The sequence below is a fragment of the Ideonella sp. genome (assembly GCF_041287625.1).
Lineage (GTDB): Bacteria > Pseudomonadota > Gammaproteobacteria > Burkholderiales > Burkholderiaceae_C > Ideonella.
In genome coordinates this window covers 54,066-111,736 of the sequence record NZ_JBGGNH010000035.1, presented here as the reverse complement: position 1 = coordinate 111,736, position 57,671 = coordinate 54,066, and the positions used below count along the sequence as shown (strand labels likewise).

The window sequence follows — 57,671 nt, the reverse complement described above, 5'->3', positions numbered from 1 at the left end:
GGCGCACGTTGTAGGTCGACAGGATGTCTTCCAGGCTTTGCGCCTTGGCGCCGTCGCCGGCATTGACGCAGACGATGGCATGCAGGTCGAGGTCGGTCTCGCCGTCCCACGAGAGCTTGGCGGTGAAGGCTTCGCCCTTGCTGAGGTTGAGCTGCAGCTTGGGCGCCTGTTCGCCAGGTTTGGCCAGGTTCAGAACGAGTTTGGACATGAAGCGGGTTCCTTGCGGAAGGGAGCGAAAGAGAAAAGGAAGTTCAGCTTGGCTCAGCGCTGGGCGGGCAGGTCGGGGCGGATGACCGCGCCGAGTTGCGCCATGTCCTGGCGCGCCTGCGCGAAGATCTGGCGGGCCTGCTCGAAACTCTGCATGTTCTTGGCGCGCGCCTGTTCGACGATGCCGACCAGCTGGCGCGTGTCGGCCACGATGGCTTGCAGCTGGCGTGCCTGCGCCAGGCGGTTGTCGCCCGGCGCGGTGGCGGCCTTGCCGACGACTTCGGTCATCAGCTTGGAGCGCACCGCCAGCAGGTTGGCATCCAGCGCGGCGCCTTGCTCGGCCAGGCGTTGCACGCCCTGCGTGACCAGCGCGCCGTGGATGGTCAGCAGCGTCATCTTGATGCTGGCAAAACGCGAGGACGCGGTGGTCGTCGTTTCCTGCAGCGTGGAGATGCCGGCGTTCTGCAGCTGGCGGATCACCATCTGGTCCGACGGCAGGCGCGACAGCGTGCTTTCGATCGCCAGCGAGCGGCTTTCCAGTGCCTGCAGCTTGTCCTGCAACGTGGCGATGGTGCCGCTGTCGGCGCCATTGCTGATGGCTTCGCCCAGCTCGGCTCGGGCCTTGTTGACAAAGCCCATCAGGAAAGCCGCCACCTGGGCGAACTCGACGAAGCGCTCGCGGTAGGCGTTTTTCAGCTGTTCGAGGTTGCGCACCTCGCCGTCCAGCCGCTGCTGCTCCTGCTGCAGCTCCACTTCCATGGTCTTGATCAGGTCCGAGAGCTTCTTGCTCTTGCCCGACGCGGCCAGGCGCACCTCTTCGTAAGCCCGGCTCATGGCCTTGCTCAAGGTCTTCTTGTTGAACATGCCCATGAAGCGCTCCATGGCGCTGGGCTGGGCGTTCAGGATCTTGTCGGCCAGCACGTCCAGCTTCTCGCTTTCGACGGCTTCGCTGAGGCCTGCCACCAGCTTGAAGATGCGCGGCTGCTCGGCCTTCTCGATGCGGTCCAGGAACTGGCCCAGCGTGCGGTGCAGCGACTGCTCGGCCTCGCCGCCCAGCTTGGCGATGTCCAGCATCGGCGTTTGGGCCAGGCTGACGCTGGCGATCTGCGCGCCAATGGTGTTGCGCTGCTCGTCGCTCAGGGCAACGGGGAAGTCGGCCGGAATGCCGACCAGCGCAAGGTTGCTGCTGCCGGGCAGCGGCGAAAGCGGTGACAACGAGGTGGTCGCCAGCGTGGTGGGCAGCGAACTCGGGATGTTGCTCAAGGCGTTTCTTCCCTGGGGAATGACAGGGCGTCTAGCCTATCCCAACACCGGGCCCCGCGGCCACCCCTTGAGACAAAACGCAATGCAGCGCCGCCAGTTGCGGTTCTGGCGGGCTGAATTGCATTCCCACTTGGTCAGGCTTCGACGACGGGGATCTTGCCGATCTTGGCTTGCCAGGTCTTCGGGCCTTCGATGTGGGCGCTGGTGCCGCTCGAATCAACGGCCACCGTCACCGGCATGTCCACCACGTCGAACTCGTAGATGGCTTCCATGCCCAGGTCGGCAAAACCGACGACCTTGGCGGCCTTGATGGCCTTGGAGACCAGGTAGGCGCTGCCGCCCACGGCCATCAGGTAGGCGCTCTTGTGCTTCTTGATGGATTCGATGGCGACCGGGCCGCGCTCGGACTTGCCGATCATCGAGATCAACCCGGTCTGGGCCAGCATCATCTCGGTGAACGAGTCCATGCGGGTCGCGGTGGTCGGGCCGGCCGGGCCGACCACTTCGTCGCGTACCGGGTCCACCGGGCCGACGTAGTAGATGACGCGGTTGGCGAAGTCCACCGGCAGCGGCTCGCCCTTGGCCAGCATGTCCTTGATGCGTTTGTGCGCGGCGTCGCGGCCGGTCAGCATCTTGCCGTTGAGCAGCAGCGTCTGGCCGATCTTCCAGCTGGCAACTTCGGCCTGCGTCAGCGTGTTCAGGTCCACACGCTTGCTCTTGTTGTAGTCGGGTGCCCAGGTCACGTCGGGCCACAGGTCCAGGCTGGGCGGGTCCAGGTGCACGGCGCCGGAGCCGTCGAGCACGAAGTGCGCGTGGCGGGTCGCGGCGCAGTTCGGGATCATCGCGATCGGCTTGCTGGCAGCGTGCGTCGGGAAGGTCTTGATCTTCACGTCCAGCACCGTGGTCAGGCCGCCCAGGCCTTGCGCGCCAATGCCCAGTGCATTGACCTTCTCGTACAGCTCGATGCGCAGCTCTTCGAGCTTGTTCTGCGGGCCGCGGTCCAGCAGTTCGTACATGTCGATGTCTTCCATCAACACTTCCTTGGCAAGCATCACTGCCTTCTCGGCCGTGCCACCCACGCCGATGCCCAGCATGCCCGGCGGGCACCAGCCGGCGCCCATGGTCGGGACGGTCTTCAGCACCCAGTCGACGATGCTGTCGCCGGGGTTGAGCATGTACATCTTGGACTTGTTCTCGCTGCCGCCGCCCTTGGCCGCGACGATCACGTCGACCTTGTCGCCAGGCACCAGCTCCATGTGGACCACGGCAGGCGTGTTGTCCTTGGTGTTCTTGCGCTCGAAGATCGGGTCGGCCAGCACCGAGGCGCGCAGCACGTTGTCCGGATTCAGGTAACCCTGGCGCACGCCTGCGTTCACCGCATCGGTGACTGAGCCCTTGCCAAAGCCTTCCCACTTCACTTCCATGCCAATCTTCAGGAACACGTTGACGATGCCGGTGTCCTGGCAGATCGGGCGCTTGCCCTCGGCGCACATGCGCGAGTTGGTCAGGATCTGGGCGATCGCGTCCTTGGCTGCGGCGCTTTCCTCGCGCTCATAGGCGCGGGCCAGGTGGGCGATGTAGTCGGCGGGGTGGTAGTAGCTGATGTACTGCAGCGCGCTGGCGACGGACTCGATCAGATCGGCCTGGCGGATGGTGGTCATGCTTGGCTTTCCATGCTTGCTTTGTGCGGGCGGAGGTCTGCCAGTGACGGGCAGAATGCATCCGGGATTTTACTGAAGGGAGCCCATCGATGACCCCGGCACTGCGTCGTTTCTTCGCCCACGAATCCGCGGGTGGCATTGTGTTGGCGGTCGCCGCGGCGTTGGCCTTGGTCGTCAGCAACTCGCCGCTGGGCGCCAGTTACGCCGCTTTCCTGAAACTGCAGGGCGCTGTCAGCATTGCAGACGGCTGGCTCGTGCTGGCCAAGCCGCTGGTGGTCTGGGTCAACGACCTGTGGATGGCGGTGTTCTTCTTCGTGGTCGGGCTGGAGATCAAGCGCGAGTTCGTCGAAGGAGAACTGGCCTCGCGCAGCCAGGCCATCCTGCCGGCGGCCGCGGCGCTGGGCGGCATGGCGGTGCCGGCGCTGATCTACGCGGCCATCAACCATGCCGACCCGGTCGCGCTGCGCGGCTGGGCCATTCCCTCTGCGACCGACATCGCCTTTGCCATCGGCATCGTCACGCTGCTGGGTTCGCGCGTGCCGGCTTCGCTGAAGGTGTTCCTGACGGCGGTGGCCATCATCGACGACCTGGGCGCCATCGGCGTGATCGCCGTGTTCTACACCAGCCAGCTGTCGCTGGGCATGCTGCTGGGCGCCGGCGCCTGCCTGGCCGGGCTGTGGGGGCTGAACCGGGCCAAGGTGACGAATGTGGGCGTCTATGTCGTGCTGGGCCTGGTGCTGTGGGTCTTCGTGCTGAAGTCCGGTGTGCATGCCACGCTGGCCGGCGTGGCCACCGCGCTGGCAGTCCCCATGCGCCGGCCCGACGGCGGCTCGCCGCTGGAAGACGCCGAACATGCGCTGCACCCCTGGGTGGCCTTCCTGGTGCTGCCGGTGTTTGCCTTCACGAATGCCGGCGTCAGCTTGCTGGACGCTTCGGCCTCGGTGCTGCTGGCGCCTGTGACGCTGGGCATTGCTGCCGGACTGGTGCTGGGCAAGGCGGTCGGCGTGTTTGGCTCCGTCTGGCTGCTGGTGCGCGCTGGCTGGGCCGTGCTGCCGGCAGGTGCCGCCTGGCGCCAGGTGCTGGGCGTGTCGCTGCTGTGCGGCATCGGTTTCACGATGAGCCTGTTCATTGGCGGGCTGGCCTTCGAGGGCAACCCGCTGCTCGAGACCGAGCTGAAGCTGGGCGTGCTGGGCGGCTCCATCATTGCCGCCGCCCTCGGGGCTTGGGTCCTGACCCGAAAGACCTGAGCTGCCCTGTGGCTCAGTGCGGGTCCGGGTTCTTGCTGCCGTAGAGGATGCGGTCGGAGGCCGCAATCGCCATCGCAGACAGCAGGAAGGCCAGGTGGATCGCGGTTTGCGCAATCAGCGTCTTCTCGCTGTAGTTGTCGGCGCTGATGAAGGTCTTCAGCAGGTGGATGGACGAGATGCCGATGATCGCGGTGCCCAGCTTGACCTTCAGTACAGAAGCATTGACATGGCTCAACCATTCGGGCTGGTCTGGATGGCCTTCGAGGTTCATGCGTGAGACAAAGGTCTCGTAGCCGCCGACGATGACCATGATCAGCAGGTTCGAAATCATCACCACGTCGATCAAGCCCAGCACCACCAGCATGATGATGGTCTCGTTCAACGCGTTGGGCGGCGTGTCGGCATGGGCATAGCCCACGCTCTTGATCAGGATCTCCAGCGCATGCTGGTCGCCCAGCGCCGCCTGGATCAGGTGCACCAGTTCGACCCAGAAATGAAAGACGTACACGCCCTGCGCCAGGATCAAGCCAAGGTACAAGGGCAGTTGCAGCCAGCGGCTGGCGAAGATCACCGTGGGCAGCATGCCCAGGCGCTGCTGGGGCGGGCGGGGCGAAGGCTTGGGAGTTGGCGTCATGAGGTGTGGATGGCGTCAGGTGTGCTGGGCCAGCCCGGAGGGCTGCCGATGCCGGGAATTCTAGGGGTCGCCCAGGAAAGCCCAGGGCGGCTTTGCGGGGCCCGTGCTGGCAGCTGGCGGCCCCCTGCAGTAAGGCCTTCGTCAGACGGACGGAACACAGTGCGGGCCAAACGGGCAATGCCCATCGGCAGGCAGGCCCGTGCAGGCAATCAAGACCGAGGAGACAGACGACATGAGTGAAGACCTCAAGATTTACACGCCGCCCGCCGAGCTGGTGGCCCAGGCCCATGTGTCCGGCATGGCAGCCTACGACGCCTTGTGCGCCGAAGCCGAAGCCGACCACGAAGCCTTCTGGGCCCGCCAGGCGCGCGAACTGCTCAGCTGGAAGAAGCCCTTCACCAAGGTGCTGAACGACGCCGACGCGCCGTTCTTCAAATGGTTCGAGGACGGGCTGCTGAATGCCTCGTACAACTGCCTGGACCGCAACATCGAGCGTGGCCTGGGCGAAAAGACGGCGCTGATCTTCGAGGCCGACGACGGCACGGTCACCCGCACCAGCTACGCCCAACTGCTGGCCAAGACCTGCCAGATGGCCAATGCGCTGAAGGCCATCGGCATCGGCAAGGGGGACAGGGTCATCATCTACATCTCGATGTCGGTTGACGGCGTGGCCGCGATGCAGGCCTGTGCCAGGATCGGCGCGACCCACTCGGTGGTGTTTGGCGGCTTCTCGGCCCACTCCTTGCGCGACCGCATCGAAGACACCGGCGCCAAGGCCGTCATCACTGCCGACTGCCAGGTGCGCGGCGGCAAGCAGCTGCCGCTGAAAGCCATCGTCGACGAGGCGCTGACGCTGGGCGGCTGCGAATCGGTGGGCAAGGTGCTGGTGGTCAACCGCGCCAATGCGCAGGTCAGCATGACGGAGGGCCGCGACCTGTGGCTGGCCGAGCTGATGATGGACCAGCCCGAGACCTGCGAGCCGGAATGGGTAGAAGCAGAACACCCGCTGTTCCTGCTCTACACCTCCGGCTCCACCGGCAAGCCCAAGGGCGTGCAGCACAGCACAGGCGGCTATCTGCTGCACGCGGCGCTCACCACCAAGTGGACCTTCGACCTGAAGGCCGACGACATCTTCTGGTGCACCGCCGACATCGGCTGGGTCACCGGCCACACCTACATCACCTACGGCCCGCTGGCGCTGGGCGGCACCGAGATCGTCTTCGAAGGCGTGCCCACCTACCCGGACGCCGGCCGCTTCTGGAAGATGATCCAGGACCACAAGGTCACCATCTTCTACACCGCGCCCACGGCCATCCGCTCGCTGATCAAGGCGGCCGAGGCCAAGGACGAGGTGCACCCGAAGAGCTACGACCTGAGCAGCCTGCGCATCCTCGGCTCGGTCGGCGAGCCCATCAACCCTGCCGCCTGGGAGTGGTACCACCTGCATGTGGGCGGTGGCCGTTGCCCCATCGTCGACACTTTCTGGCAGACCGAAACCGGCGGCCACATGATCACGCCGCTGCCAGGTGCCACGCCGATGGTGCCGGGCTCGTGCACGCTGCCGTTCCCCGGCATTGCCGCGGCCATCGTCGACGAAACCGGCAAGGACGTGCCCAACGGGCAGGGCGGCATCCTGGTCGTCAAGAAGCCTTGGCCTAGCATGATCCGCACCATCTGGGGCGACCCGGAGCGCTACAAGAAGAGCTACTACCCGGCCGATTTCCAGGGCAAGTACTACCTGGCGGGCGACGGCGCGATCCGCGACGCCAAGACTGGCTACTTCACCATCACCGGCCGCATCGACGACGTGCTGAACGTCTCCGGCCACCGCATGGGCACGATGGAGATCGAGTCGGCCCTGGTCAGCTGCACCGAGCTGGTGGCCGAGGCGGCCGTGGTGGGCCGGCCGGACGACACGACTGGCGAAGCCATCTGCGCCTTCGTGGTGCTCAAGCGCCCACGCCCGACCGGCGAAGAAGCCAAGGCAATTGCCAAGCTGCTGCGCGACCACGTGGGCAAGGAAATCGGCCCCATCGCCAAGCCCAAGGACATCCGCTTCGGCGACAACCTGCCCAAGACCCGCTCGGGCAAGATCATGCGGCGCCTGCTGCGGCAGGTTGCCAAGGGCGAGGCCATCACGCAGGACACCAGCACCCTTGAGAACCCGGCGATCCTGGATCAGCTGTCCCAGGTCAACTGACGCGCATTGACCGCGGATGAAAAAGGGCGGCGCATGGCTGCCCTTTTTTGCTTTTTCCGGGGCCTGCGTTACGTCTTGAAATCCCCCACGGCTGGAACTTACCCGCGCCGTCTGCACCTCACTCGTTTGAGAAAGCAGGAGCGTTCACGATGCGAAAGTCTCAGCGGATGAGGAAGTCCTTGCGAACGGCGGCGACCGTGGCCGGTCTCAGCATGGCGGCGCTGGGTGTGGCCCGCGCCCAGTCGCTGAGCCCGCTGGCGCGGTCACCGAACTCGGTTCGGTCTGAAATCGACGCCCGCTGGCGCGAGAGCCTGGATGCATTTGCCGCGGCGGACCGCACTGCGGCGCCGCAGCCTGGCGGTGTGCTGTTCGTCGGCAGCTCGTCCATCCGCCTGTGGGGCAATCTCGAAACCCAGTTCGACCAGCAGCCCAGCGTCATCAAGCGCGGTTTCGGCGGTTCGCGCCTGTCGGACGTGGCCCGTTACCTGGACCGGTTGGTGCTGCCCTACCAGCCGCGGCTGGTGGTGGTCTATGCCGGGGACAACGACTTGGCCGAAGGTGCCACGCCGCAGCAGGTGCTGCAGAGTTTCCAGACGCTGGTCGAAGGCGTGAAGGCCGCGCTGCCTGACACCCGCATCGCCTACCTGTCGATCAAGCCCAGCCCCTTGCGCGCCTCGCTGATGCCGGCGATCCACGACACCAATGCGCTGATCTCGGCCTACGCCGGCAAGACCCCCAACCTGGACTTCATCGACATCTATTCGAAGATGCTGGACAGCAGCGGCCAGCCGCGGCCTGAGCTGTTCCTGGAAGACCGGCTGCACATGAACGAGCAGGGTTATGCGCTGTGGCGCAAGGAGATCGCGTCGCACCTGCTGCCGGGCAACAAGCCGCAGCCGATGCAGACGGCGGCTGCCAACTGAAGGCGTTTCACGCCGCTGGGGCGTGGCCTGGCCCGCGGCGTGAGATGCGGCGCGCCGCAAGCTTCTTGCGCGCCTCGGCCGCCTGGGCGTCGATGCGCAGACTGCCCCAGGCCACCGCATACAGGACACCCAGCGTGGCGGCCAGGATCACGACGTCGATCCACACCGGCCGTTCCGGGGTGGACGAGCCGAAGATCGTCAGCGCCACCAGGGCCAGCAGCAAGTGGGTGCAGAAAACCGGCAGCGAGGCCTTGCCCAGGGTTTCCAGCGCCGCCACACGTGGCAGCCGGGTCTTCAACCAGGGCCCGAAGTGCATCACCAGCACCAGCAGCGCGCAGTAGTTGATCAAGCGCATGGGGCCCAGCTGCCACTTGTCGAACAGCAGGTTGAGCGCGTTCGGCTCCGCAAACGGGACTTGGCCGACGGCGTGGCGCCAGACCAGCATCACCGCCGCGATGGCGAGCGCTGCGTTGACCATCCAGCGCGGAAAGTCCCAGCCGGCCGTCGGCCCGTCTTCGGCGCCGCTGGCCCCCATCCACAAGCCCAGCACCCACAGGAACTGCCAGGCGAACAGCTTGAACGAGCCCAGCTCGGCAAACGGGATCCAGGCCCAGCGGCTGGCGCTAGCCATGCGGTCGTAGAGCAGGTGGAAGAGGTCGAACTGCGCCGCCAGCCACAGCAGAAGGCTCATGCCCATCACGCCGCCCCAGCCGCGGTGCAGGCCGTGCAGCAACACCAGCGGGCTGACCAGCATCAGCAGGATGTACATCGGCAGGATGTCCAGCAGCGGCGGGTTGTAGATCAGCAGCATGCCGCTGACAAAGGCCTGCACCGGGTGCGCCAGGTAGAAGGACAGCAGGTTGGTCACGGCCTCCTGCCGCGCCATCAGGCCGACCATCGCGATCAGCGTGAACAGGAACAGCAGCAGGCCGGCCTGGCAGAGGTAGATCTTCAGCGCGCGGCGCAGGAAGGCGCCGGGGATGCTGGCATCGCCTTTTTGACGTGCCCGGCGCGTGTAAACCATGCCGGCCATGTAGCCGGACAGCATCACGAAACCTTCGGCCGCCGAGACAAAACCAAACGGCTGGCCGGTCGGGTCCGAGAAGCGCGTGGGCAGGTGCGTCAGCGTCATCAACACCAGCATCAGTCCACGCAAGGCGTCAATCTCCCAGCGGCGTGTCATGGAGCACCCGCTGCAAGAGCTTGAACAGCGGCAACACGGACCTGGCGCATCGGCAACGGGCTCCTGAGGTGACAGCAGGCGAAACGCGAAAGGCGACGCCAATGCCGCCACAGGGGCACGCGGCGTGCCGCCTGGCGCCGCCTCTTCAGAACCGCGTCAGTACCCGGTATTTCAAAGTCACCGAGCCTTCGGCCGGCACCTTGATGCGCCATTGCGCGGTGCCGGCCGCCACCTTCTCGTGCGGCTGCGAGCTCTCCAGCATCTTCCAGTCGCCAGGCACCGGCTCGCGCACCGTGACGGTTACCGGCTCGGGCTTGGCGTTTTTCAGCACGATCTCGTAGGCGCTCTCGGCCACGTAGCTGGCCTGGTTGCCGGGCTCGCGGCGCTTGAAGTCGGTCTGCTTCTTGTCGGCCGTCACGTCGAAGGCTTCGCCCAGGTGCAGGCGCAGCGTCTCGTTTTTCGGCGTGTGGTCGATCCGGTCCTCGCCGACGAACTGCGCGCGGCCGGCGCTGTCACGCTTGTAGACGCGCACCACGCCCTTGGGCAGCGGCTGGCCGAGGTGGTTGGCCTCGCGGTTGGCAAAGGCCACGAAGACCTGGGCCTTGAGCTTGCGGCCCAGTTCACCCACGCTGTCGTGGTAGTAGTAGTCATTGCCGCTGAACAGCAGTTCCTTGGTCGCCGGCACGCCGCTGGCGTTCATCAAGGCGACCTGCTTGGTCTGGTTCTCGGCCAGCGTGGTGGCGCGGCCCAGCGTGTAGAGGTGGTACTCGAACAACGCTTCCTGGGCCACCGCCGGCGCGGCGGGGGCGGCCATGGCCATCACCCTGCCGTCAGCCTTGGCGCGTGCCATGTGCATTTCCTCGCGCACCCGGTTCACATCCCCGGCCACCAGTTGCACACTCGCATTCGGGTAAGCGGTGCCACTCTGGTTGGTCAGCGTGATCCAGCCGTTCAGGTCCAGCGAGTTGTCGTCTGCGCTCAGCTCGGCCACGTAGTCGGCGCGCCAGGACAGGCCGCCGGTCAGGTAGGACAACTCTGTCGATTGCGGGCCCGCGAGCTGGTTGTCCAACTCGGTGACCAGCGTGGGCCGGTCGCGCAGCGTGGCCGGCACGCCGTCGAACACCAGCCTGCCCGGCATGCCGGTCTCGATGCGGTCGCCGATCTTCAGCACCACGCCCTGGTTGGCGCTCAGCACCTCGGCGGTCTCCACGGTTTCGGCGCCGGTCTGCGGATGGGTCTTGATGACCCGCACCGTCTTGCCAACCGACTTCTCCAGCAGCTTGGCCGGCGTCAGCAGGTCGAAGTCGAAGTTCTGTTCCAGCACGCTCAGGGCGCCGGGTTGCGACAGGCTGCGCAACTGCGCCGTCTCGGGCCGCATGCGGGCGCTGACATCGCGCAGCGCCAGCCGGTTCACGCCGCGGGGCAGCGAGAACTGCCGGGTGTCCTTCACCAACGCCAGGTCGTCGTTGTAGATGGTCAGCGCAATCGCCTGCTGGTCGGCCAGCGTGCTGCGTTGTTCGGCGCCGTCGAGGGTGAGGGCGGGTGCAGGGGCTTGTGCCTGCGCAGCGAAGGCGATGGCGCTGATGGTGGCAATCGCGGCGCTGGCGAGTTGGTTGAGCCGGGTCATGGTGTCCTCCTGAGGTCTTGACACCAGCTTCTACGGCGCAGCCTCAGGAATGGGGTGAACCCGTCTTCAAAAAAGATGGGGCCAGCAAAAAGGCCGCAAGTGCGGCCTTTTGGGTGAGCGCGCGGCAACTGCCGCGGTGTCACTTCTGCGTGAGCACCCAGGTTGCGAGCTGCTTGGCCTCGTCCGGCGTGACGGCATTGGCCGGCATCGGCACAGGCCCCCACACGCCGGAGCCACCCTTCTGGATTTTCTCGGCCAGCTTGGCCACGGCGTCCTTCTGTCCGGCGTACTTGGCGGCCACGTCCTTGTAGGCGGGCCCAACGATCTTCTTGTCGATCGCATGGCAGGCCATGCAGTTCTTCTTGGTGGCCAACTCGGCTTGTGCAAAGGCAGGCGAGGCGGCCACCAGGGCCAGCAAGGTGATCAGCGCTTTCATTGGCATCTTTCCGTGAGTGAGGAAATGAGGGCTGGGTGAATTACATTCGTGACCAGAACATTGTAGGGACGGCTGCGACGCAGGGTTTGCGTTCGAGCGGCGCGGCAACCGGGAAATCGCACATGGCGTTCATCTTCATCGGGGTGGTGCTGCTGGCACTTTGGTTGCTGGACTGGGGCTTCGTGGGTCACCTGGACTGGTGGTGGATCGCCTTGCCTTTTGTGCTGGCGCTGCTCTGGTGGTGGTATGCCGACGCCAGCGGCCTGACGCGCAAGCGCGAAATGGAAAAGGATGAAGAGCGCAAGGCCGAGCGCCGCCGCCGCAACATTGCCAACATGGGCCTGGATCACTTGCGCGGCGGCAACCGCAAGCGCTGAAGGCCTATTCGAACCGGTCCAGCACCGCACCGGCACTGGCACTCGACGCATTGAAGGCGAACTTGGCCAGCACGCCGCGGGTGTAGCGCGGCTTGGGCTTGACCCACGCGGCCTTGCGGCGGGCGATCTCGTCGTCGGCCACATTGAGCTGCAGCTTCAACTGGTGCGCGTCGATGGTGATCGAGTCGCCTTCCTGCACCAGCGCGATGGTGCCGCCTTCGTAGGCCTCGGGCGCCACGTGGCCGACCACCATGCCCCAGGTGCCGCCGGAGAAGCGGCCGTCGGTGATCAGGCCGACGCTTTCGCCCAGGCCCTGGCCGATCAGCGCGCCGGTGGGCGCCAGCATCTCCGGCATGCCCGGGCCGCCCTTGGGGCCGAGGTAGCGCAGCACCATCACGTCGCCGGCCTGGATCTGCTTGGCCATGATGGCGGCCAGGGCGGATTGTTCGTCGTCGAAGACCCGCGCCGGGCCGGTGATGACCGGATTCTTCAGCCCGGTGATCTTGGCCACGCAGCCTTCCGGGCTCAGGTTGCCCTTCAGGATCGCCAGGTGGCCTTCTTCGTACATCGGGTTGGCGACGGGGCGGATCACCTGCTGGTCGGCACGCGGCTGGTCCGGCAGGTCGACCAGGTTCTCGGCCACGGTCTTGCCGGTGATGGTCATGCAGTCGCCATGCAGCAGGCCGGCGGCCAGCAGCGTCTTCATGACCTGCGGAATGCCGCCGGCGCGGTGCAGGTCAATCGCCAGGAACTGGCCGCTGGGCTTCAGGTCGCACAGCACCGGCACCTTGCGGCGCATGCGCTCGAAATCGTCGATGGTCCACTCGACTTCGGCCGCGTGGGCGATGGCCAGGAAGTGCAGCACCGCATTCGTCGAGCCGCCGGTGGCCATGATGACGGCGACGGCGTTTTCGATGGACTTGCGCGTGACGATGTCCCGCGGCTTCAGGTCTTTCTTCACCGCTTCGACCAGCACCGCGGCGCAGCGCTTCACGCTGGCGGTGATCTCGTCTTCCACATTGGCCATGGTCGACGAATACGGCAGGCTCATGCCCAGCGCTTCGAAGGACGAGCTCATGGTGTTGGCGGTGTACATGCCGCCGCAGGAGCCGGTGCCGGGAATCGCGCGGCGCTCGATCTCGCAGAAGTCCTCTTCGCTCATGTTGCCGGCGGAGAACTGCCCCACCGCTTCGAAGACCGAGACGATGTTCAGGTCCTGGCCCTTGTAGCGGCCCGGCAGGATGGTGCCGCCGTAGACGTAGATGGCCGGCACGTTGGCGCGCAGCATGCCCATCATGCCGCCCGGCATGTTCTTGTCGCAGCCGCCGATGACGATCACGCCGTCCATCCATTGGCCACCCACGCAGGTCTCCACGCAGTCGGCAATCACCTCGCGCGACACCAGGCTGTATTTCATGCCTTCGGTGCCCATGGCCATGCCGTCGGAGATGGTTGGCGTGCCGAAGATCTGCGGGTTGGCGCCGGCTTCCTTGAGGCCCTGCACCGCTGCGTCCGCCAGCTTCTGCAGGCCTGAATTGCAAGGCGTGATGGTCGAGTGCCCGTTGGCCACGCCGATCATCGGCTTGCCGAAGTCGGTCTCCTGGTAGCCCATGCCGTAATACATGGAGCGGTTGGGCGCCCGCGCGACGCCCTCGGTGATGTGCTTGGAGCGGCGGTTCAGGTCGGAAGCCATGGCATTTGCTCAGGATCCAAAACTTCAGTGTAGCCCTGGCACGGCAGTGCGTTGGCGCACCGCCTTATGATCCCGCCCCATGCCTTTGATGCACCCTCAGTTCAACCCCATCGCGCTGGACCTCACGCGATTCGGCGTGCCCGTCCAGATCCACTGGTACGGCATCACCTATCTGGTCGCCTTCGCCCTGTTCCTGTTCCTGGGCGCACGGCGTGTGAAAAAACCCTGGTTCGCCAACGCCGGATGGACCCGGCGCGACGTCGAAGACCTGCTGTTCTTCGGCGTGGTCGGCGTGGTGCTGGGCGGCCGCATTGGCTACACGCTGTTCTACAAGCCGCTGTACTACCTGCAGCACCCGCTGGAGGTGTTTGCAGTCTGGAAGGGCGGCATGTCCTTCCACGGCGGGCTGCTGGGCGTGATCGCCGCGATGTTCGTGTTCGCGCTGCTGCGCCGGCGATCTTTCTGGGACGTGACCGACCTGATCGCGCCCTGCGTGCCGACCGGGCTGGCCAGCGGCCGCGTCGGCAACTTCATCAACGGCGAGCTGTGGGGCCGCGAGGCCGATCCCACGCTGCCCTGGGCAATGATCTTCCCGCAGTCCGGCAGCCTCACGCCGCGGCATCCGTCACAGGTCTACCAGTTCCTGCTGGAAGGCATGCTGCTGTTTGGTCTGCTGTGGTGGTTCGGCAGCAAGCCGCGCCGCCGCGCCGAGGTGTCTGCCGCCTTCCTGGTCGGCTACGGCCTGTTCCGCTTCATTGCCGAGTACTTCCGCGAGCCGGACAGCTTCCTTGGCCTGCTGGCGCTGAACATGAGCATGGGCCAATGGCTGTGCCTGCCGATGATCCTCGGCGGCGCGCTGCTGTTTGCCTGGAGCCGCAAGCAGCCGCTGCCGGCGGCGGCGCTCGCCTGATGCGCTGGCCGGCTGCACTGGCACTGGCCACGCTGCTGGCCACGCAGGGCGCGTGCGCCGAAGGCCTGCGCGACCCGCAGCTTCAGGCCCTTGCCGATGCCCACAAGCTGGTCGAACTGGAGCAGGCCGCCACTGCGCGGCTGGCGGCGCGCCCGGATGACGGTCCGGCCTGGCTGGCCTACCTGGAGAGCGTGCTCGGCCGCAATGTGCCCGACGCCGCTGCCCGCCGCGACGCGGCACTGGCGAAGTTCGAAGCCTGCGTGCAGAAGACGCCGCAGGTCGCCGCCTGCCATTACGGCGTTGGCGCGGTCACGGCCATCAACATCCTGGCCCAGGGCATCATGAAAGCGGCATTCGGCGTCGGCAAGGTGCGCGACGAATTCGCCCGCGCGCTGGAGCTGGACCCGGCCTTCGCACCGGCCCGCGCCGGGCTGGTGCAGTACTACCTGATGGTGCCCGGCTTTGTCGGCGGCAGCGTCTCCAAGGCCAGCGAGATCGCACAGGCCGAGAGCGCCCGGGCAGCCGAATACGGCAAGCTGCTGACCGCCATGGTGCAGCTGTACCGGACAAAGCTGGCCGATGCCGAGCGCCTGCTCGCCGCGGTGCAGCCGGGCAATGACCTGGAGCTGGCGGTCGAGCTGCGCGGCCAGTGGAACGCGCTGGGGCAGGCCTGGCTGCAGGACAAGCAGGCAGCCAAGGCGCGTGAGCTGTTCGAGCGCATGGTGCACGAGCGGCCCGAGCAACCTGGCCCGCACTACAGCCTGGCGCGCGCGCTGTCCGAACTGCAGCAGTGGGATGCGGCGCTGGCAGAACTGAAGCTTGCCGAGTCACTGCCTGGCCATGAGAATTTCCCGATTGACTACCGCATGGGCATGGCACTGCAGGGCAAGGGCGACACCGCGCAGGCCAAGGCCGCGTACAAGCGCTACCTGGGCTCGGTGAATCCGAACCCGCAGAACGTCGAAGACATCAAGAAGCGGCTGGCCGAACTCGGCTGAGTTGCGCGAACGAAAGAGCGAGAGAACCTGCATGCGCCAGATCTTCCTGGATACCGAAACCACTGGCCTGTCGCCCGAGACCGGCGACCGCATCGTCGAAGTCGGCTGCGTCGAAATGGTCGGCCGCCGCCTCACCGGCGAACACCGCCACTTCTACCTGAACCCCGAGCGCAAGGGCAGCGAAGACGCGATCCGCATCCACGGCCTGACCGACGAATTCCTGGCCGACAAGCCGGTCTTCGCCGCCGTGGCCGACGAGCTGATGGACTTCGTCGCTGGCGCTGAAATCATCATCCACAACGCCGGCTTCGACGTCGGCTTCCTGGACGAGGAACTGCGCCGCATGGGTCGCCCGCGCTTTGCCGACCACGTGGGCCGCATCACCGATTCGCTGTTCATGGCGCGCGAGATGTTCCCCGGCAAGAGCAACTCGCTGGACGCCCTTTGCAAGCGGCTGGAGGTCGACAACTCCAACCGCACGCTGCACGGCGCGCTGCTGGACGCCGGCCTGCTGGCCGAGGTCTACATCCGCCTGACCCGTGGCCAGAACACGCTGATGATCGACTCCGCCGACAGCGGCAGCGGCCCCGGCCTCGCCGTGGCCCAGATCGACCTGTCCAGCTTCATGCTGCCGGTGCTGGACGCCGACGAGGCCGAGCTGCTGCTGCACGAGACAGTGCTGAAGGAACTCGACAAGTCCGCCGGGGGGCTTGCGATCTGGCGAAAAGCCATGGCATAATGCAAGGCTTCCCGGGAACGAAAGATCCTTTCAAGAAATCAAGCATATCGCTGCTGATTTTGACCAAGGCACCCGCAGTTTTCGGGCGGTTAGCTCAGCGGTAGAGCACTGCCTTCACACGGCAGGGGTCGCAGGTTCGAACCCTGCACCGCCCACCAGATCAGGCTCCAATTGGGGCCGTCTGAGACCAAAAGCCCTAGAGACTCAAAGCTCTGGGGCTTTTTTCTTGTCCATTTGGGACCGCTTGAATGGCCCTCATGCTCGGGGCAACATTGAGCGGAGCCGGGGGGCCGGGGATCACCCAGAAAACTTGTACCCAACCAGGTGCTGCCGCTTGCCGCCAAGGCGCAAGCGGGCTGCGCGGTGTCGAAGCTGCTGAAGGCTGACATCACCTTGAGTGCCACGCACAAGGCCTGAGCAGGGAGCCGCCTTTTCCATGCGGCGCCGGCCTGCTGCGCCTCGGGCGCGCGGCGCTCAGGCGGGCAGTTCGAACTCGATGCCGATCTGAGAGCCGTAGATCGGGTAGCGGATCTTGCAGCGGAAGCCGCGCAGCCGCGCCGTGTCGACGCCGGCCACAGCGCACACGTGGCGAAGCAACTCGCCGTAGCGTGGGTATTCGGGCAGGCGGAAGGCGTCCGGGCCCGAGCCGAGGGACTGCACGGTCTCGACCATGTCCAGCCGATCGTTGCGCCGTGCTGCGTCGTTGGGATGGGCGGCCCCTCGCACGACGGTGTCGAAGATGTGAACCTCGGCCCGCGAATCGGGCCAGACCTCGTCGTGCAGCCAGACGTCCACGATGAAGTACTCGCATGGCGGCTCCGCGTGCCCGCCGATGCCCGCGGTGGACGAATCGCTGCTTCTTCGCCGACGATTGAAGTTGGACAGCAATTGGCCGCAGACGTAGTCGACGCCGGGTGCGTTGTCGCTTCGGCCCAGCGGCAGGCCGGAAATTGTCGTTTCGACGAACACGCTGCTGTGCTGGACGGTTTCGACGAGATCGGGCGTCACGGTCGAGAACCCGGCCAGCAACATGTCGCTGGCTTTCGCAATGGGCCGACCTTCGAGCGAAGTCACGGTGTGATGCGCGCCGGGGGGCACGAACCACGATCCGACGTTGCGCAGCAGCCCCGAAGGGCGCGTGCGGCGGCAGCCCAGCAGCGCATCGATGCCCACGGAACTGAAGTTTTCGGCGCCGGGTGTCGGGAAGATGATCCCCGCGCTCAGCACCACGTCCGCCTGCACGCCGCGCAGCGCGCTCATGGCCTTGAAGGCAGCGGCCTTGTGGCGGGCTTCGAACGCGCCGCGCGACTCCACGACCCAGTCGCTCAATACCGCGTCGAAGGCAGCGCGGTCGCCGAAGTCCGCGTCGATGAAGTGCCCCAGCTCGTCCACCGCGGCTGCCACCTTGGTGGTGCAGTCGCGGTCGACATCGGCAGCGGAGGCGCCCCGCAGCATCTGGCGCAGCGCCTCCTGGCCGGGGACCGAGTTCAGCGTCGTCAGCGGGTCGCCGCCGCGCACCGACGCCAGCAGCCGGCTGACCACCGGCTGGCTCAGCTGCAGCACCTCGCGGATCGAGCGCTGGTCGCGCACACCGCGCCGCCCCAGCTCCGAGACGAGTGTCGAGAGGGCATCTTGCAGCTTGCGGCCCAGCAGTTCGGCGCGCTGGCGCAGTGCGGTGTCGCGGCTTTCGGAAATCATGAGCATGTCGACCATGCCCAAGCATAGCAGCCACGCGTCAAGGATATTCTCAGAATGTTCCAGGAAAATCCTTGCAAACGATCGGCACCCGTCCTATCCTGACCTGACACGCGGTTGACATGCGGCAGCCCCCTTCCGGGCGGCGCCGATGCAGCGCCGCGCCCGCCGTTGTTTCCGAGGAGAGAGTCCGATGTCACGTTTTTCCCTGCACGTCCTTGCCAGGCGCCTGATCGTGCTTTCCGCGCTGGTGAGCCCCCTGGGCTCGTTTGCATGGGCCGGCACCAAGGATGTCGAGCCCAACAACAGCTGCGCCGCGCCGCAGAACCTGGGCCAGACCAGCAAGGTGAAGCTGTCCGGCACCATCGATGCGTTGGACGTCGACTTCTACACGCTGACCGCCAAGCCTGGCCAATTGCTCCAGGTCGACATGCGGGGCGCGCCATCGGGCGCCGGCACGCTGGGCAACATGCTGATGGGCCTGCTGGATGCCGACTGCAATGTCGTGCAGTACAGCGACAACTCCGAGAACGGCCTGGAGGCACGGCTGGTTTTCATGGCACCTGCCGACGGTGTGGTCCGCATCGCCGCCGCTGGCGATCCGGACTTCGGCTTCACCGGCGCCAACACCTCGACCGGCACGTACAAGCTGACCATCAGCCCGCCCACGGTGCCGGTGATCGCCTTCACCGGCAACCTGACGGACGCGGTGAGCGGCCTGCCGCTGACCAAGGCCGACTTCGCGGTCGTGAACCTGATGTCCTGCCCTTCGGCGGACTACCAGATCTGCACCACCTACAGCGCCCAGGGCATCCCCGACGCGAATGGCCATTACGCGATCGCCCAGGCATTGCCGCCTGGCGTGTACCAGATCCGCGTGATTGCCAACAACCACGCCAGCAAGAACCTGGCGCCGGTGACCGTCACCGGCTTCGAGGGCAAGTCGACCAAGAACTACGCGCTGGCGCCGCTGCCCGTCGTGGTGTCGGACATGACGCCGTGCGAGACCATGGCGGCTGGCGGAAGCTGCAAGTACTCGTATGTGTTGACGAACACCAAGAGCAGCACGCTGAAGACCTCCGTCTGGGCGCAGACCGAGCAAGGCCCCAACGGCTCGCCGATGTTCCGCACCAACTACACGATGGGCAAGTCGACCAGCGCGCCGATGGCGATCAAGCTGGCGCCGGGTGAATCCAAGAAGGTGACGCAGTCGATGTCCTTGAGCGACATGCTGTCGGGCAGCACCGGCGCCTTGTACGTCTACGCCTCCACCGCCGGCGACCAGACCAACACCATTGGCTACGGCTACGGCTTCAACTACACCGTGACGGTGGCCAACAAGACCGTGGCGACCGTGCGTTCGGCCCAGGCCAGGCAGCGCATGATGGCCCGGCAATTGCACGCCGCGGCGCGCAGCGGGGCCGCTGCGTCCGCAGGGACCGACGTCATCAGCGGCGTGGCGCTGGATCCGGTGACGAACCAACCGATCACGGACGGCAGCGTCGCGGTGCAGCTCCAGGGCTGCCAGGACGCGAGTCTTGACCTCTGCATGGGCACCAAAGCGCTGTTCACCGTGGACGCCAACGGCCAGTACTCGTACAACGCGCGGCGTCTTGCACCGGGGCATTACCAGCTCTGGGCCTTCCGCCAGGACGGCACGACCTACGGCCTGAACTACTCGCAGGCTTTCGACTACGCTGGCGGCGCCGCCACCGTCAACATCATGGCCGCGAAGGCGCCGGTCAAGTACGGCCCGGTCACGGCCTGTGCGGGTGCGGACGCGCTGCCGGTTGGCACGCCTTGCCTGGCCACCTACGACCTGACCAATGTCACCTCGGCACCGCTGACGGTGGACCTGTGGGCCGTGGCCTCGACTTGCGAGACCGGATCGGCCCAGGGCTGCAGCCAGTTCAGCGTGGGCGTGGACGGCAGCAGCGCGCTGAGCAGCGTCACGATCGCCCCCGGCGCCACGCTGACCGTCTCGCACAGCATCCCGCTGGGGCAGCAACTGCCATCGGGCACCTATGCCAACACGGAGTTCTTTGCCAGCGTGCCTGGCAAGCAGGCCATGACCCTGGGCTCGGCTCCGGGCTTCTACGTCAACATCGTGCCGTAAGCACATTCGCGCCGATGGGCGCACACCGCTGGGGCCCGCGAGGGTGGTGAGGTTGCCGCGAGGCAACCCGCCACTGGCGCGGGCCTCTTGCGTTTGCGAGGGCACTCGCGTCTCGCCCATCCAGGGTGAGCGGCCCAAGGGTGGTATGCCTTTATACGGGGCCAGGCATATGAGTTTTCACATTGGGGATTCGGTGGATCCGGCCGCAGTTGGAAGTCCCGAGAATGCCTGGCAAAGCAATCGCATCGATTACAAGATGCAAGCACTGAAACTGCGGAAAGCGGTTCGGTGTGGTTTTCGGAGACAACAAGATGAATCGACGCCAATCCGTGAAGGCGCTTGCAGCGCTGTCCTTGATGAATGTGTGGGGAGCGTCGCGAGCCGCTGGCGACAAGGGGCTGGTTGGCATCTCGATGCCAACGATGGGATCCCAGCGCTGGGTCTATGACGGCCTGGGCATGATGCGCGCGCTCAACCAGCTCGACTACACGGCAGACCTGCAATACGCGAACGACAGTTCCAAGATACAGATCGACCACCTCCAGGCCATGTTGGGCAAAGGTGCGCGGATGCTGGTGATCGGCGCAGTGGACGGCGGCGCGCTGACAGGCGTGCTGGCCGAGGCTGGCAAGCGAGGCGTGAAAGTCCTCGCCTACGACCGGCTCATCCGCAACTCGGCCAACGTCGACAGCTATGCCACCTTCGACAACTTTGCCGTTGGCGAACTGCAGGCTCGGGACATCGAGTCGCGCCTGCGTCTCGCCGCGCCCACGAGGCCCTTCACCCTGGAGCTGTTCGCAGGCGACGCTGACGACAACAACACCCACATGTTCTACGACGGCGCCATGTCGGTGCTGAAGCGATACATCGACGGCGGCCAGCTGGTGGTCGGCTCGGGAAAAGTCGCACTCAAAGACATCTACACGCCTCATTGGAGCGGCTCGCATGCCAAGGGGCGCTTGCAGGGCGAACTCGCCACCACCTATGCCCGGCGACGGCTGGACGCCGTGCTGTCCCCCTATGACGGCATCAGCATCGAGGTGTTGAGTGCATTCAAGTTCGCCGGCTATGGGCAGCCCGCACAGCCCTTGCCGGTCGTCACTGGCCAGGACGCGGAACTCGCGTCGGTGCGCTCCATCAAGCATGGGGAGCAAGCGTCCACGGTGTTCAAGGACACGCGGCTGCTGGTGAAGCAATCCTCACGCATGGTCGACGACACCTTGTCCGGTCGGCCCGTCAGCTTCAGCGACCTCAAGACCTATCAAAACGGTGTCAAGGTCGTTCCTGCAGTGCTCCTCAAGCCGGTGCTGGTCGACAAAGCCAACCTGCAATCGGTCTTGGTGGACAGCGGGTACTACAAGCTTGAGCAGGTCTGAGGGGCGGCCGCTGGCCCGCCCTCGAACCCTCAACCCTGCTCCGCAGCCCCCGGCATCGCCGAGACATCCATCCACATCGCCCCCCACAGGTGTCCGTCCGGATCGGCGAGGTCGCGGCCGTACATGAAGCCCATGTCCTGGACCGGGTTCACGTCGGCCTGCCCGCCATGGGCGGCGGCGGCGCTGTTCACCGCGTCGACGGCGTCGCGGCTGTCCAGGCTGAGCGTGAGCATCACCGAGGCCGTGCCGGCCGGCGGGAACGGGCGTTCGGTGAAGGTGCGCCACTTGGCGTGCGTGAGCAGCATCACCTGGATGGTCTCGCTCCAGACCATGCTGGCGCCGGTGTCGTCGGTCCATTGCGGGTTCGGCTCGAATCCCAGGGCCTTGTAGAAGGCGATCGATGCCGGCAGGTCGGCGACCGGCAGGCTGACGATGATCATCTTGGTCATTGGGTTTTCCTGTGGTTTGTCTGAGGGCTGAAGTCTTCACACCTGTGGAGTCTCCACCCACACGACGAACGGCGGCCGCCTGAATCGACAGCCCCGATCATTGACGGCCACTTCCATCCAGCCGGACGGTGGGCTGCTGACGGCGGCCAGCGCCTCGCAGATCTGTGATGGCGCGTCAGGCGTGCCGGGGCATGACCCTGCTGCGCCGAAAAGCGCCTCGCTGCCCGGGCTTTTCAAGGCATCGCCGACGCATGCCGGCGGCAGCATCCGGGGTTCCGAGGCCTGGCCTCCAGCGACAGGATTCTTCCTCATGAACTTCAGCAGCATCGGTGGCGGCGCAGGCATGTCTGCCTACATCAATGCCTTGCTCGCCAAGGCCAATGGCACGGCCGGCACCACGGACGCCGACAGTTCGGGGACGGCAGCGGCGACGCCGACGACGGCGGCTGCCAAGGCCGCCGTGGCCGCGTCGCTGGCCAGCGCTGCGCACAGCTTCAAGTCCACCAGCGCGCAACACAAGCTTGACCAGAAGCAGACCGCGCTGGCGACCGACATGCGCGCCGCCATGGCCAAGGCTGGCGTCAAGTTGAGCGGCTCGGTGGCCTTTTCGGTGGATGCCAAAGGCGGGCTGACCGTGGAAGGCAGCGACAAGGACAAGGCTGCCGTGACGGCCTTCCTCAAGGCCGATGCGAGCAAACCGGGCTTCTCGTCGCGCCTGGGCGCGCTGTCCACGGAAGCCAGTGCGCTGTCCGCCACCATCCGGCAGAGCGCGGCAATTTCGCAGGCGGCGCGTTACGCCGGCGCGTCCGGCAACGTGATGGCCATGTACACCTCGCTGCTCAAGCAGCAGGACGCGACACCGGCGACGTTCGCGTTGTCCGCCGCGAACAGCTCTCTCACCTACGCCGGCGTGCTGTCGTCCACGGCCTGAAGCAGGCCTGGACGGCGAGCAGGCCATGAGGCGAGCCGCGGCGAGGCTGGCAACTCGCAGGATGCAAGAAGGTTGACGGGCCGGGATTCAGACCGCGAAGTCTTCCAGCGTCTTGCCGGCGTTGATCGCGGCAGTCAGCCAGCGCGGCTTCAAGCCACGGCCGGACCACTCCTGGCCGGTGGTGGCGTCGCGGTATTTGGCGGCGACCTTGGCGCGGCCTTCGGCGGGCGCCTTGGCGCCGGCGGGCTTGCGGGCCGCGGCGGCAATGTCGTCGACGGTCAGCCCGTATTCGGCCATCAGCGACTTGATCTTGCCGATTGCATCGGCGCGGGCGCCGGTCTGCATTTCAGTGATCTGCTTGTCCAGCGCGGCCTTTTGGGCCAGGAGTTCTTGAAGTGTGCTCATGGGCCGCGATGATAGTGCCGATGTCAGGCGCGTCCGCCGCGCCGGCCTTCGACGACCTGCGGGATGCCGCGCATGCCTGCGCGCTGGCAGCCTTTCGGCGGCGTCCAGGTTCTCAGGCCTCGAAGGCCGGCGAGATGGTGCTGACGGGGTCCTGCGTGGCCGGGTCGACCTGGGTGATCAGCCCTTTTTGCAGCAGCGCCTGCACGCTCTCTCGCACGTTGCTGGGCGTGGCGGGCCACTTGGCCGAGGCTTCGGCGTCCAGCAGGTCGGCCAGGTGGGCCAGCGGGGTGTAGCCGTTGACCAGCAGCAGCAGGCGCCGCAGTGGCTCGGCCAGTTCGAGGTGGCCATCGATCACCTGTCGCTGTCCTTCGGTGGTGCGAGCGAAGACGGCTTCGCCGTTCAATTCAGCCTGGATGTGCATGGAAACTCCTTCGTGGAAACGCGGCGGGTTTCGTTGCGCAAAACACCGGCACATGGCGTGCCGCCGGTTTCGCGGGCAATGGAACGCACCCGGGTGGCGGGTGTTGTCTCGCTCCAAGGAGAGGCAGTGGTGCTCAGGTCTTGTGAGCAATCATCATAGGGCCAGTCGCCCCGTTTTGTAGCCCCCGAAGCGCGCCTGCCGGCCGATCAGGGCAGTGCCGCCTCCGCCTTTTGACCGGGGCCGCCGCAGGTGGAAATCAATTGAGCAGGCGGCCGATCAATTTGACGCCCAGCATTTCGCCCTTGGCGCCGGTGACCTTGGAAATCTCGCGGTAGGCGCTGGCCTGCACCTTGTCGGGCAGCGGCACGAACTTGGCCTGGCGGGCCAGCGCATCGCCGTGCAGGTAAGCCCAGGTGACAAACTGCAACGCGCGTTCGGTGCGTGCGGTCTCTTGCGCCACCCGCGGCACTGCAATGTAGGTCCCCATGGTCAGCGGCCAGGTGCGGGGGCCGCGCATGTTGTTGATCGGCGCGGAGAAGTCACCCCCGCTGTACCAGGTGCTGTGCGTCACCGCCTCGCGGAAGCCTTCGACGCCAGCGTTGACGTACTGCCCGTCGGCGTTCTTCAGTGTCACACCGGCCAGGCCATCGTCCAGCACGTAGTTGTAGTCGATGCATGCAATGCCGCCAGCGGTGGCGCGCAGCGTTTCCGACACCGCACTGCTGCCCTTGGCGGCCAGCACGCCGGCCGGCCAGTCGAAATGGTTGGCCACCCCGCGGCGCTGTTTCCATTCGGGGCTGACGCGGGCCAGGTAGTCGGCGAGGTGCCAGGTCGTGCCCGAGCCGTCCGAGCGCACCACCAGCTTGATCGGCAGCGCAGGCAGCTTCAGCTCCGGGTTCAGCGCTTTCAGCTCCGGTGCGTCCCACTGGGTGACCTGGCCGAGGAAGATGCGCGCCAGCAGCGGGCCGTCCAGCTTCAGCGCGTTCGGGCCGATGCGCGGCAGGTTGACCACCGGCACCACGCCGGTGATGACCGTGGGGAACATCACCAAGTCGTTCTTCTTCAGCTCCTCGGCGCTGGCCATCACGTCCGAGGCGCCGAAGTCCACGTCGCGCTTGGCAATGCGTGCCATGCCTGCGCCCGAGCCCACGGGCTCGTAGCTCAGCGCGTCGCCTTTTTCCTTGGTGTACTCGGCGCCCCAGATCCGGTAGACCGGTGCCGCGGCCGACGAACCGGCACCGGTGATGGATTCAGCCTCGGCCAGCGAGACGCCGGACAGTGCGAGCAGGGTGGCAGCGAAAACAATCGAACGCATGGGTACAGCAGCGGGATCGGGAAAACCTGTCATTTTCGCCGACTTGGCCGCCCCGCGCATGACCATGCCGTGACTGACCCCGGGCGTGAGGATCTAAGCCGCCCCACCGGGCTTGCGCGCCGCCCGCTGCGAGAGCTGTGACAGCAGGCGCAGCAGGTACGGCACTTCCAGTTCTTCGGTGGCGTCGTCGCCTTCGCCGGCCGGCAGTGTGTCGCTGAACTGCACGCCGAAATCGGCGGCCAGGCGGCGGTTGCCATCGGCGAAGTCGGCCAGCAACTGCTGGCGTTCCTGCCGGCCCAGCAGTTGCTTTTTCACCGGCGCGCCGTCGCGCGCCAGCGCTTCGGCGGCGCGCATCAGCGGTGGCAGCGCGTAGTCCAGCTGCATGCGATTCATGCGGTTGAGCAGCAGCGCCAGCCGCATGTCGGGCGAGACATTGGCCTGCTCTTCCGGCAAGTCCAGCGCCGGCAGGCCCAGGCATTGCGCGAACGAGGCCTGCAGCCCCATTTCGCGCACCGCGGCGCTGTCGAAATCCAACACCTGCACGCGGGCCGGCAGCGCAGTCCAGCGCGAGAGCATGGCGTGATAGTCCAACCGCGCCCGCGTGGCCTCGGCGCGCACGAAACCCAGCACCGGCCTGGCCTCGCGGCGCACCGTTTCGCGCGTGAACTGGTTGAACAAGGACTCGGCAAACAAGTCCTGCCGGCGCAGGTAGCACAGCACCTCGATGTCGAACGTGGCCGCCAGCGGCGCAAAAAACGCCGGGATGCGCGGCACCGGCTCGGACAGGCCTTCCTCGCTGACCAGCATCGTGCATGCGCCCTGCGCCGCCGCGGCCTGCCACTCCTGCATCAGCGTCCTGCGCTCGCGGTCCTGCACCTGCGGGTCTTCCGAGATCGCGGCGCGGAACACCGAGCAGTGCTTGGGCAGCGCCGGCATGGGCTGCCTGCGGGTGTCGGGGTAGAACAGCCCGTGCTGCTGCAACAGCCGCTGCTGGGCGGCCGCCAGACCGTGCTGCAGGCTGCTGGTGCCGGTCTTGTGGGTGCCGATGTGCAGGACCAGGCGGGGACGGGCGGCCTGGCTCACAGCCGGTAGCGCCGGCCTTCGCCGCGGCCGAAGCGGGCGTAGTGCTGTGCCGCGTCCATGCCGGTGCGGGCCACGTCGGCGTTCAGCGCGAGGTATTGCGCGGGGTCGAAGTCGGACGGCAGGGGCAGCTCGGCGCTGGCGCTGCGGCGGCGGTTGCCGCGCGAGGCCGCCGGCCGGCGCAGCTCGCGCCACCAGCCCGCAAGGCTGCGCAGGCTGCCGCCGGCGGGCGCGTCGGTTTCCGGGCCGGCGGCCAGGCGGCGCAAGCGCGTCAGGTTGGCCAGCTCGCGCTCGATGCGCTGGCGCAGCTCGCGCACCGGCACCGCCTGCGGCAGCGCGGCTTCGCTGCCGCGGCCCACCACCGGCGAGGCCTCCAGCGGCAGGTTGCCGCAGCGGGCTGTGCCAGGCGTGGGCAGGTGTGCGCTGGTCTCGGCCAGCAGCCGCGTGGCCGCGGCATGCTGCTGGGCAACTTCACGCCAGAAGCCGGGCTGGCCCGAGGCTGCCAGGCGCTGCTGCCAGAAGGCCCGCAAGGCATCGAAGTCCTGCACCCAGCGGCTCAGGGCCGCCAGGTAGCGCGTCATCAGCGCCAGGCGGTCGGCCGGCGCGACCGGCGGCAGCTCCCGGTAGCTGCCGGCGCCGCCGTTCACCAGCACCACCGCGCGGTGGCGCCCGGCATCGGGTTGGTAGCCGGGGTAGACGAATGGCCGCAGCAGCACGCCGTTGTCGCCAGCGTCGCGTTCCAGGCGCTGGCGGTCGGCCTCGGGCAGCGGGTTCATGCGTGCCGCCTGGCAGGCCGGCAGGGCTTGCAGGTAGTGCTGCTCGAACTGCTGCGTCAGCACCGGGCTGTCGCGGTCCAGCAGGGTTTCCAGCACGCGCAGGTAGAGCTGCATGCCGGCCAGGTCGTCGATCGAGCCGTGTTCCACCATGCGCTGCTCGAACCAGCGCGACAGTTCGGCCGCGCCGCCGTCCGAATGCGTCAGGTTGATCAGCACCGCGTGCAGGATGGCCATGTACTCCTGGCCATAGGAATGGCCGGGCTCGTGCCAGGCGGCGAGGTTTGGGTTGGTGATCACCGGCACGCCGGCGGCCTGCGCACGCAGGGAATATTCGATGTCGTCGCCGCGCAGGAAGAAGGCGGCGGGCAGGCCGATCTTGCGCAGCGTGGCCAGCGGCAGTGCGAAGAAGATGAAGGTCGTGTATTCGCAGTGGTTCAGCGGGCCGAACTCGTCCAGGTGGGCGAAGTTCTCCAGCGACAGGCCATGCTTCAACAGGTGCGGGAACAGGTTGCGCTTGCGGCCGAAATCGCCGCGCGCCTGGAAGTTCAGCCGGCCCCAGAAGCCGCCGTCTTCCCAGACCTGCGTGGGCTTGCTCTTCATCAGCACCGGCAGGCTGGCCACGTGGTCCACCGCGCGGTAGGCGCAGGCCATGAAGTGCCGCGCCAGCGACTCCATCGACAGCACCAGGTCGTCGTCCAGGATCAGCACTTCCTGAGGTGCCTCTTTTGGCGAGGCGTCGCAGTGCTGCAGCAACTGGTGGATCAGGTGGCTGGCATTGCCGCCGCCGCCCAGGTTCGGCCCCGTGAGCACGCGCAGGTTCAGGCCCAGCGCGGCGGTGATGGCGGCGGGCCAGAGGCCATCGGCATCGGCGCTGGTGTCCAGCACCCAGAACTGCATCCGGCCCAGCAGTTCGGCATGGAACGGCTCCTCCTGCGCGCCCTGCGCCAGCCGCTCCAGCTGCGCCTGCAGCTCGTGGGTGCGGCCCCAGGTGCGCAGCAGCACGGCCAGCCGCAGGCGCTCGCGCGGCCGGGCGCGGGTGCACCATGCGGCCTGGTGGATGCGCGCGCCGTCGATCGCGTCCACATGCCAGAACAGGCGGCTGTTTTCCGGCAGCGCCGACAGCGAGCCCAGCGGCAGCGCATGGCAGCTGCGCGCAGCGCTGTCCACATGCAGCTCGCGCAGCACCACGGGGGTTTGCCCACGCGAGGCCCGCATCACGCGCACCCGGAAGCTGCCTTGCGCATCCAGCACCAGCGCCAGCTCACGCGCGGTCGACAGCTGGGCCCAGGGCTCGACATAAAGGCTGTTGCGCAAGGTGCCGCTGCCCAGCCAGTCGTCGGCCCGCAGTTCCAGCGCCGCCTGCGAGGCGGCCAGCATCAGGCCCTCGCTGCCGGCGAGGTAGAGCTGCTGGGCGCCCAGCATGGACCTGTCGATGCCTTGCAGCCGGAACCAGTCGGTGCCGGCTTGTCGGTGCCAGGGTTGCAGGGGAGTGGGCGAGGGCGGGGTCACGGGCTGGGGCCGAAGGGCCGGGTCTTGCAAGCCTGGGCATCTTCGTCGCGGCGGATGACGGTTTCACGTCAGCAAGCGCATAAGGCTGGCGTTTGTAGAAGCGTAAACGTCATGTAAAGGTCATGCTGGCGGCCTAAGCTCGCGCCCGTTCCGGGAGGAGACATCAAATGCAGTACCCAGTTTGCGAACGGCGCGTCCAGGCGGCCGGCCGTCCATGAATTCACTGCGACCACCACTGTCCAGCCAGCTGGAATTTGGCGACGCATTCCTGCGCGGCATGGAGGCTGCGCACGCCATTGGCTCGCCGCAGCAGTTCTTTGTCTGGCTGCGGCTGCACATCCATCGCTTCGTGCCACACGAGCTGGCCTTGTGCCGCATGGACGGTGGCCGCGGCCTGCGGCGGGCCCGCATGCTGAACTGCGTGCCGCTGCCAGAGGCGCTGAAGCTTTCGCTGGCAGACCCCGAAGCGCCCTTGTGGCGCCGCCTGCTGGAACTGTGGGAGCGGGGTGACGAGCGCGCGCTGCAAATCCCGCTGGCGCAGCTGGAGGCGCCGGGCAACCGGCGCGAAGGCGACACCACCCATCCGCTGTTTGCGGGCCTGGGCGAGGCCGGCTTTCGCAGCCTGCGCGTGCATGCGCTGCACACCGGCCTGTCGCGTGGCGGGCCGGAGCTGCTGTTCGCCTTTGTCAGCCAGCAGCCCGCCAGCGAGGCTTGCATGGCCGATGCGCTGACGGCGCTGGAACTCTGGGTGCCCTACCTGCACTTTGCCTGGCTGAGGGCGGAGGGCGGGGCACAGCTGGCCTCGCGCCGGCAGCCGGTGGGCGAGGGATCGGCGCTGTCTGCGCGCGAGTTGCAGGTGCTCTCGGCCGTGCGCGATTCGCATGCCAATGCGCAGATCGGCGAGCTGCTGGGCATCAGCCCGCTGACGGTGAAGAACCACCTGCGCAGCATCCAGCGCAAGCTGGGCGCACGCAACCGCGCGCATGCGGTCGCCGAGGCCATGGCACGCAGGCTCATCGCCTGAGCTTGCCAGGTTAGGGGGATGCCGGCCCCGGGCTGCGGTGAATGACAGCTGGCCTGCGGCGCATGGTCCGAATGCCGCATCGCAATCGGCCTGAACGCCCCTCGCGGTGTCACTCCCGCTGGTGATAGTGAGGTCTGTTGCACGCCGTATGAAGCGCAACTCCCCTGACAACCAAATTCCCTGGATGGAGTCACACATGAAAACTCGCCTGATCGCCCTGGCCGCACTGGCCGCCGTTGGCAGCGCCCACGCCCTGACCCCCGCCCAAATCGACGCAGCCCGCACCGCCGGCACCTTGAAAGAGGTCTACATGGCCGGCGGTTCGGCCCAGCGCCTGTTCGTTGGCGCCTGGTTCCAGGCCCAGTGCAACCCGTCGTCTTTCGACGTGTTCTTCAACGGCACCGGTGCCGCGCCTTCCGGCAGCAACCATCGCGCCTATTCCTGCAACCTGAAGAAGAAGGTTGGCAACTGGGTGGTCGGCACCCCGGTGCTGTTCGTCAAGCGTGACGCCGGTGGTTCGTTCCAGGGCGTGAACCCGATCGCCACCGCCACCGCGCAGGACCTGATGGCCGTCAACGGCACCTGCACCGCCACCGGCAACGCTTCGCCGGCCACCGACATCCTGGTGCCCAGCTTCGCCTGCAACAACACCGTCTCGCGCCTGGCCGATGCCGGCGTGTCCGACGTCGAGCCGGCGCTGTTCCAGAAGCAGGTCAACCTGCCCGCGCCGCAAGTCAAGGTCGACACCACGACGCTTGACTCCAAGGCCTTCAACCAGACCATCATGGGTGTGGTCGTCAACAAGAAGCTGTACCGCGCACTGCAGGAAGCCCAAGGCCTGATCGCCGCCGGTGGCGTGATCGACGAAGCCCCGAACAAGATGCCCACGCTGTCGCGCACCTTCGTCGCTGCGGCCATGTCGGGTCAACTCACCGGCAGCACCGCCGACAAGCGCGGCTGGAACATCGTCGTGCCGGCCAGCGTCGACGCCGCGGTGCTGGGCAAGCAGGTCAACGTCTGCCGCCGCAACATCGGCTCGGGCACCCAGGCCAGCTTCAACGTCGAGCTGCTGAACGCCGGCTGCGGCGCTGGCACCTCGACCTACGTGCCCGTGGGCCAGACCGTTGGCACCGACAACTCCTCCGTCGTCGCTTCGCCCGCCCTGGCCGAAACCGGCACGCTGGCCTGGAACCTGGGTTCGGGCTCCGGCGCCGTCGAAACCTGCCTGGGCACCACCGTCGAAGCCCTGCCTGGCACCGCCTACGCCATCGGCATGCTGAGCCGCGAAAACACCCCGACCCCGACGGGCACCAGCACCGACAAGGGCTACCGCTTCGTCAAGCTGGACGGCGTTTCGCCGACCCGCGACGCAGCCAAGATCGGCAACTACAAGTTCGTCTACAACGCCACGATGCAGTGGAGCAAGACCACGCTGACCGACGCGGACGTGAAGTCCTTCCTGACGGCCCTGCGCGCCAACGGCGGCAAGGCTGCCCAGCTGAACGTTGCAGACGTGGACACCCAGCAAGGCGTCTTGGCCGCTCCGGCCAGCTACACCGGCGCCTACGAAGACCAGACCGACCCGGTCACGCTGAAGTTCGCTTCGCGCATGGACCGCAACGTCGCGGCTTCGTGCTCGCCGATGCGCCTCGTCAAGTAAGCCACAACAACGCTTCCCGGCCTCGCGCCGGGCCGGCCCGGGGTTCGCTCCGGGCCGCATGCAGGGTGGGTGCCACATCGCGCGGCCCCACCCTTTTTTGTTCTGACGCTGCCGCCGCGGCGGCCGTCACAAATCCGCCTCGTGGGCCGGGTTGGCATGGGCCATTCGGGCCATGCCACCGGGGCCGCTGCGTCACCCCATCAACCGAACATGCGAAGCGTGAATCATCTCGCCGCCGCTTCTGTCTTTTGCGTTCGCTTGCTCGCACCCGCGCTTTCGCTGGTGCTGGCCGTTTCGCCGGCCTTCGCCCAGGCGCAGCCGGCGGGCTTCGACCTGCTGGAGCTGCAGGTCGAAGGCAACACCGTGCTGTCCGATGAACTCATCGAGGCCACCGTCGAGCCCTTCCTCGGCCCGGGCCAGGGCATGAAGGGCGTGGACGCGGCGCGCACCGCGCTGGAGGCGGTCTACCAGAAGGCGGGTTACCTGACGGTGCTGGTCGACGTGCCCGAGCAGCGGGTGGACGGCGGCGTGGTGCGGCTGGTCGTCATCGAAGGCCGTGTCGGTGCGCTCTATGTTGTTGGCTCGAAGTACCACGACCAGGGCTACATCCGCAGCAAGGTGGCGGAGCTGAAGCCGGGCGGCGTGCCGGACTTCAACCGTGTGCAGACGCAGTTGGCGGAGGTCAATCGCAGCGAAGACAGGCGGGTGCAGCCGGTGCTCAAGCCCGGCCGCCTGCCCGGCACGGTGGACGTGGAGCTGCAGGTCGACGACAAGCTGCCGGTTTCCGGCTCGATCGAGCTGCACAACCAGCATTCGGCCGGCACCGAGCCGGTCCGCCTGCAGGCCACGCTGCGCTACGAGAACCTGTTCCAGCGCGACCATGCGCTGCAGCTGAACCTGATCACCGCGCCGATGGCGCCAGCGCAGTCCAAGGTGCTGGTGGCCAACTACACCATTCCCGACAGCGAGACCGAGAGCTGGAACCTCTCGCTGACCTTGTCGAACAGCGACGTCGAGACGCTGGGCGGCAGCCAGGTGCTGGGCCGCGGCACCACGCTGGGCCTGCGCCGCGCCACCGTCTTTTCGCACCACGGCGGCGAACGCACCGCCACGCTGAGCTGGGGCGCCGACCTGAAGCTGCTGCGCGAGCGCACCGTGTTCGGTGCCGGCGAGATCGCCACGCCCTTGCACTACCTGCCGTTCCAACTCGCCTACAGCGACCAGATGAGCGATGGCGACTGGCGCATGCAGTGGAACGCCAGCGTCACCGCGGCAGCGCGTGGCCTGCTGGAGCGCAAGGTCGACTGCCCGGCGGCCGACAGCGGCACCGGCGAGGACGACCAGTTCGCCTGCAAGCGCAAGGGCGGCGACGGCAGCTTCCTGATCGGCCGGCTGGACTTGCGTGCGCAACAGCGCCTGGGCAGCGGCGCGCTGTCGTGGCGCCTGGGCGGCCAGGCGGCTTCGCATGCGCTGGTCGGGCCCGAGCAGTATTCGATGGGCGGTGCCGACAGCGTGCGCGGCTACGACGAAAGCGAAGCCACCGGCGACCACGCCTTGCTGGGCTCGATGGAGTGGCGCGTGGCCAACCTGGCACCGGCCGATGTGCCGGGCTGGCGCGAGATCACGCCGCTGTTTTTCATCGACGCCGGCCGTGTCTTCACGACCGATGCCCCGGCCGGCCAGCTCACGCGGCAGTCGCTCAGCGGCGCCGGCTTCGGGCTGCGCTGGTCCGGCGGCGACACCAGCGGCTCGACCGAAGGCGGACTGGACTTCGCCTGGCCGCTGCGCGCGAGCACCAACGCCGCGAAGTACGACCTGCACCTGCATGCGCGCCTGGCCGCGCGCTTCTGAGAGACCTCACCAATGGCTTCCGGCATGGCTTCCCCCCGCGCGCTTCGCTTCCCGTCTTCGCTGACCCCGCTGATGGCCGCGCTGGCGACCTGCTGGCCGCTGTGGGTCGCGGCCCAGGCCAAGCCGGCTGCGCCGCCGGTCGCCGCGGTGCCGGTGCCATCCGCCAGCTGGCGTGTCTATGGCAGCGGCGGTGCCGCGCCGGTCAACACGCCCAATGCCAATGGCGGCGTGAACCAGAGCATCAGCCAGACCAGCCAGCGCGCCATCTACCAGTGGCAGAGCTTCGACATTGGCGCCAACAGCAGCGTCACGTTCGACATGGCGGACAAAGGCTACAGCGCGCTGAATCGCGTGACGGGTGGCACCGCACCGTCGCAGATCTTCGGCAAGCTGAGCGCCACCAAGGGCGGCGAGATCTACCTGATCAATGCCAACGGCATCCTGTTCGGCAAGGGCGCGCAGGTCAACACCGGCTCGCTGATTGCCTCGGCGCTGAACCTCAGCGATGACGAGTTCAAGTCCGGCCTGACCAACAGCCTGCTCTACAACACGCTTTCGCCGACTTTCAAGTACGACGGCGAGGCCGCCAACTTTGTCGACACCAAGAACTTCGTGCGCGTGGACGAAGGCGCGACCATCACCACCGACAACGGCGGCCGGGTCTTCCTGTTCGCCAAGCGGGTGGAAAACGCCGGCAGCATCAGCACGCCCGGCGGCCAGACCCTGCTGGCCGGTGGCGGCGCGATCTACCTGCAGCAGCCCGGCAGCCGGCCGTTGTATGCGTCCGAGAACAACCCGGACGTGCCGGCGCTGCGTGGCCTGCTGGTCGAGGTGGGCGCGGGGCCGAAGGATGCGGAAGACCGCCAGGGCAGCGTCGTGAACACGACGACCGGCCTGATCAGCACCGCGCGTGGCAACACCACGCTGGTGGGCATGACGGTGAACCAGATGGGCCGCATCAGCGCGACCACCAGCGTCACCGAAAACGGCAGCATCATCCTGCGCGCCCAGGGCAACGCCAAGGCCGGCACCAGCAGCGTGGACGCGACGCAGGCCGGCACGCTGGTGCTGGGTGCCGGCAGCCTGACGGTCATCGCCCCCGACAACGCGGCCGAGCTCAACGGCAACAAGCCGCTGACCAGCGACGGCAACGCCACCTTCGTCGCACCGCGCATCGACCTGGCCGGCGCCAGCGTGCTGCTGGACACCGGCGCGAAGATCATCGCGCCCGGCGCCACGGTGGACGTGCGGGCCGAGAAGGTGCCCAACTACGAGCCCACGGCCACGCGCGGCTACGCGGCCGACAAGGGCGTGGACGATGCCTCGCGCATCATGCTCGCCGAAGACGCGCTGATCGACGTGTCCGGCACCACCGACACGGTGGACAGCGTCTCGCAATTCTTCGTCACCACCGGCCTGCTCGGCAGCAACGACCTGAAGGACGCCCCGATCCAGAAGGACGGCCTGCTCTACCGCAGCAAGGTCACCGTGGACGTGCGCCAGGACTCTGCCCTGCTCGGCAGCCTGGAGGGCTACCGCGACGGCATCCAGCAGACGATTGGCGAGCGGCTCTCGGCCGGCGGCAAGGTGCGGCTGACGGCCGGCAGCGGCGTGCTGACCCGCGCCGGCTCGCGCATTGACGTGTCCGGCGGCCAGGTGGCCTACACCGCGGCGGAGGTGCGCGAGACCCAGCTCATCGGCAGCAACGGCCAGCTCTACGACCTCAACAGCGCGCCGGCCGACCTGGTCTACAGCAGTGCGCTGAACCTGCAGAAGGGCAGCCTGGCCGGTTACGACCGCTGGGGCGTGAAGGTCAACTACGGCAGCCTGACGCCCACCCGCCACGAGGACGGCTACACAGAAGGCCGCGCCGCCGGCAGCGTCGCCATCGTCGCGCCGCGCGTCGTTGCACAGGGCGCGATGGACGCCCACGTGATCCAGGGCACGCGCCAGCAGCAGGGCCTGGACGCACAGGCCGTGCGCGGCAGCCTGAACATCGGCGCGGTGGTCCAGCGGCAGCAGGACTTCAGCACCGGCCCCACCTACAACGGCGACGCGGTGCTGGACTTCTTCAACCTCAGCACCCAGGGTCCCCAGGTGGATGAAAGCCTGTGGACCGATGCGATGGCCGCAGCGTTGCCTGCCGCGTCCGGCATGGCGCGTGACACGCTGCTGGACGCCGGCTTCGGCCAGGTGGCGATTGCCGCCAACGGCAATGTCTCGGTGCTCGGCCAGTCGACCAACGCCACGCTGGACCTGGGCGACCAGGCCACGTTGCGGCTGCTGTCCAGCCGTGGCGACGTGCAACTCGGCGGCCAGGTGCGCAGCGCCGGCGGCAAGGTCGAGCTGAACAGCAAGCAGGGCCAGGCAACACTGGCGAACGGCGCCACGGTGCAGTTGCAGGGCCGCTTCATCAACACGCTGGTCGACGGGCCGAAGGCGACCACCGCCAGCGCTGGCGGCAGCTTTTCCGCTTCGGGCAACACCGGCGTGCAACTGGGCCAGGGCAGTGTGGTCGACGTGTCCGGTGGCGCCGTGGTTGGTGCCGATGGCACGCTGCGCGGCGGCAATGCCGGCAGCATCGCGCTGGCCTACACCGCGCTCGACCTGCCGGACGCGCCTGGCCTGCAACTCGGCGGCCAGCTGCTGGGCCAGTCGCTGGCCACCGGTGGCACGCTGAGCCTCAGCGCACCCAGCCTGCAGCTCGGCAGCTCGGCCACCGCGCCGGCTGCCGGCACCCAGCTCGTGAACACTTCGCTGCTGCAGCAAGGCGGCTTCAGCAGCTTCGTGCTGGACGGCCGTCACGAACTGCAGGTGGCCGCTGGCAGCCATGTCACGCTACAGCGCGACGAATGGCAGGTCGATTCGCGGCTGGCCGTGCTGGCCGCCAGTGGCAGCGACTGGCGCAGCCTGGCCACTGCCGGCCCCATGCCCGGCGTGGCGCCGGCCGCCGTGAACCTGAGCCTGAACGCCAGCGGAACCAATGCCAACGACGGCCGGCTGGTCGTCAACGAAGGCGCGGTGATCGAGTCGACCGCCTTGTCCACGCTGTCCTTGAGCGCGCGCAACCAGCTGCTGATGGACGGCGCCTTGCACACCGCCGGCGGCAAGGTCGCGCTGGCGGTCTCGGCCACCAAGGAAGAAGTTGCAGGCGCACCCAGCGACACGATGCTGTGGCTGGGCGCGCACAGCCACATCGACGTCTCCGGCACCACGCTGCTGAGCCCCAGCGCCAACGGCCTGCGCCAGGGCCAGGTGCTGGACGGCGGCAGCATCTCGTTGAAGGCCGGTGGCGCGGCGACCACTGTGCCGGTGCTGGTGATCCAGCAGGGCGCGACGCTGGCCGCCCATGGCGCCAGCGCCGAGCTGGACCGCAGCAGCCTGGGCGAAGGCGGCGTGCACTGGGCGCGCCAGCAGGTTGACAGCAATGGGGGCACGCTGAGCATCGAGGCCAACCGCGCGCTGGTCACCGAAGGCAGCATCGACTTGCACGCCGGGGGTGCCAAGGCCAGTGGCGGCACGCTGAACGTGGCGCTCACGGCCGTGGCGAGCAATTCGCCTGGCAACGCAGAGAACGCCAGGCGCGAACTGCGCATTGGCGCCGGCCCGACCGAGAAGACCGCAGGCGTGGCGCTGGGCGACACCGCCGCCATCGACAGCCTGAACGACACGGCTTCGGTCTCCACCGCGGCCGTCCGTGCCTCTGGCGCGGCCAACCTGGGCCTGACCGCCCGCGACAGCCTGCGCTTCCTGGGCGGCGCCAACCTGGACCTGGCCGGCACCCTGACGCTGGCTTCGCGCTCGCTGGGTGTGCAGCCCGGTCAGGCTGTGCAGCTGAATGCCGGCCAGGTGCAGCTGCAAGGCGTCAAGGTCGAGAGCGGCGTCGCCGTGCCGCTGCCGCAAGCCCGCGCCGGCGATGCCGCGCTGGGCATCCATTCGCGCGACGGCCTGCTGGTCTCGGGCAACTGGGTCACGCAAGACCTGGCCAAGCTGTCGCTGGCGGCCGAGGGCGACCTGATGCTGCAGGGCCTGGACAACAGCACGCTCAAGGGCAGCCTGGTCACCGCAGGCGATCTTGCGCTGCGCGCGCGCCAGCTTTATCCCGGCACCGGCGTGGACTTCCGCATCAGCGCGGTGGACCATGACGTGAGCATCGCCGGCAACGGCGCGGACGCCACCAAGATCGCCGCGCCGCTCGCGGCCGGCGGCACGCTGGGCATCACCGCGGCCACCCTCACCCAGGGCGGCGTGGTGCGCGCACCGCAGGGCCAGATCCTGCTGCAGGCCAGCGAAGCGGTGCGCTTCGAGGCTGGCAGCAGCACCTCGGTCTCGGCCGCCGGCCTGCTGCTGCCCTACGGCACCGGCAGCGAAGACCGCTGGCTGGCGCCGAACGGCAGCGTGCTCGCGGCCGCGCCGACCAAGCGCATCGACATCGACTCACCCGACGTGGCGGTGGCCGCCGGTGCGCAGCTGGACCTGTCCGGCGGCGGCGACCTCGCGGCCTACAGCTTCGTGCCTGGTCGCGGCGGTTCGACCGACGTGTTCGCCGGCGGCAACGGCGCCTATGCGCTGGTGCCCACGGTGCACGGCGCAGCGCTGTACGACAACACGCTGGCCGGCGCCGCAGCCCAGGGCCGGCAGATCGAGATCGGCACCGGCGGCCCGGTGCCGGCCGGCACCTACACCTTGCTGCCGGCCCGCTATGCGCTGCAGCCCGGCACCTTCCTGGTCGAGCCGGTCAAGGCCAGCACGCCGCTGGCGCTGAACACCGCCGTCACGCAGACCGACGGTTCGGTCTGGGTCGGGGCCCGGCTGTCGACCGCCGGCACCGGCGCCGCGGACCAGCAGCCCAGCACCTGGCGCGTCAGCAGCCGCGAGATTGCCAGCACGCGCAGCGAGGTCCGCAGCGCATCGGCCAACACCACCTTCACCGACCGCGCGGCGACGGCCGGCTCTGCGACGCTGGAGCGCCCGATGGACGCCGGCACGCTGGCGCTGTCCACCGTCAATGCCACGCTTCAGGGCCAGGTCGCGATGGCGGGCGCCAAGGGCGGCACCGGCCAGGCCGCAGGGCGTGGCGGCCGGGCCGAATTCAGCGCGGCCGAGATCGTCGTCGGCGCGGCCGAAAGCGGCTCTGGAGACGGCGCGCTGCAGCTCGGTGTTGCCACGCTGAACCAGCTTGGCGCGCAGACGCTGGTGCTGGGCGCACGCAGCGGCAGCGCCGCGGCGGACGGCAGCGTGCCGCTGAATGTCAACGCGCAACACGTCACCGTCGCCACCCACGGCGAAGTGCTCGGCGTGCCGGACCTGGTGATCGCCGCGACCGACAAGGTCGACATCGCCTCCGGCTCGGTGCTGCGCGCGGCACCTGCCAGCGCTGCGGCCGACGCACCGGCCACCTACAGCCTGCAGGGCGACGGCGCCGCGCTTCGCCTGGCCAGCGCGCCCGGTGCCACGCTGAGCCGCCAGGGCGCCACGCTGCAGGCCGGCGCCTTGAGCGTCGGCAGCCAGGTGCAGCTGCAGGCCGGCGGCGGCAGCCTGCTGCTGGATGCGACGCAGGACGCCAAGGTCGCCGGCTCGGCCCAGTTGCTGGCCAGCGAGCTGACGCTGGGCGCGCCGACGCTGACCATTGGCGGCCCGGCCGGCGGGCCTGGCGTGCTGTCGCTCACGCCCGCGCTGCTGGCCCAGGCCAGCCAGGCCGACCAGCTCACGCTGCACGCCTACCGTTTCGTGAACCTCAAGGACGGCGCCGTGCTCGGCGAAGCGGCGGACGGTACGCCCACGCTGGACCGCCTGGTGCTGGACACGCCGACGCTGCGCGCCATCGAAGCCACCGGCGCCGGCGCCCGCATCACCGCCGGCGAGATCACGCTGACGAACAGCGCTGGCCTGACCGGCGGCGCCGCGCAGGCCGGCGAAGGCCAGGTCACGTTGCACGCCAGCACGGCGGCCGGCGGCAGCGGCGACATCCGCCTGGACAGCGGCCGCACGGTCGCCCAAGGCGCGGCCTCGCTGACGCTGCAGGCCGACAACGCCATCGCGATCGCCGGGCGCGACGCCGCGCTGGCCAGCGCCGGTGACGTCACGCTGCAGTCGCGCGGCGTGGTCGCCGAAACCGCTGGCGCCGACGCCACGCTGCAGGCCGGTGGCAAGGCCTGGCTGACGGCCACTGCAGACAGCGTGGCCCCGCCTTCGGCGCTGGGCGCGGCCTTCCATCTCGAGGCCGGGCAGATCCAGCAGGACGGCCGCATCGTGCTGCCTGCGGGTGATGTGAGCCTGAGCGCCGGCAACAGCGTGGTGCTGGGCGCCGGCAGCCGCATTGACGTCTCAGGCCGCACGGTGGCAGTGGGCGAGGCCAGCGTGGACCTTGGCGGCGGCCAGGTGAACCTGAGCGCGCAGGCCGGCAACGTGACGATGCAGGGCGGCGTGATCAACGTCTCGGCTGCCGGCAATGCCGAAGGCGGCCGGCTCATCCTGGCCGCGGCGCAAGGCGCGGTGCAGTTGCTGGGCGGCCAGCTCGTCGGCAGCAGCCAGGGCCAGACCGGCGCGGAGCTGTCGGTCGACAGCGGCGCGGCGGTGGACCTGGCCGCACTGGCCCAACGCATGGGCGAAAGCGACCCGGCAAGCTTTGCCGGTGCCATCCGCGTGCACCAGCGCAGCGGTGACCTGCTGGTCGGCGCGCAGACCCAGCTCGCCGCACGCGAGATCGAGCTCAGCACCGATGGCGGCGCGCTGACCGTGCGCGGCACGCTGGACGCCCGCGGCGCAGACGGTGGCCGCATCGCGCTGTCTTCACGCGATGCCCTGACGCTGGCGTCCGGCTCGGCGCTGCTGGCCTCGGCGCAGGCCGCGGACGGCAGCGGCGACGGTGGCCGGGTCGAACTGAATGCCAGCACCGGCACATTGCAACTGCAGGCAGGCAGCCGCATTGACGTGGCGGGTGGCGAGAAGGGCGATGCCGGCCGGCTGCTGCTGCGCGCCGCGCGGCAAGGCATCACCGCGGACAACCCCGACGGTGCCGGCGTGGCCATCGCGCCGCTGGCAGCCAGCATCACCGGCGCCGGCCGCATCGACGTCGAAGCCGTCAAGGTCTATGGCGGCATCGACACCGTTACCGACTACGCGGCACCGGCCGCCGGCACCTTGCTGGCCAGCACGCTGGCCACCGAAGGCCAGAACTTCATCGGCACCAACGGCAGCAAGGCCGAACTGCTGGCGAACCGGCTGGCGGGTGGCAATGCCGACCTGCTCGCGGCGCTGCGCATCCATGCCGGCGCCGAGATCCGCAGCGAAGGCGACCTGTCGGTGGCGATGCAGGGCGGCACCTGGGCCACGCCCACCGAGCGCGCCACCGTGCTGCAGAACGACGGCGAGGCCAGCCATGTCGGCGACAGCAGCATCACGCTGCGCGCCGCGGGCAACCTGACGGTCAGCTCGTCCATCGACGCCGGTTTCCACTGGAGCGGGCTCAGCAGCGCCGGCGGCAGCCTGCGCTTCGTTGCGGGCGCGGACCTGAACGCGGCCGCCTTCAACGCGGTGCAGCGCGGCAGCAATGCCGACCTGAGCATCGGTCGCACGAAGAGCGGCACGCCGGCGGTCACCACGGTGCGCACGACCACCGGCGACATCACGCTGGCCGCTGCCCGCGACATTGACCTGACCCAGGGCCAGACCCGGCTCTACAGCTGGGGCGTGGGCAGCAGCGACGCGGCGGCCTTGGCCGCGGGCAAGAAGCTGGGGCAGGCCGACCAGTTCCGCGTGGATGCGGGCGACCTGCGCGTCAGCGCCGGCCAGTCAGTGCGCTCGCGCTCGGTGACCGCGGACCCGGGCCAGCAGTACTACGCCAACACCTTGCAGTCGGCGCATGCCAACGGCTGGACGCGCATCACCGAGCGCGGATCGCTGGTCTACTGGACTTCCGATCCGAATGCCTACGCATCCGGCTTCCAGCACGGCCTGGCCTCGTTCGGCGGCGGCCGCATCGACGTGAGCGCAGCCACCGACGTGCGCGAGCTGATGCTGGCCGCGCCGACGACAGGCTTTCTCGATGCCGACGGCGCCCACAGCTACGGCGGCGGCAGCGTGCATGTGCAGGCCGGCCGCGACGTGGTCGGCGGCCTCGTGCAGGCCGGCGGCCGGGAACTCACGGTGCAGGCCGGCCGTGACGTGGCCTGGCAGGAGAACCAGGCGCTGACCGATCGTCACGCGATCACTGCCGGGCTGCAGCTGGCGCACGAGAACACCACGATGGACATCAGCGCGCGGCGCGACCTGACGCTGGGCGCAGATGTCAGCAGCCATGCGGTCGACGGGGCCTGGATCAGCGGCCTGGACGGCGCTGCCTCGCTGACGCTGCGCGCCGCCGGTGGTGACCTTCAGTACCGCGCGGACGCAGAGCCACTCTCACCATTGAACCCTGGCGGCGCCGCCTTCAATCTCCTGCCGACCCAGGTGCTGATGGCTGCGCCCTCGGGTTCGCTGAGTGTCGGTGGCTTTGGTGCCTCGGGCGTGATCCAGCAGGCCGAAGGCGCGAGCGCCCGGCTTGACCTGTTGGCCGGACGCGACCTGACACTGGCCACGCCAGTGCAGGTCAATGCGAGCTGGACGCAGGACGTGAGCTACAACGACGCCAGCGGCATCGACGCCCAGAGCGTGACCGGACAGGGTTTGCCCGGCAGCGCCTGGCTCGCGCTGTCTTATGGTGACCTGTCGCGTGGCGACGGCAACGGGCTGGACCGCACCGACCGCACGCCGGTGCGCCTGATCGCCGCAGGCGGCAACCTGGAAGTGGAGAGCTCGTTGCGCTCGGCCCGCCCGGTGAGGCTGATCGCTGAAGGCGACATCGCCTTGACCGGCAGCAACGTCAACTCCGGCCTCGAAATCCAGCAGCAGGCCCAGCGGCTGGACGGTTCGGCCGGCGCGGCGGACGTGTCCGAGCTGAGCCTGCTGCAGGCCGGTCGGGATGTCTTGTTCGGCAGTGCCACCGTTCGAATCGCCGGCGCCGGCGACCTGGTCGTGCTGGCGGGCCGCGACATTGAGATGGGCAAGGGTGGCGGCATCCAGTCCGTCGGCAACGTCGACAACTCGACCCGCCTGGCCGCAGGCAGCGCCAACCTGACTCTGGTGGCCGGCCTGCGGGCCGATGGCGCGGACTACCTGGACGCCGCCAGGCGTGGCTATGGTGCGCTGGGCGCCGCGGCACTGGCCGCTCGCGCCGGGGACGTCTACGCGCTGCTGAGCGCGGCCGGCGGACAAGCGCCAATGCTGGGCGGCCCCGAGGCCGAGGCCTTCAAGGCCCTGGGCACAGACGCGCAACTGGCCAAGGTGCAGGCCCTGCTGGGCGACTCGGCCTACCAGGCTGCCGTGACCCACTACGTGCATGGTCTCGTTGGCCACGAGAACGAGAGCAGCTCGCAGGCGCAGCAGACGTTTGCCACGCTGTCTGCCGTCAAGCGCGGCGCGGCGCCGGGCGCCATGCTCGCCGAGGCGCTGGGCCAACAACCCGCCGCCAAACGCCAGCCCTTCCTGGCTGCCGTGGCCGCAGCAGACACGCCGGCCGGTGCCAAGGCGCTGGTCAGCTTCATGCAGCAGCAGACCGGCCAGACCTTGGCACTGAACGACGCAATGGCGGCTTTCGAGGCCTTGCCGCTGGAGCGCCAACTTTTGCGGCTGAATGCGGTGTTGGTGGACGAGGTGCGCACCCAAGGCCGCGCGGCTGTGAATGCCCGCCTCGCTGAGGACAAGGAAGCCGCCTACGACCGGGGCTATGCAGCGATCAATGCGCTGTTCCCGGCAGACAGCCGGCAGGACGGTGACATCTCGCTGCCCAGCACCCAATTGCGCACGCTGCAAGGCTCCGACATCACACTGCTGACCCCTGGCGGCATGGTCAATGCTGGCGAGACTGGCCCCACCGGCAAGTCCCCCAGCGAACTTGGCATCGTCACAGTGGCAGGCGGCAGCATCGCCGGCATCGCTCACGGTGACATCCTGGTCAACCAGTCGCGCATCTTCACGCTGGCCAAGGGCGACATCCTGTTGTGGTCCTCCACGGGCGACGTGGATGCCGGACGAGGCGCGAAGACCGTCACTGGCGCGCCGCCGCCAATCTATCTGCTGGACGAGAACGGTCACATCAAGGTCGACACCAGCGGCTCGTTCAGCGGCAGCGGCATCGCCGTGCTGGACGCCAGGAGCGCGCTGGACCTCTACGCGCCGGCTGGCGCGATCGACGCTGGCGAGGCCGGCATCCGTGCGCTCGGCACCGTGACGCTGGGCGCGAACGTGGTGCGCGGCGCGGACGACATCGTCGGCGGCTCGGTGGTCGGTGCGCCGCCGGCCGCGCCCAACGTCGGCGTCACGGCCGGCCTCGCGCAGGCCAGCGACGCCGCGGCCACCGCGGCCAAGGCGGCCGGCGACGACGAGGAGGAGCGCCGCCGCAAGCGACGTGCTCGCCGCCAGCTGCTGCTTGAGTTCCTTGGCTTCGGCCAGGGCTGATTCCATTCCGATCCGAACAAGAGAAACCCACCCATGATTCGCCAACTGCTGACCGCCCTGGCCCTGTCCACGGCCCTCGCCGCGCCGGCCCACGCCTGGTGGGACGACGCGTGGACCACGCGCACCAAGGTCGAACTCGACACCACGGCCAAGGGCCTGGCCCTGCCCAGCGCGCAGGCCAACGTGCTGGTCCCGGTGCGCCTGCATTCCGGCAATTTCGACTTCGCCGCAGCGCTGCCGGACGGCGCCGACCTGCGTGTCGTCGGGGCCGACGACAAGACCCCGTTGCCCTTCGATATCGAGCGCTTCGACGCGATCAACGAGCTGGCCGTGTTGTGGGTGCGCATGCCCAGCGTGGCCCAGGGCAGCGACAAGAACCTGCTGCATGTCTACGCCGGCAACGACAAGGCCGCGGCCGAGGCCAAACCGGGGCTGTTCGCGGCCGACCATGCCGCGGTGCTGCACTTCAGCGAAGCGGCCGACGGCCCCGCGCATGATGCCGCCAGCAATGCGACCAGCACAGGGCCGATGCAGCGCGAGCCCAACGGCCTGCTGGGCGGCGCGGTGCGCCTGGCCGGCACGCCGCTGAGCTTCGGCCCCAACACACGGCTGGTGCTGGCGCCCGAAGGCGGGCTGACGATTGCCATGTGGCTCAAGCCGGACGCACCGACCGAGTCTTCCACGCTGCTGGCGCTGGGCCCCGTCAAGCTGTTGCGCACGGTGGACCAGCTCGAGGCCCGCATTGGCGACGAGAAGCTGGGCGGCGCGGCGCTGCCTGGCTCGGCCTGGTCGCACGTGGTGCTCACGGTGGGGCAGGGCAAGGCCCAGCTCTACATCAACGGCAAGCCGGTGAGCCAGGCCGATGCCTTGCTGCCCGCAGCCGCCACGCCTGCCATGGTGCTGGGCGAAGGCTACAAGGGCCTGGTCGATGAGCTGCAGATCCTGCCGGCCGCGCGCGATGCCGGCTGGGTCAGGCTGGCCGCTGCGGCGCAAGGCATGGAGGGCAGCTTCATCAGGAGCCAGAAGGAAAGCGCCGACGGCGGTGGCGAGTCTGGCGGTGGCGGCTACTTCGGCATCCTGCTGAAGAACCTGACCGGTGACGCCTGGGCGGTGATCGGCGTGCTGATCGTGATGTTCTTCATCGCCGCCGCGGTGATGGTCACCAAGGCCATGCTGGTCTCGCGCGTGGGCCGCGACAACGAGCGCTTCCTGGAACGCTTCCGCGCCGACTTCACCGGCCAGGGCCTGAAGACCGCGGGTGAGTTCGTGCACTCCACGCTGTACCGCCTCTACGCCACCGGCGAAGCCGAAATCGCCAAGCGCCGCGAGCGTGGCATGCAGACGCTCACCGGCGCCTCGCTGAACTCGATCAAGGCGACGATGGACGCGGTGCAGGTGCGCGAGAACCATGTGCTGAACGCCCGCATGGTGCTGCTGACCATCGCCATCTCCGGCGGCCCGTTCCTCGGCCTCTTGGGCACCGTGGTCGGCGTGATGATCACCTTCGCCGCCATTGCCGCGGCAGGCGACGTGAACGTCAACGCGATTGCCCCGGGCATTGCCGCCGCGCTGCTGGCCACGGTGGCCGGCCTGGGCGTCGCGATCCCCGCGCTGTTTGGCTACAACTGGCTGGCCTCGCGCATCAAGACGATCTCGGCCGACATGCAAATTTTTGTCGACGAGTTCGTGACCCGCGCAGCCGAGCTGCACGGACCACAGTAAGCGAGCAGCAGGCCATGTCAGCTGACGTGAAAGGCGGCAATGAGCCGTACGACGACATCAACATCACGCCGATGCTGGACTTGGCCTATGTGCTGCTGGTCACTTTCATCATCCTGACGACCGCCTCGGTGCAGGGCGTGAAGGTCAACTCGCCGCGCACCCTGGCGGCCAACCAGCTGGCCAAGCCGCAGACGCGCGCGGTGACCATCACCAAGGAAGGTACGGTCTACCTGGACGCTTATCCGGTCACGCTGGAAGAACTGTCGCAGCGCCTGTCGGCGATGAAGGCGGCCAACCCTTCGCTGCCGGTGGTGCTGAAGGCCGATGCGCGCACCCAGTACCAGAAGGTGACCGAGGTGTTGGAAGTGGCCAAGAAGCTGGACATCACCGAGCTTGGCCTGGTGACGCAGCGCGAAGCGCAGTGAACGAACGGAAGCGCACGCGATGCAAGTCCAGAACGAAACCAAGCCCTACGACACCATCAATGTCACGCCGATGCTGGACCTGGCCTATGTGCTGCTGGTCGTCTTCATCCTGATGACAACCGCCTCGGTGCAAGGCCTGTCCATCACGCTGCCCAAGCCGTCGAACACACCCAGCAGCGAGCACCACGAACTGCTGATCGTGCAGATCACGGCCGAGGGCGCGCTGCTGCTCAACGGCGCGGCGCTCACGGCGCAGGAGATCGAGCAACGCCTCACCGCAGCCAAGGCCGCGGACCCGAAGATCACCGTGGCCATCAAGGGCGACGGCCAGGCCAGCTACGAGCCGGTGGTCAAAGTGATCGACATGTGCAACCGGCTGGCCGTGGACATGGCGCTGGTCACGTCGCGGATCGGGACTTGACATGCACCACACCACCGCCCTGATCGCCCGCCGCCAGCGCCTGGGCCTGAGCAGCCAGCAGGAGGTGGGCCGCGTCTCGCAGCCGCTGCTGCGCCGGCTCGCGCTGGGCCTGCTGCTGCTCGCCGGCACCGCGCTGGTGATCTGGACCCTGGTCCATTTCGCCAGTGGCAGCACCGCCGGCCCGAAGCGCCAGGTGGCCCGCATTGCGCTGTTGCCGGACACGCCGCCGCCGCCTCCGCCACCGCCACCGCCCAAGGAACAGAAGAAGGAAGAACCCAAGCCGCAGCCGCGGCCGCAGGCCCAGCCCGAGCAGGCGCCCAAGCCGCCGCAGCCGGCCAACGAGCCGCTGAAGATGGAAGGTGCGGCCGGCAACGGGCCCAGCGCATTCGCGGCCGGTGCGGTCAACAACGAATACCGCGCCGGCCCGACCAGCAGCGGCGGCGCGTCCTCGCCCGGCGTGGCCGACAGAGCGGCCGAGCGGCTCTACGCGAACACCGTGCGCCAACTTCTGCTGGCCGAGATGGAGCGCCGGCTGGCACCCGAGGCCGGCGAGCTGAGTGCGAATTTCGCGCTCTGGATCAACCCGGACGGCCACATCGCCCGTTGGGAAGCCGATGGCAGCTCGCCCGCGCTGAAAACCGCCTTGGACGCCAGCGCCGAGGCGCTGCGCCTGCCGGTGCCGCCGGCCGTTGCGCAGCCCATGCGCTTTCGCCTGACCGTGCGCGCCGGTGCGTGAGAACAACCCATGTCTTTCGAGAACCCCATGACCCGAATCTCCTTCCGCCTCGCGCCTCTGGCCCTGGCGCTGCTGGCCGCACTGCCGCAAGCCCATGCCGACACGCCGCCCGCGGCCAGCGAAGCCGCCGCGCTGGGTGAGTTGAAAGCCACCACGCTGGCGCTGATCGACGCACTGGTCGAGCAAGGCCTGCTGACCCGCGCCAAGGCCGACGAACTGCTGCGCAAGGCCAAGGCCGCGGGCGAAGCCGTGGCCGCAGGCAACCCGGCGCCGCTGCCGGCCGAGACCGGCTGGGGCGCACCGCGCTCGGTGGTGCGTGTGCCGTACCTGAGCGACAGCACCCGCGCCAAGATCAAGGACGAGGTGCGCAACGAGGTGCTGATCGCCGCCCGCGAAGAAGGCTGGACCGACGGCCGGCGCTTGCCGGGCTGGCTGCGCTCGGTGTCGATTGACGGCGACATCCGCGTGCGCGCACAGGACGAGATGTTCGCCAACGACAACGTCGCGCCCGAGATCTTCCGCGCCCAGACCGATTCCCCCGCCTGGGCGCCGGACCTGAGCAACACCCGCAATGACCGCCAGCGCGCCACCTTGCGCGCCCGCGTCGGCTTCCATGCCAAGGCCAGCGACAGCTTCAGCGGCACGCTGCGCCTGGCGACCGGCAGCACCAGCGGCAGCCCCACCTCCGAATCCGTCACCGCCGGCAATGACGCCAACCGCTTCAGCATCGGCGTGGACCGTGCCTCGGTGCGCTGGGAGCCGCTGCAAGGCAATCGGCTGGATGCCGGCCGCATGGGCGTGCCGTTCGACGGCAGCGACCTGACCTGGCCGGACGACATGGGCCTGGACGGCCTGGCTGGCCACGGCGAGCTGGACATGGCCAGCGGCCTGTTCGGCTTCGCGACGGCGGGCGGCTTCGCGCTGTCCGAGTTCGCCAACAGCCAGAAGGACAAGTCATTGGTCGGCGGTCAGCTTGGCCTGGACTGGGCCTTTGGCGACGCCTGGCAGCTGCGCGTGGCCGCAGGTGCCTACAACTTCCGCAACGTGCAAGGCGTGCGTGAAGACGTTATTCCGCCGACCGGCGCGCTGGCTGGCGTCTCGCCGTACCAGAACAGCGCCTACCCCGCGGCCATCCGCCAGAAGGGCAACACGCTGATCAACCTGAATGCGCCGAACTCTGCTTTCCCGCAGAACGCCATTCCCGCGCCGGTGTGGGGCCTCGCCTCGCGCTTCAAGCCGGTGGACTTCACGCTCAGCCTCACCGCGCGCCACTACAACCCCTACGAGGTCAACTTCAGCTTCCATGTGGTGAAGAACACCGGCTTCGACAACGACGACATCCAGCGCCGCGCCGGCACCACCGCGGTGGCGGATTTGAAGGAAATGACGCTGGGCTACCAGGCCCGCCTGCAGTTCGGCCATGCCAAGCTGGTCGAGCCCGGCCAGTGGCAGGTCTTCGCTGCATATCGCAAGCTGGAGCGCGACGCCTGGATCGACGCCTACACCGACACCACCTGGCACCTGGGCGGCACCAACTACAAGGGCTTCAGCGTCGGCGGCCAGTACGCCTTCGACAACAAGGCCACGCTGGGCCTGCGCTTCACCAGCACCCGCAACCTGGACGACGGCGTGCGCTTCCTCAGCATCCCCGGCGACGCCAGTTCGATCAGCGGCAACCTCAGCAGCGCACCGCTGAAGATCGACGTGCTGCAGCTCGAAACCAACCTGAAGTTCTGAGCATGAAATCAGGTCTCTCAATGATCCGCTTCACCGCGCTGGCCGTGCTCTGCAGTGCTGCGCTGGCCCATGCTGCAGACGGTGGCGACAAGCGCCTGGCCCAGGCCAAGGAAGTCGCCCGTGCCGCGCAGGCCGCGCTGCAGCAGGCCCAGCAGGAGCGCGACACACTGCGCCAGCAGCAGGCCAGCAGCCAGGCCGAGAAAGAGCAACTGGCCCAGCGCCTGGCCCACGTCCAGGCCGAGGCTCGCAACGGCCAGGCCACGCAAAGCCAGCAAGCCCAGGCGCTGGCCACCGCGCAAGCCGAACTCGCCCGCGTGCGGGCCGAGCTGGCCACCGAGCACCAGCGCCGCGAGCAGGCCGAGCGCGCCGCCGCCGACGCAACAGCGCAAGGCCAGCAGGCGCTCGCAGCGCAGCGCCAGGTCACCGCCACCGTCACCGCGCTGCTGGAAAAAAGCGTGGCCTCGCTGGCCCGCGCCGAGCAGGCCAACCGCACGCTGCACGGCCTGGGCCTGCAAGCGGTGGATGCCTACACCCAGCGCACCCCCGAAGCCATGCGCACCCGCAGCGAGCCTTTCCTGGCGCTGGGCGCCGTCGAACTGGAAGACGAGGCCGAAGGCCTGCGCCGCGCGCTGGACGCGCAGCGCGTCGCACCCTGAAGCGCTGTTCTCCGCACCGCGCTCCGCCCATCGACATCGGTTGGAAGCCAACTGAGGTTGCGGCACACTGGTCGGCTCCCTGCCGGCCCTGCCGCCAACACCAGCCGAGGTTTCCACCATGAGCAACACCTCCGAACGCATCGCCGCCCGGCGCCGCGAGTTCAAGCGCCTGCATGAAGCCGGCTGCTTCGTGCTGCCCAATCCCTGGGATGCCGGCAGCGCCCGCTACCTGCAAAGCCTGGGCTTCCAGGCGCTGGCGACGACCAGTTCCGGCTTCGCCTGGTCGCAAGGCCTGCCCGACGGCCGCCTCAGCCGCGCGCAGGTGCTGGCCCATTTGCGCGACATGGTGGCCGCCACGGACCTGCCGATCAACGCCGACTTCGAGAGCGGCTACGCGGCCGACCCGCAGGGCGTGGCCGAGAGCGTGCGGCTGGCCGTTGCAACCGGCGTGGCCGGCCTGTCGATCGAAGATTCGACCGGCGACGCCGCACGGCCGATACGCGACATCGGCGACGCCGTGGCCCGCATACGCGCCGCCCGCCGGGCGATCGACGAAACCGGTGGCGACACGCTGCTGGTTGGCCGCGCCGAAAACTTCTTCCTCGGCCGCCCCGACTTGGCCGACACCTTGCAGCGCCTGCAGGCCTACGCCGAAGCCGGCGCCGACTGCCTCTATGCACCCGGCATCCGCACGCCCGAGGAGATCGCCGCCATCGTCGCCGCGGTCGCCCCCAAGCCCATCAACCTGCTGGTCGGCTCCGCCAGCCCCTTGACGCTGCAGGACATTGCCGCACTCGGCGTGCGCCGCGTCAGCATCGGCGGCGGGCTGGCCCGCGCCGCATGGGGCGGGCTGATGCGCGCCGCCAGCCTGGTCGCCACTGAGGGCCGCTTCGACGGGCTGGCCGATGCGGCCTCGGGCCAGGCGCTGGATGACTTGATGGGCTGAGAGCCTGAGAGTCTTTCGACCAAGCCCGCCTGGCAGCGGCGCGCGAGGGCCCGCGGTGGCGCCGCGCCGTGCCGGCCCTCAAGGCCTGACCTTGGCGGTCGATATAGTCGAGATGCTGTGGGGTCGGTCCCGCGGCCGGACCGGGTGGGCCGCACGTGCTGCCCGGTTTTGAACGTCCACTTTTTTCGCGCTGCATCGCGGCAGGGCCCAGTGCCCGCCACGCTGCAGGCAGCGTGCCCCATGCGTGTGTTGCCGTCGTTCCTGCAGTTTCCCGGTTGTGCCCTTGCCCTGGCTTGCAGCCTTGCCTGCCCGGCGCTGGGCGCCACCGAGCCGGCCAGCGCGGCTGACCTGGCAGCCTTGCCGCTGGACACGCTGCTCGACCTGCCGGTCACCGGTGCTTCCAGATTCGCCTCGCGGGCCAGCGGTGCGGCCGCCTCCGTGACGGTGGTCAGCGCCGAGGAGATCCGCGCGCTCGGTTACCGCACGCTGGCCGAAGTGCTGGCCTCAATGCGCGGCGTGATGGTGACCACCGACCGCTCGTACAGCTACATCGGCGTGCGTGGCTTCTATGTGCCGGGCGACTACAACACCCGCGTGCTGCTGCTGATCGACGGCAACCGGACCAACGACACCATTTACGACCAGGCCTACCTCGGCAGCGAGATTCCGCTGGACCTGGCGATGGTCGAGCGGGTCGAATTCATTCCAGGCCAGGGCTCGGCCGTGTATGGCGGCAATGCCTTGTTCGGCGTCGTCAACGTGGTCACCCGCCAGCCCGGCGCGGCCGGCACTTCGCTGGCCAGCGTCTCGGCCGGCAGCTTCGGCGCGCGCAGCCTGCGGCTGGCCGACAGCGTGCAACTGCCAGGTGGCACGGCGCTGCAATGGTCCATCAGCCGCGCGGTGATGGCCGGCGACACGGTGCCGCTGCCAGACGGCGGCTCGGCCCGCCACGGCGATGCGGAAGGCCGCACCACGCTGTTCGCCCGCGTCCGCCAGGGCGACTGGCGGGTCACCGTGCTGCATGCGCTGCGAAACAAGGGCAACCCGCTGTATCCAGACGGCGTGCAGGGCGACCCGCGCACCGTCAACCATGACGAGCAGTCACTGCTGGACCTGAGCTGGGTGCATGCGACCGACGATGGCGACGAACTGACGGCGCGCGGCTTTGCCGGGCGTTACCGCTTCGAGGGCCGCTACGCCATGGACTATCCGCCGGTGGCGGTGAACCAGGACATTGCAATGGGCCGCTGGTGGGGCCTGGAAGGCCGCTGGCTCAGCACGCGCTGGCAGGACCACAAGCTGCTGGTGGGCGCCGAGCTGCAGGTCTCGCCGCTGCTGCTGCAGCGCAATGCCGACATCGATCCCCCTGCCGCGCCGCTGCTGGACGACCGCCGCAGCCTGCAGCGCCATGCCTTGTTCGTCGAGGACCAGTACACGCTGGCCCGCGACTGGACGCTGGACACGGGGCTGCGCTGGGACCAGACCAGTGGCAGCGCGCGTGAATTCAGCCTGCGCACGGGGCTGATCTGGCGCGCCGACGACACGCTGGTGGCCAAGCTGATCCATGGTACCGCCTACCGGGCGCCGAATGCCTTCGAAGCCCACTACCAGGTCCCCGGCAGCGGCGGCTATGAAATCAATCCGAAGCTGACCAGCGAAGGCGTGCGCGGCAGCGAGCTGGCGCTGGACTGGCGGCCCGACGCGCAGGACCGCTACAGCCTGTCGCTGTTCAGCAACCGTGCGCGCCAGCTGCTGGTGCTCAACCGCGACCCGGACAGCGATCGCTATCGCTTCGACAACCAGGGCGGCGTGCAGACCCGCGGCGCCGAGCTGGAATGGGAGCGCATCTGGGCCAACGGCGGCAGGCTGCGCGCCAACGTGACGCTGCAGCACAGCCGCGACAGCGACATGGACACCCGGGTGGCCGGCTATTCGGCCGACCGCATGGCCAAGCTGGCGGCCATCTGGCCGCTGGGCGGGCGCTGGCAGGCCGGGCTGGGTTGGCAAGGCATTGGCCGGCGCGGCGCGGCCGCGGCCTATCAGCTGACCGACCTGACGCTGTCGACCCCGCTGGCCGCGCGCGGCTGGTCCTTCTCGGCCAGTGTGTTCGACCTGTTCGACCGCCGTCACCAGGACCCGGGCGGCGACCCGCAGGCCCAGCCGGTGCTGCCGCAGGCGGGCCGCAGCGTCGAGCTGCGGTTGGACTTTGCGTTCTGACGCCATGCGCCTGCCTTGCCCGTCGTGCCTGAGGCCGCTGAGCTGGCTGCTCGGCCTGGCCGTGCTGGCACTGCCGCCGGCACATGCCGTGGAGCGGGCCGAACTGGAGGCGGCCATCGTCTACAACCTGCTGCAATACGTGGAATGGCCCGCCGAGGCCCTGCCGGCTGCCGGCGGTGCGCTGGAGCTGTGCCTGGCGCAGGGCAGCCCGCTGCGCGGCCCGGTCAAGTCGCTGGAAGGCCGGCCGGTGGGGCCGCTTCGGCTGGCGGTACGCACGCTGGAGCCGGCCGAGGCGCCGCATGGCTGCCATGTCCTGTTCATTGACGGCGACCCACCCACCCGCCACCGCCCACCGCGGGCCACCGCCTTGCTGCTGATCGGCGACGGCGCGGCCCAGTCCGACGACGGCATCACCATCCGGCTGGCGCAGGCCGACGGCCGCATGGTGTTCGAGGTCGACCTGGTCCTCGCCCGCGAGGCCAGGCTGCAGGTCAGCTCCCGCCTGCTGCGGCTGGCGCGAAAGGTCAACGGATGAACCGGCCCGACCCCGCCTTGCCGCCCTTGCCAGCCTTGCCGGAGGCGCAAGCCGTGCCCCTGCTGGCCCGCTCGCAGCGCCGCGGCCTGGGCCGCCAGCTGACCCGGGCGGCGGTGGCCTCGGCCGGCGTGGCGCTGGCCGTGGCCGGCCTGGTGCTGAACCTGTCGCTGCATGCCTGGTCGCGCGTCGCCCTGCAGGAAGACGCCCGGGCACAGGCCCGCATGGCCGCCGACAACACGGCCGCGGCGCTGATGTTTGCGGATGTCAACGCGGCCAGCGAAACCCTGGCCTCGCTGCGTGCCGCGCCCGCGGTCGCCGAGGCGCTGCTCTACACGCCCGATGGCCGGCTGTTTGCCAGCTACCGGCGCGACGCAACGGCCGGCGGCGCCGGCATGCTGGTGGAAGCGCCGGTCGAGTTCAAGCAGCGCGTGGTCGGCCGCATCGTGCTGCGGGTTTCGCTGACGCCGCTGCACGAACGTGCGCTCACCTTTGCGCTGCTGACTGCGGGCTCGGCCCTGCTGGCGCTGGCCATTGCCTACCTGCGGGTGCGGCGGGTGCGCCGGGCCATCGACCACACCGAGGCCAGGCTGGACCAGCTGGCCTACTTCGATCCGGTGACCGGCCTGTACAACCGGCATGCGGCCAACGAGCACCTGCGTGCCATGGTCGACAGGGCCAGTGCGCGCGGCAAAGGCTTCATGCTGATGCTGCTGGACCTGGACGATTTCAAGCTGATCAACGACACGCTTGGCCATGTGGTGGGCGACGAAGTGCTGCGCCTGCTGGCCGAGCGCCTGCAACGTGGCTTGCGCCGCAACGACCTGGTGTTCCGCTTCGGTGGCGACGAGTTCATCGTCGTCTGCGAGCAGCACGGCGACGACGAGGCGCTGGGCCTGCTGGGCCGCGCCGCGCTGGCCTGCCTGGATGCACCGCTGCAGGCCGGCGGCCAGGAGATCCACGCGCGCGGCAGCGTCGGCCTGGCCCGCTTCCCGGCGGATGCTGACAGCGCCGAAGGCCTGCTGCGTGCGGCAGACACCGCGATGTACGCCGCCAAGGCCAGCGGCAAGAACACCTTCGCGGTCTTCAGCCGCTCGATGAACGAGGCCGCGTCTTCGCAGCTGCAGCTGGACGCCGAGCTGCGCCGGGCGATCCGCGGCGACGAACTGCTGCTGCACTACCAGCCCATCGTCGACCTGCGCCAGGGCCGGGTCGTCGGCACCGAGGCACTGGTGCGTTGGCAGCACCCCGAGCGCGGCCTGCTGATGCCGGCCGCCTTCATCGACATGGCCGAACGCACCGGCCTGGTCAGCGACCTGGGCGCCTGGGTGCTGCAGGCCGCCGCGCGCCAGCAGGCGGCCTGGCGTGAAGCGGGCCTGGGGCAGCTGTTCATCGCGGTCAATGCCTCGGGCCGCCAGTTCAAGCGCAAGCTGCTGGAGCAGCAGGTGGCCGACGCGCTGGCCAGCAGCGGCGCCGACCCTGGCCGGCTGCAGATCGAGATCACCGAGCACACGCTGGTCGAGGACGTGGCGGCCAATGTCGGCACGCTGGCCGCGCTGCGCGCACGCGGCGTGCAGATCGCCATCGATGACTTCGGCACCGGCCTGTCCTCGCTGGCCTACCTGAAGCGCCTGCCGATCGACAAGCTGAAGATCGACCGCAGCTTCGTGCGCGACCTGCCCGACGCCGCCGAAGACGGCGCCATCGTCGAAGCCATCGTCTCGCTGGCTCACGCACTGGGCCTGCAGGTGGTGGCCGAAGGCGTCGAGACCGAGGGCCAGCAGGCCTGGCTCATGCAACGCGGCGTGGCCCACGCCCAGGGTTACCTGTTCAGCCGGCCCGTGCCGCCCGAGCAGATCCCCGAGGCCATCGCGGCCGTGGCCACGCGTTGGGGCCAGCAGGACAGCGCGGGCTTTGCCAGCAGGATCTGAGAGGCTTTGCGGCTCCTGGCTGTTTCGTCGTTTCAAACAGGCCACCAAAAGTCGCCTGGGTATGCTGGCGCGTGTCTGCGGTTGGGAAGACCAGGTTGATCCGCCCGGGCCGTGAGCGACCAGGGAATTGGACGGCGCGGTCGACCGATGTCAGGCGATGCTTTCTCGGAGCGCGCGCAAGTCGGCCACTGATGTGGCGCATACTCTGAACGGCGTCGCCTTGCGGGTGGCGCACGAGAAGAAGGAAATGGCCCTGGTTCAACAATGCACCGGGACAACGCCATGACTCGCCGCGCCGACAGGCAAGAAGCTGTCGAAGGGCCAAGTCCATCCGTTTGCGATGACGGCCTTTGCGCAGCGTACCCATCGGAGTTTCCGGCACGTTGCTTCCGCTCTGCGGGAAGCCGAGACGTGCCATGCCAATCGCCCATCAGATCTCCAAGTCGCGCACCGGCATCCAGGGCCTGGATGAACTGACCGGGGGCGGCCTGCCTCAGGGACGGCCCACGCTGGTGTGCGGCGGGCCGGGTTGCGGCAAGACGCTGCTGGGCATCGAGTTCTTGATCAACGGCGCGCTGCACTATGGCGAGCCCGGGGTCATCATGGCCTTCGAGGAAACGGCGGCCGACCTGACACTGAATGTCGCCTCGCTGGGCTTCGACCTCGACGATCTGGTGGCCAGGCGCCTGCTCGCCATTGACTTCGTGCGCATCGAGCGCAGCGAGGTCGAGCAGTACGGCGACTTCGATCTCGAAGGCCTGTTCATCCGGCTCGGCCATGCGATTGATCGCATCGGCGCCAAGCGCGTCATGCTGGACACCGTCGAATCGCTCTTTTCGGGCTTGCCGAACCAGGCGGTGCTGCGCGCCGAGGTGCGGCGCCTGTTCCGCTGGCTGAAAGACAGACAGGTCACGGCCATCGTCACCGGCGAGCGTGGCAGTGAACCTGGCGCGCTCACGCGGCAGGGCCTCGAGGAGTACGTGTCCGACTGCGTGATCATGCTCGACCACCGCGTGATCGACATGGTGTCTTCGCGCCGGCTGCGTGTCGTCAAGTACCGCGGCTCCACGCACGGCACCAACGAATATCCGTTCCTGATCGACTCGGCGGGCATCTCGGTGTTTCCGATCACCTCGGTCGGGCTGCAGCACAAGGTGAGCAGCCTGCGCGTCCCCAGCGGTGTGCCTGAACTGGATGCGATGCTGGGCGGCGAAGGCTATTTCAAAGGCAGCAGCGTGCTGGCCTCCGGCACCGCGGGCACCGGCAAGACCAGCCTGGCGGCGCACTTTGCCGCCGCCACCTGCCGGCGCGGCGAGCGGGTGATCTTCTTCAGCTTTGAAGAGTCGGCCGACCAGATCATGCGCAACATGCTGACGATCGGCCTCGACCTGGCGCCTTTCGTCGAACAGGACCTTCTCAGGTTCCATGCCGCGCGGCCGACCCATCTGGGCCTGGAGATGCACCTGGCAACGATGCTGCGGGCGATCCAGGCCTTCGACCCGCAGTCCGTGATCGTCGACCCGCTGAGCAGCTTCGTCTCGCTGGGGGGGCACAACGACGTGCTGGGCATGCTGCTGCGCCTCGTCGACGCGTTGAAGGTGCGCCAGATCACCGGCTTCTTCACCAGCCTGAGCGCGGGGGAGGCGAGGGTCGAGAAGACCGACGCGATCGTCTCTTCGTTGGTCGACACCTGGCTGATGGTGCGCGACATGGAGTTCGGTGGCGAGCGCAACCGCGGCCTCTACGTGCTGAAGTCGCGCGGCATGCAGCACTCGAACCAGATCCGCGAGTTCTCGCTCACGCGGCACGGCATCGAATTGCGCCAGCCCTACACCGGCCCTGCCGGCGTGCTGACCGGCTCGGCGCGCCTGGCCCAGGAAGCGCAGGAGCGCTCGGCCCTGCTGTCGCGCGAACAGGAGATCGGGCGCAAGCAGAAGGAACTGGACAGCAAGCGTGCGGCGATGGAAGCGCAGGTGGCGGCCATCCGCGCCGAGTTCGCCTCATTGGAGGCCGCAGCGCTGGCGGTGATCGACCAGGCCGAGGTCAGCGAAGATCTGCTGACGCAGGATCGCCAGGACATGGCACAGAGCCGCCGGGCCGAAGCGACATGAATGCCGGCCCCGACATGTGGGTGTTGCGGTTGTACGTGGCGGGGCAGTCTCCACGTTCGCTGCGCGCTCAGGCGAACATCCGCAGGATCTGCAGCGATCTGCTGCCGGGCCGCCACGACCTGGAGGTGATCGACCTCTACCAGCAGCCCGAGCTGGCGCAGGATGCGCAGATCGTCGCCTTGCCGACGCTGGTCAAGCAACTGCCCGGCCCGCGCCGCGTGCTGATCGGCGACCTGTCGAACACCCAGGATGTGCTGCGCGAACTGGAACTCACATGAGCGCGCCGGGCCGTTCCCAAGCGCTCGTCTCGCAGCGCGCCGCGCGGAGGGTCGTCCAGTGACTCAGCAGCAGGTTCCACCCCATATCGAACATGGCGTGGCGGTTGTCGGCAGTGGCGAGGTTGATGCGCTGTTCATCTCCGACGCCGCGGGCCGGCGATTGATCACGCTCAACGGTGCCGACCGTGCCTATCGGCTGCTTGTCGAAGGCATGGCGGATGGTGCGCTGACGCTGACGGCCGACGGTGTTGTTGCATGGTGCAACCGGAGCTTTGCCACGCTGCTGGGGCGGCCGTTGAACCGCCTGATCGGCACGCGCGTCGACCTGTGCTTCGCCCCGGAGAGCCGCGCCAGCCTGGCGGCCCTGCTTTCCGAGCAACAGGACGTCAAGCGTTACCTGGCGATCGACTTGCTGACGGACGCGGGTCAGCGCGTGCCTGTCTACCTGTCGGTCAACCCCTCTGTCGTCGATGGGCTGCCCGAGGCGCTCTGCATGGTGGTCACCGACCTGACCGAGCAACGGCGCAGCGAAGCCGACAGGCTCTCGCGGCAGCATCTGCTGGAGGTGATCGAGGACCAGCGACGCACGCAGCAGCAATTGCAGCTGAGCCTGGCCGCACTGGGCTTGCGAGATCGCGCCTTGGGCGCGATCTCGCAAGGTGTGATGATCACCGACGCCCAGAGCAAGGTCACCTACGCGAACGCGGCGTTCGAGGCGATGTCGGGCTACAGCGCGGCCGACATGCTGGGGCGTTC

Annotated in this window: 43 protein-coding genes and 1 tRNA gene (2 of these 44 cut by a window edge); 28 read left to right on the top strand and 16 right to left on the bottom strand. The window is 68.4% G+C overall.

The genetic code is table 11. The annotated features are described in order from the left end of the window. From ACAH41_RS14400 to ACAH41_RS14390, 3 genes are all read right to left on the bottom strand, one after another. Positions 1 to 208, bottom strand: the beginning of a protein-coding gene (locus tag ACAH41_RS14400) for a TerD family protein (protein ID WP_325648946.1). 431 nt of this gene lie to the left of the window's left edge; 208 of the gene's 639 nt are visible here — the first part of the coding sequence; it begins with the start codon at positions 206 to 208; the stop codon falls past the left edge of the window. Between the two features lie 53 nt (positions 209 to 261). Next, complete coding sequence (locus tag ACAH41_RS14395) at positions 262 to 1,470, bottom strand: hypothetical protein (protein WP_325648947.1); 1,209 nt, start codon at positions 1,468 to 1,470, stop codon at positions 262 to 264. Positions 1,471 to 1,604: 134 nt separating this feature from the next. Continuing rightward, on the bottom strand, positions 1,605 to 3,131 hold the full coding sequence (locus ACAH41_RS14390) for a fumarate hydratase (RefSeq protein ID WP_325648948.1): 1,527 nt from the start codon (positions 3,129 to 3,131) through the stop codon (positions 1,605 to 1,607). Between the two features lie 89 nt (positions 3,132 to 3,220). On the opposite strand from ACAH41_RS14390, the gene nhaA reads away from it, so the two are divergent. After that, positions 3,221 to 4,378, top strand: a complete 1,158-nt coding sequence (gene nhaA / locus ACAH41_RS14385) for a Na+/H+ antiporter NhaA (RefSeq protein ID WP_325648950.1) — start codon at positions 3,221 to 3,223, stop codon at positions 4,376 to 4,378. Positions 4,379 to 4,391: 13 nt separating this feature from the next. On the opposite strand, the gene ACAH41_RS14380 is transcribed toward nhaA, so the two are convergent. Then, entirely contained in the window at positions 4,392 to 5,012 is a 621-nt protein-coding gene (locus tag ACAH41_RS14380; protein ID WP_325648951.1) for a YqhA family protein, read from the bottom strand. A gap of 232 nt (positions 5,013 to 5,244) precedes the next feature. On the opposite strand from ACAH41_RS14380, the gene acs reads away from it, so the two are divergent. After that, complete coding sequence (gene acs / locus ACAH41_RS14375) at positions 5,245 to 7,212, top strand: acetate--CoA ligase (RefSeq protein WP_325648953.1); 1,968 nt, start codon at positions 5,245 to 5,247, stop codon at positions 7,210 to 7,212. Between the two features lie 197 nt (positions 7,213 to 7,409). Then, entirely contained in the window at positions 7,410 to 8,135 is a 726-nt protein-coding gene (locus ACAH41_RS14370; protein ID WP_370538342.1) for an SGNH/GDSL hydrolase family protein, read from the top strand. Between the two features lie 7 nt (positions 8,136 to 8,142). Here ACAH41_RS14370 and ACAH41_RS14365 read toward each other — a convergent pair whose 3' ends face one another. From ACAH41_RS14365 to ACAH41_RS14355, 3 genes are all read right to left on the bottom strand, one after another. Next, positions 8,143 to 9,318: an OpgC domain-containing protein gene (locus ACAH41_RS14365; protein WP_325648957.1), complete on the bottom strand. Its 1,176-nt coding sequence runs from the start codon at positions 9,316 to 9,318 to the stop codon at positions 8,143 to 8,145. A gap of 145 nt (positions 9,319 to 9,463) precedes the next feature. Further along, positions 9,464 to 10,945 (bottom strand): DUF4139 domain-containing protein, encoded by a 1,482-nt coding sequence (locus ACAH41_RS14360; protein ID WP_325648958.1) that lies wholly within the window; start codon positions 10,943 to 10,945, stop codon positions 9,464 to 9,466. A gap of 139 nt (positions 10,946 to 11,084) precedes the next feature. After that, positions 11,085 to 11,381 carry a c-type cytochrome gene (locus ACAH41_RS14355; RefSeq protein ID WP_325648959.1) on the bottom strand — a complete coding sequence of 99 codons (297 nt, stop codon included), beginning with the start codon at positions 11,379 to 11,381 and terminating at the stop codon, positions 11,085 to 11,087. A 122-nt stretch (positions 11,382 to 11,503) separates the two neighbouring features. Here ACAH41_RS14355 and ACAH41_RS14350 point away from each other — a divergent pair, with 122 nt between their 5' ends. After that, positions 11,504 to 11,758, top strand: a complete 255-nt coding sequence (locus ACAH41_RS14350; protein ID WP_325648960.1) for a TIGR04438 family Trp-rich protein — start codon at positions 11,504 to 11,506, stop codon at positions 11,756 to 11,758. A 4-nt stretch (positions 11,759 to 11,762) separates the two neighbouring features. Here the strand turns inward: ACAH41_RS14350 and ilvD are convergent, their stop codons facing one another. Beyond that, positions 11,763 to 13,451: a dihydroxy-acid dehydratase gene (gene ilvD, locus ACAH41_RS14345; RefSeq protein ID WP_325648962.1), complete on the bottom strand. Its 1,689-nt coding sequence runs from the start codon at positions 13,449 to 13,451 to the stop codon at positions 11,763 to 11,765. Positions 13,452 to 13,530: 79 nt separating this feature from the next. Here ilvD and lgt point away from each other — a divergent pair, with 79 nt between their 5' ends. The 4 genes from lgt to ACAH41_RS14325 all read left to right on the top strand — a co-directional run bounded on the left by lgt (position 13,531) and on the right by ACAH41_RS14325 (position 16,256). Beyond that, positions 13,531 to 14,361, top strand: coding sequence for a prolipoprotein diacylglyceryl transferase (lgt, locus tag ACAH41_RS14340; RefSeq protein WP_325648963.1), 831 nt, complete (start codon positions 13,531 to 13,533; stop codon positions 14,359 to 14,361). Beyond that, complete coding sequence (locus tag ACAH41_RS14335) at positions 14,361 to 15,359, top strand: tetratricopeptide repeat protein (protein WP_325648964.1); 999 nt, start codon at positions 14,361 to 14,363, stop codon at positions 15,357 to 15,359. The genes lgt and ACAH41_RS14335 overlap by 1 nt, the downstream gene beginning before the upstream one ends. Positions 15,360 to 15,390: 31 nt before the next feature. Next, positions 15,391 to 16,098, top strand: coding sequence for a DNA polymerase III subunit epsilon (dnaQ, locus tag ACAH41_RS14330; protein WP_325648965.1), 708 nt, complete (start codon positions 15,391 to 15,393; stop codon positions 16,096 to 16,098). Positions 16,099 to 16,181: 83 nt separating this feature from the next. Then, positions 16,182 to 16,256: transfer RNA gene (locus ACAH41_RS14325), tRNA-Val, on the top strand. A 316-nt stretch (positions 16,257 to 16,572) separates the two neighbouring features. Here the strand turns inward: ACAH41_RS14325 and ACAH41_RS14320 are convergent. Continuing rightward, a complete protein-coding gene (locus tag ACAH41_RS14320; protein ID WP_325648967.1) occupies positions 16,573 to 17,802 on the bottom strand; it encodes a hypothetical protein in 1,230 nt (409 codons plus the stop codon). Between the two features lie 184 nt (positions 17,803 to 17,986). Between ACAH41_RS14320 and ACAH41_RS14315 the strand changes: the two genes are divergently transcribed. Beyond that, entirely contained in the window at positions 17,987 to 19,909 is a 1,923-nt protein-coding gene (locus ACAH41_RS14315; RefSeq protein WP_325648969.1) for a hypothetical protein, read from the top strand. 311 nt (positions 19,910 to 20,220) lie between these two features. Then, positions 20,221 to 21,285 (top strand): sugar-binding protein, encoded by a 1,065-nt coding sequence (locus ACAH41_RS14310; RefSeq protein WP_325648970.1) that lies wholly within the window; start codon positions 20,221 to 20,223, stop codon positions 21,283 to 21,285. A gap of 29 nt (positions 21,286 to 21,314) precedes the next feature. Here ACAH41_RS14310 and ACAH41_RS14305 read toward each other — a convergent pair whose 3' ends face one another. Next, the gene (locus ACAH41_RS14305) at positions 21,315 to 21,734 is read right to left on the bottom strand and encodes a VOC family protein (protein WP_325648971.1); all 420 of its coding nucleotides are present in this window, start codon (positions 21,732 to 21,734) and stop codon (positions 21,315 to 21,317) included. A gap of 36 nt (positions 21,735 to 21,770) precedes the next feature. Further along, positions 21,771 to 22,061 carry a hypothetical protein gene (locus ACAH41_RS14300; RefSeq protein WP_325648973.1) on the bottom strand — a complete coding sequence of 97 codons (291 nt, stop codon included), beginning with the start codon at positions 22,059 to 22,061 and terminating at the stop codon, positions 21,771 to 21,773. On the opposite strand from ACAH41_RS14300, the gene ACAH41_RS14295 reads away from it, so the two are divergent. Beyond that, the gene (locus ACAH41_RS14295) at positions 22,045 to 22,665 is read left to right on the top strand and encodes a hypothetical protein (RefSeq protein ID WP_325648974.1); all 621 of its coding nucleotides are present in this window, start codon (positions 22,045 to 22,047) and stop codon (positions 22,663 to 22,665) included. The genes ACAH41_RS14300 and ACAH41_RS14295 overlap by 17 nt on opposite strands. An 87-nt stretch (positions 22,666 to 22,752) precedes the next feature. Here the strand turns inward: ACAH41_RS14295 and ACAH41_RS14290 are convergent, their stop codons facing one another. The 5 genes from ACAH41_RS14290 to ACAH41_RS14270 all read right to left on the bottom strand — a co-directional run bounded on the left by ACAH41_RS14290 (position 22,753) and on the right by ACAH41_RS14270 (position 28,171). Further along, the gene (locus ACAH41_RS14290; protein WP_325648976.1) at positions 22,753 to 23,070 is read right to left on the bottom strand and encodes an H-NS histone family protein; all 318 of its coding nucleotides are present in this window, start codon (positions 23,068 to 23,070) and stop codon (positions 22,753 to 22,755) included. Positions 23,071 to 23,182: 112 nt separating this feature from the next. Beyond that, positions 23,183 to 23,491: a hypothetical protein gene (locus ACAH41_RS14285; protein WP_325648978.1), complete on the bottom strand. Its 309-nt coding sequence runs from the start codon at positions 23,489 to 23,491 to the stop codon at positions 23,183 to 23,185. Between the two features lie 256 nt (positions 23,492 to 23,747). Beyond that, positions 23,748 to 24,806 (bottom strand): phosphate ABC transporter substrate-binding protein PstS, encoded by a 1,059-nt coding sequence (pstS, locus tag ACAH41_RS14280; RefSeq protein ID WP_325648980.1) that lies wholly within the window; start codon positions 24,804 to 24,806, stop codon positions 23,748 to 23,750. A gap of 93 nt (positions 24,807 to 24,899) precedes the next feature. Beyond that, positions 24,900 to 25,889 carry a hypothetical protein gene (locus ACAH41_RS14275; RefSeq protein WP_325648982.1) on the bottom strand — a complete coding sequence of 330 codons (990 nt, stop codon included), beginning with the start codon at positions 25,887 to 25,889 and terminating at the stop codon, positions 24,900 to 24,902. After that, positions 25,886 to 28,171, bottom strand: a complete 2,286-nt coding sequence (locus ACAH41_RS14270; RefSeq protein ID WP_370538341.1) for a glycosyltransferase family 2 protein — start codon at positions 28,169 to 28,171, stop codon at positions 25,886 to 25,888. The genes ACAH41_RS14275 and ACAH41_RS14270 overlap by 4 nt, the downstream gene beginning before the upstream one ends. A 214-nt stretch (positions 28,172 to 28,385) precedes the next feature. On the opposite strand from ACAH41_RS14270, the gene ACAH41_RS14265 reads away from it, so the two are divergent. From ACAH41_RS14265 to ACAH41_RS14185, 17 genes are all read left to right on the top strand, one after another. After that, positions 28,386 to 29,195: a LuxR C-terminal-related transcriptional regulator gene (locus tag ACAH41_RS14265; protein WP_325648985.1), complete on the top strand. Its 810-nt coding sequence runs from the start codon at positions 28,386 to 28,388 to the stop codon at positions 29,193 to 29,195. Between the two features lie 196 nt (positions 29,196 to 29,391). Continuing rightward, positions 29,392 to 30,855: a hypothetical protein gene (locus ACAH41_RS14260; RefSeq protein ID WP_325648987.1), complete on the top strand. Its 1,464-nt coding sequence runs from the start codon at positions 29,392 to 29,394 to the stop codon at positions 30,853 to 30,855. Between the two features lie 219 nt (positions 30,856 to 31,074). Continuing rightward, positions 31,075 to 32,706, top strand: coding sequence for a ShlB/FhaC/HecB family hemolysin secretion/activation protein (locus ACAH41_RS14255; protein ID WP_325648989.1), 1,632 nt, complete (start codon positions 31,075 to 31,077; stop codon positions 32,704 to 32,706). A gap of 24 nt (positions 32,707 to 32,730) precedes the next feature. Then, positions 32,731 to 43,203, top strand: a complete 10,473-nt coding sequence (locus ACAH41_RS14250; RefSeq protein WP_325648991.1) for a filamentous hemagglutinin family protein — start codon at positions 32,731 to 32,733, stop codon at positions 43,201 to 43,203. A 33-nt stretch (positions 43,204 to 43,236) separates the two neighbouring features. Further along, complete coding sequence (locus tag ACAH41_RS14245) at positions 43,237 to 44,925, top strand: DUF2341 domain-containing protein (RefSeq protein WP_325648993.1); 1,689 nt, start codon at positions 43,237 to 43,239, stop codon at positions 44,923 to 44,925. A gap of 14 nt (positions 44,926 to 44,939) precedes the next feature. Next, positions 44,940 to 45,350, top strand: coding sequence for a biopolymer transporter ExbD (locus tag ACAH41_RS14240; RefSeq protein WP_325648994.1), 411 nt, complete (start codon positions 44,940 to 44,942; stop codon positions 45,348 to 45,350). A 19-nt stretch (positions 45,351 to 45,369) separates the two neighbouring features. Beyond that, positions 45,370 to 45,771, top strand: a complete 402-nt coding sequence (locus tag ACAH41_RS14235) for a biopolymer transporter ExbD (RefSeq protein ID WP_325648995.1) — start codon at positions 45,370 to 45,372, stop codon at positions 45,769 to 45,771. A gap of 1 nt (position 45,772) precedes the next feature. After that, on the top strand, positions 45,773 to 46,507 hold the full coding sequence (locus ACAH41_RS14230; protein WP_325648997.1) for a hypothetical protein: 735 nt from the start codon (positions 45,773 to 45,775) through the stop codon (positions 46,505 to 46,507). Positions 46,508 to 46,534: 27 nt separating this feature from the next. Next, positions 46,535 to 48,244, top strand: a complete 1,710-nt coding sequence (locus ACAH41_RS14225; protein ID WP_325648998.1) for a putative porin — start codon at positions 46,535 to 46,537, stop codon at positions 48,242 to 48,244. 2 nt (positions 48,245 to 48,246) lie between these two features. Beyond that, the gene (locus ACAH41_RS14220; protein WP_325649000.1) at positions 48,247 to 48,900 is read left to right on the top strand and encodes a hypothetical protein; all 654 of its coding nucleotides are present in this window, start codon (positions 48,247 to 48,249) and stop codon (positions 48,898 to 48,900) included. A 118-nt stretch (positions 48,901 to 49,018) separates the two neighbouring features. Further along, positions 49,019 to 49,846 (top strand): isocitrate lyase/phosphoenolpyruvate mutase family protein, encoded by an 828-nt coding sequence (locus ACAH41_RS14215; RefSeq protein ID WP_325649001.1) that lies wholly within the window; start codon positions 49,019 to 49,021, stop codon positions 49,844 to 49,846. Between the two features lie 240 nt (positions 49,847 to 50,086). Then, positions 50,087 to 52,063, top strand: coding sequence for a TonB-dependent receptor domain-containing protein (locus tag ACAH41_RS14210; protein ID WP_325649003.1), 1,977 nt, complete (start codon positions 50,087 to 50,089; stop codon positions 52,061 to 52,063). 4 nt (positions 52,064 to 52,067) lie between these two features. Continuing rightward, positions 52,068 to 52,598 carry a YfiR family protein gene (locus tag ACAH41_RS14205; protein ID WP_325649005.1) on the top strand — a complete coding sequence of 177 codons (531 nt, stop codon included), beginning with the start codon at positions 52,068 to 52,070 and terminating at the stop codon, positions 52,596 to 52,598. After that, on the top strand, positions 52,595 to 54,526 hold the full coding sequence (locus tag ACAH41_RS14200; protein ID WP_325649007.1) for an EAL domain-containing protein: 1,932 nt from the start codon (positions 52,595 to 52,597) through the stop codon (positions 54,524 to 54,526). Before ACAH41_RS14205 ends, ACAH41_RS14200 begins: the two co-directional genes overlap by 4 nt. Positions 54,527 to 54,942: 416 nt before the next feature. After that, positions 54,943 to 56,637 (top strand): circadian clock protein KaiC, encoded by a 1,695-nt coding sequence (gene kaiC, locus ACAH41_RS14195; protein WP_325649009.1) that lies wholly within the window; start codon positions 54,943 to 54,945, stop codon positions 56,635 to 56,637. Further along, positions 56,634 to 56,915 (top strand): circadian clock KaiB family protein, encoded by a 282-nt coding sequence (locus ACAH41_RS14190; protein WP_325649011.1) that lies wholly within the window; start codon positions 56,634 to 56,636, stop codon positions 56,913 to 56,915. Before kaiC ends, ACAH41_RS14190 begins: the two co-directional genes overlap by 4 nt. A gap of 97 nt (positions 56,916 to 57,012) precedes the next feature. Next, positions 57,013 to 57,671: the start of a PAS domain-containing protein gene (locus ACAH41_RS14185; protein WP_325649012.1), read on the top strand. 1,387 nt of this gene lie beyond the right edge of the window; 659 of the gene's 2,046 nt are visible here — the first part of the coding sequence; it begins with the start codon at positions 57,013 to 57,015; its stop codon lies off the right edge, out of view.

What these genes read in the sequence shown, in the direction of transcription:
- ACAH41_RS14390 (WP_325648948.1), bottom strand. Translation starts at nt 3,131, where the DNA reads ATGACCACCATCCGCCAGGCCGATCTGATCGAGTCCGTCGCCAGCGCG.
- nhaA (WP_325648950.1), top strand. Translation starts at nt 3,221, where the DNA reads ATGACCCCGGCACTGCGTCGTTTCTTCGCCCACGAATCCGCGGGTGGC.
- ACAH41_RS14380 (WP_325648951.1), bottom strand. Translation starts at nt 5,012, where the DNA reads ATGACGCCAACTCCCAAGCCTTCGCCCCGCCCGCCCCAGCAGCGCCTG.
- acs (WP_325648953.1), top strand. Translation starts at nt 5,245, where the DNA reads ATGAGTGAAGACCTCAAGATTTACACGCCGCCCGCCGAGCTGGTGGCC.
- ACAH41_RS14365 (WP_325648957.1), bottom strand. Translation starts at nt 9,318, where the DNA reads ATGACACGCCGCTGGGAGATTGACGCCTTGCGTGGACTGATGCTGGTG.
- ACAH41_RS14360 (WP_325648958.1), bottom strand. Translation starts at nt 10,945, where the DNA reads ATGACCCGGCTCAACCAACTCGCCAGCGCCGCGATTGCCACCATCAGC.
- ACAH41_RS14355 (WP_325648959.1), bottom strand. Translation starts at nt 11,381, where the DNA reads ATGAAAGCGCTGATCACCTTGCTGGCCCTGGTGGCCGCCTCGCCTGCC.
- ACAH41_RS14350 (WP_325648960.1), top strand. Translation starts at nt 11,504, where the DNA reads ATGGCGTTCATCTTCATCGGGGTGGTGCTGCTGGCACTTTGGTTGCTG.
- ilvD (WP_325648962.1), bottom strand. Translation starts at nt 13,451, where the DNA reads ATGGCTTCCGACCTGAACCGCCGCTCCAAGCACATCACCGAGGGCGTC.
- lgt (WP_325648963.1), top strand. Translation starts at nt 13,531, where the DNA reads ATGCCTTTGATGCACCCTCAGTTCAACCCCATCGCGCTGGACCTCACG.
- ACAH41_RS14335 (WP_325648964.1), top strand. Translation starts at nt 14,361, where the DNA reads ATGCGCTGGCCGGCTGCACTGGCACTGGCCACGCTGCTGGCCACGCAG.
- dnaQ (WP_325648965.1), top strand. Translation starts at nt 15,391, where the DNA reads ATGCGCCAGATCTTCCTGGATACCGAAACCACTGGCCTGTCGCCCGAG.
- ACAH41_RS14320 (WP_325648967.1), bottom strand. Translation starts at nt 17,802, where the DNA reads ATGCTCATGATTTCCGAAAGCCGCGACACCGCACTGCGCCAGCGCGCC.
- ACAH41_RS14315 (WP_325648969.1), top strand. Translation starts at nt 17,987, where the DNA reads ATGTCACGTTTTTCCCTGCACGTCCTTGCCAGGCGCCTGATCGTGCTT.
- ACAH41_RS14310 (WP_325648970.1), top strand. Translation starts at nt 20,221, where the DNA reads ATGAATCGACGCCAATCCGTGAAGGCGCTTGCAGCGCTGTCCTTGATG.
- ACAH41_RS14305 (WP_325648971.1), bottom strand. Translation starts at nt 21,734, where the DNA reads ATGACCAAGATGATCATCGTCAGCCTGCCGGTCGCCGACCTGCCGGCA.
- ACAH41_RS14295 (WP_325648974.1), top strand. Translation starts at nt 22,045, where the DNA reads ATGAACTTCAGCAGCATCGGTGGCGGCGCAGGCATGTCTGCCTACATC.
- ACAH41_RS14300 (WP_325648973.1), bottom strand. Translation starts at nt 22,061, where the DNA reads ATGCTGCTGAAGTTCATGAGGAAGAATCCTGTCGCTGGAGGCCAGGCC.
- ACAH41_RS14290 (WP_325648976.1), bottom strand. Translation starts at nt 23,070, where the DNA reads ATGAGCACACTTCAAGAACTCCTGGCCCAAAAGGCCGCGCTGGACAAG.
- ACAH41_RS14285 (WP_325648978.1), bottom strand. Translation starts at nt 23,491, where the DNA reads ATGCACATCCAGGCTGAATTGAACGGCGAAGCCGTCTTCGCTCGCACC.
- pstS (WP_325648980.1), bottom strand. Translation starts at nt 24,806, where the DNA reads ATGCGTTCGATTGTTTTCGCTGCCACCCTGCTCGCACTGTCCGGCGTC.
- ACAH41_RS14265 (WP_325648985.1), top strand. Translation starts at nt 28,386, where the DNA reads ATGAATTCACTGCGACCACCACTGTCCAGCCAGCTGGAATTTGGCGAC.
- ACAH41_RS14260 (WP_325648987.1), top strand. Translation starts at nt 29,392, where the DNA reads ATGAAAACTCGCCTGATCGCCCTGGCCGCACTGGCCGCCGTTGGCAGC.
- ACAH41_RS14250 (WP_325648991.1), top strand. Translation starts at nt 32,731, where the DNA reads ATGGCTTCCCCCCGCGCGCTTCGCTTCCCGTCTTCGCTGACCCCGCTG.
- ACAH41_RS14245 (WP_325648993.1), top strand. Translation starts at nt 43,237, where the DNA reads ATGATTCGCCAACTGCTGACCGCCCTGGCCCTGTCCACGGCCCTCGCC.
- ACAH41_RS14240 (WP_325648994.1), top strand. Translation starts at nt 44,940, where the DNA reads ATGTCAGCTGACGTGAAAGGCGGCAATGAGCCGTACGACGACATCAAC.
- ACAH41_RS14235 (WP_325648995.1), top strand. Translation starts at nt 45,370, where the DNA reads ATGCAAGTCCAGAACGAAACCAAGCCCTACGACACCATCAATGTCACG.
- ACAH41_RS14230 (WP_325648997.1), top strand. Translation starts at nt 45,773, where the DNA reads ATGCACCACACCACCGCCCTGATCGCCCGCCGCCAGCGCCTGGGCCTG.
- ACAH41_RS14225 (WP_325648998.1), top strand. Translation starts at nt 46,535, where the DNA reads ATGACCCGAATCTCCTTCCGCCTCGCGCCTCTGGCCCTGGCGCTGCTG.
- ACAH41_RS14220 (WP_325649000.1), top strand. Translation starts at nt 48,247, where the DNA reads ATGAAATCAGGTCTCTCAATGATCCGCTTCACCGCGCTGGCCGTGCTC.
- ACAH41_RS14215 (WP_325649001.1), top strand. Translation starts at nt 49,019, where the DNA reads ATGAGCAACACCTCCGAACGCATCGCCGCCCGGCGCCGCGAGTTCAAG.
- ACAH41_RS14210 (WP_325649003.1), top strand. Translation starts at nt 50,087, where the DNA reads ATGCGTGTGTTGCCGTCGTTCCTGCAGTTTCCCGGTTGTGCCCTTGCC.
- ACAH41_RS14205 (WP_325649005.1), top strand. Translation starts at nt 52,068, where the DNA reads ATGCGCCTGCCTTGCCCGTCGTGCCTGAGGCCGCTGAGCTGGCTGCTC.
- ACAH41_RS14200 (WP_325649007.1), top strand. Translation starts at nt 52,595, where the DNA reads ATGAACCGGCCCGACCCCGCCTTGCCGCCCTTGCCAGCCTTGCCGGAG.
- kaiC (WP_325649009.1), top strand. Translation starts at nt 54,943, where the DNA reads ATGCCAATCGCCCATCAGATCTCCAAGTCGCGCACCGGCATCCAGGGC.
- ACAH41_RS14190 (WP_325649011.1), top strand. Translation starts at nt 56,634, where the DNA reads ATGAATGCCGGCCCCGACATGTGGGTGTTGCGGTTGTACGTGGCGGGG.